Below are 57,671 nucleotides of genomic sequence, written 5' to 3' on the forward strand. Positions count from 1 at the left end.
AGGCGTGAACTGCTGGAGCTTGCCCGTAAGACCTCCCGTCGCGAACGCCGCTGCGAGGTCCCAGGCCTGCTTCACGGACGGGTTGGTCTTGTAGACGACCTTGCCGTCCTTGTCGTAGAAGCGGTTCTCGTTGCTGCCGGTTATCGCCGCCATCACGCCGGACGCGGAGTCCACGAACGCCGTGCCCTTGGGCGCCTTGGCCTTGAACTGCTTGCCCGCGTCCAGGTACTTGTTCCAGTCGCCGGCCCACAGTTTGCCGACCGCCTCACGGTCGGTGGGCAGCCCGGCCTTGGCGAAGAGGTCCTTGCGGTAGCAGATGCCCTGCGGTCCGATGTCGGTGCCCAGCGCGATCGTCCTGCCGTCCTTGGTGGTGGCCTGCGCCAGCTTCCACGGCAGGAACGCGTCCTTCTGGACCCCGTCCGCCTTGCCCAGGTCGACCAGCTTGCCGGCCTGAGTGGCGGTGATCTCGGCGATGTTGTTGACCTCGACGGCCTGGATGTCGGCGAGTCCGCTGCCGCTGCCCAGATGTGTCAGCAGCTGCGGGTAGTAGTTCTCGTTCCGCTCGATCGAGGTCTGCTTGACCACGATGTTCTTGTTGAGCTTCATGTACTCGTCGTAGAGGCCTGCCTCCTTGAGACCGAACGCGCCGAAGACCCCTACGGTGAGCGTGGTTGAGCCCTTGCCGCCCCCGCCGGCCTTCGACGCGCTGTCGGCAGGTTCGTCACTGTCCTTGGCACAGCCGGCCAGCAGACCGGCGCCGAGCGCGGCGACGACCGCGAGGATTACTGCCCTGCGCATTGCGTCCTCCTTGTGCCCTGACGTGCCGACCTCCCGGCCAACCGGCTTGCAGCGCCGTTACGTTGACGTTCTGCGGCTCGGGCGGGGAACGTGCGGGTTGTGTATGGGTCAGGTACGGTGGGAGCGCTCCCATATGTGATGTGTTGAAGGGTCGCGGCTCCCTGAGGGGGTGTCAAGGCACCCGACGCGTAATGTTCTCGGCCCGGGAAGCCCGGGAAGCCTGGGGAGGCGACATGGTGTCTCGGACCATCCGTACGCGGAACGGCGGGCGGCGTACGGGCAGGCCCACCCTCGAAGAGGTGGCTGCCCGCGCCGGAGTCGGCCGGGGCACGGTCTCCCGCGTGATCAACGGCTCGCCACGGGTCAGTGACCGCACCCGTGCCGCCGTCGAGGCGGCCGTCGCCGAACTCGGTTACGTACCCAATCGCGCCGCCCGCGCGCTCGCCGCCAACCGCACCGACGCGATCGCGCTCGTCGTCCCGGAGCCGGAGGACCGGTTCTTCGCCGAGCCGTACTTCTCCGACATGGTCCGTGGTGTCGGCGCGGCCCTCGCCGACACGGAGATGCAGCTGCTGCTCACACTGGCCGGCAGCGACCGCGAGCGCCGCCGGCTGGCCACATATCTGGCCGCGCACCGCGTGGACGGCGTCCTGCTGGTCTCGGTGCACGCCGACGATGCGATCCCCGACATGCTGGAGCAGCTCTCCATCCCGGCCGTCATCAGCGGCCGCAGGTCCGAGCGCGAGACGCTCGCCGCGGTCGACTCCGACAACTTCGAGGGCGCGCGCAGCGCGGTCGCCCACCTGCTGGCGCGCGGCCGCCGCACCATCGGGACGATCACCGGACGCCTCGACGTCTACGGCGCTCAGTGCCGTCTCGACGGCTACCGCGCAGCCCTGGAGGCGGCGGGCCAGGCCCCCGAGGCCCGGCTGACGGCACCCGCCGACTTCACCGAGGAGGGCGGCCGCCGCGCGATGCGGGAGCTCCTGGAGCGCTGCCCGCACGTGGACGCTGTCTTCGCGGCCTCGGACGTGATGGCGGCGGGCGCGCGCCATGTGCTGCGCGAGGCGGGCCGCCGGATACCGGACGATGTGGCGCTCGTCGGCTTCGACGACTCGGCGGTGGCCCGCCATATGGATCCGGCGCTCACCAGCGTGCGTCAGCCGATCGAGGAGATGGGCCGCACGATGGCCCGGGTGCTGCTCCAGGAGATAAAGAGCGGCTCGGCGGAGCGACCCCAAATCGTGCTCCCGACGGAGCTGGTCGTACGCGAGTCGTCATAGACCACGCGGCCGAAGATCACGCCCCGACGGAGATCACACGCGGAAAATGATCAAGGGCCCCGGTCCGAAGACCGGGGCCCTTGATCATTCAGGGTGAGTAACGGGACTCGAACCCGCGACATCCTGGACCACAACCAGGTGCTCTACCAGCTGAGCTATACCCACCACGACCGGTCCTTCTCCCGACCGGCCGAGAAAAAGTGTACAGGGTCGGGGAGGGTGCTCGCGCCCGGGTTGTTGCGGCCCTGACGCGGGACTCACGTCCGCGTCAGTCCCGCCTCACTCCACTGGCAGAACGTGCTTCGCCGCGATCGCCTTCGCGGTGTCCGAGTCGGGTCCGGGCTGCGGTACGAAGACCGCTTCACGGTAGTAGCGCAGCTCCGCGATGGATTCGCGGATGTCCGCCAGCGCCCGGTGGTTGCCGTTCTTCTCCGGACTGTTGAAGTACGCCCTCGGGAACCAGCGGCGAGCCAGTTCCTTGACCGAGGAGACATCGACAATCCGGTAGTGCAGGTAGTCCTCCAGCGTCGGCATGTCTCGCAGCAGGAAGCCGCGGTCGGTACCGACCGAGTTTCCGCACAGCGGGGCCTTGCCGGGCTCCTTGACGTGCTCGCGTACGTACGCCAGGACCTGCGCCTCGGCGTCCGCGAGCGTGGTACCGCCCGCGAGCTCCTCGAGGAGGCCCGAGGCGGTGTGCATCTGCCGCACCACCTCGGGCATCGTCTCCAGCGCAGCGTCCGGCGGGCGGATCACAATGTCCACCCCTTCACCGAGCACGTTCAGTTCCGAGTCGGTGACCAGTGCGGCCACCTCGATGAGTGCGTCTTCCGTCAACGAGAGCCCGGTCATCTCGCAGTCGATCCACACCATGCGATCGTTCATGCGTCCTACCTTATGGCGCACTCCGCTGGCCGGGCAGGCTCGGACGGCCGTGACCTGTCGCGTACGCCTCGGAACTGGTCTTGCTGAGCTCCGGCGGCGCGGCCGAGACGGCAGTAGGACCGGACGGTCCCGTCGCCGCGGCCGCACGTCTGGCCTGCGGTGAGGCCTGCGCCGGCAGGACCGGCTCCACCACCGGGGCCGGGGCGGACTCGCTCTGCGGACGGCGCACCCGGTAGGCAGCCCGGTACGCGGCCGGGGATGAGCCCAGCTGGCGCCGGAAATGGCCACGCAGGGCCACCGGGGAGCGGAAGCCGCAGCGGCCCGCGACTTCGTCGACCGAGTAGTCGGAGGTCTCGAGCAGCCGCTGGGCCTGCAGCACTCGCTGGGTGATCAGCCATTGCAGCGGCGCGCTGCCGGTGAGCGAGCGGAATCGCCGGTCGAACGTCCGTCGGCTCATGTACGCCCGCGCGGCCAGAGTCTCCACGTCGAACTGTTCATGGAGATGCTCCAGCGCCCACGAGACGACCTCAGCCAGCGGGTCCGACCCGATTTCCTCTGGTAAAGACCTGTCCAGATAGCGCTCCTGCCCGCCACTGCGCCGCGGCGGCACGACCAGCCTGCGGGCCAGTGCCCCGGCCGCCTCGGTGCCGTGATCCGTACGCACGATGTGCAGGCAGAGATCGATTCCGGCCGCCGTGCCCGCGGAGGTGAGCACATCGCCGTCGTCGACGAAGAGCTCGCGCGGATCCACATGGACGGACGGATACCGCTTGGCGAGTGTCGGCGCGTACATCCAGTGCGTGGTCGCCGGCCGGCCGTCGAGCAGACCGGCCGCGGCGAGTACGAACGCACCAGTGCACAGTCCGACGATTCTGGCTCCCTCCTCGTGCGCTCTGCGCAGGGCGTCGAGTGCCTCGACCGGTGGCGGTGACGTGATCGACCGCCAGGCCGGCACGACGACGGTGCCTGCTCTCCCTATCGCCTCCAGGCCGTACGGCGCGGTCAGTTCCAGCCCGCCGGTGGTCCGCAGCGGGCCCTCCTCGCCACCGCAGACAAGCAGCCGATAACGGGGAACTCCGGCGTCCTGACGGTCAATTCCGAACACCGAGAGTGGGATGGAACTTTCAAAAATGGGGCCGCCGCTGAACAGCAGCACTGCGACGACTTCCCGGCGCCGGCGCCCGGAGAGCTTACGTGCCACCTCCGGTGCGGCGGAGTCCTGACTCATGACGCTAAGCCCCCCTCGGTGTTCGCGTCTCCCCGTTCGTTTCGGGCCTCTCGCTCCTGCACGTTTCCCCTCGGTTTTGCACGAGTCCCCAGCCTTAGATACTCATGATCGAATCTACTGCGTCCCGTGGCGCCGCCGTGACAAGTTCGGCATGCCCCGCTATGTCGACTTGGCAACTTGGCGCGAAGCATTCGATCACGAAGCGTTCCACTCGTGGGCCGCGCAGGGAAGTGTGCATCGCATGCATGGCCCGTCCCCGTAGGGTGCGCGAGCCGCGAATGGTCCTTTCTTCCCTGGTGGCAAGGGGGTTGGCAGGCCATTTCGCCAAGAGGAGGCTACAGGCGCGAAGTTGGCTGAAAACATATGGGTCCGAGTGTGTGAACCCGTCAGTCTCCGGGCGTACTTCCCGACCCGTGCCGACGGCTCCGGGCCCCCGGGGCGGTCCTGGCGCGTCGCCGGCGGGCCGGTGCCGATTCGGCCGCGCGGGCGCGGGCCGCGCTGCGCTCGGACTGGCGCAGCAGTACCCGGCAGGCGGCGGTCACGGCGGCGAGGCCGAGGGCCGCGGCGGCTGCCCCGCCGACGGAGGTGCCGTACACGACCAGCACGACAGGGACCAGCAGACAGCTGAACGCCGCCCAGCGGACCACCTGGCTCGCCGACTCGCACGAGGACGACGAGGGGTGTGAGGAACGCGAAGTGTGCTCGGCCGGCGTGGCGGCCGCGTCCGGCGCCCGGCGCGGCGCCCGGCGCCGTCCGTGCTGACGGGTCGGGGAGGGTGCGGGGGCCGGGGCGGACGGTCGTGCGGGCACGGAAGCTCCCTGGAGGCGGCGGGGTGACCGAGGTGCCAACGAGGAGCGGAGCCTTCCGGTCACTGGGACCGACGTCCGTATGCACCTATGGACGCCGGTAGACGCCGGTGGACGCCTGCGGGCGCCGGTAGCGGGGTGTAGACGGCTGTATACACCAAGCGGCATTGCGCTCCGGGGCGGGCTCGGGCATGCTCCCTGGAACGCCGCGTATGGGCGGGCAGGCTCTGGGCAGGAGAGGAGTGTCGCCGTACCCTTGGGGGTATGGGGTTGGGAAGATGATTCCCGGACACAGCTCCGCCGCCATGCCAACCGACGCACCCTCCCTTGACGATCCCTCTCAAGAGGACCTTCTTCGCCGAGACATCGATGGCCGGTCACGAAATCCCCGAACCCGCGGACCGCAAGCAGGTAGCCGACCCCCTGTCGGACCTGCAAGCGGCAGAAGAGACATGTCATTCCTGCGATCCGGCCTTCCGGCACGGAGTCGTCGTCGGCTTCGACGGATCGACCTCCAGTGAGCGGGCGCTCGCGTACGCCATCGGAATGGCGAGACGGTCCGGCTCGGGGCTGATCATCGTGCATGTCGCCAATCGGCTGCCGACCACCGTCTGGGCGGGCTGTGAGCCCCCGGTCTTCGTGGACGTCCCCGATCACCGCACCGAGGTGCTCGGTCTTGAGCTGGCCTGCGCGGACTATCTCACCGAGGTGCCGTGGATCCTGGTCGAGCGCGGCGGCGACATCTGCCACGAGCTCGAAGAGGTCGGCAAGGAGTATTCGGCCGACGCGATCGTGGTCGGCTCCACGCACGGCATCGTCGGGCGCATCTTCGGTTCGGTGGCGGGACGGCTGGCGCGGCGCGCGCAGCGTCCGGTCATCGTGATCCCGTGATCCGCATCCCGTAACCGATATCCCGTAACCGATGTCCCGTAACCGGTGTTCCGGGATCCGTAGATCGACGTTGTCCCGCGTACGCCCGGTCGTGGCTGTCCCGTAGTCGCGGCTTCGGTGCAGGTGAGGCGGCGTCAAATCCCTCTGCGCGGACGGAAATCTACTGGTGCGTAGAGGTGGATTGTGCGCTTGTGAAGGGTACATAGCGGTCGCTGGGTAGCAGCACAACTGCACAGGACACGAAGGGAGCCCGCCGTGGACAACGACGTCTCTGCGGGAAGCGCTACTTCGACTCTCGGCCATCTCGCGCTCGGACTGACCCTGCTGGCATTCGGCGTCGGCCACACCGGTGTGATCGACAATGTCGCCGCGGCCGATGCTTCCTCACTCGCCACCTGGGTCGGCGGGGTCGCACTGTTCATAGTCGGCCTGCTCGAGTTCCGTGCGGGCAACGCCGGTACGGGCACGGCGTTCTCGGGCCTCGGCGCCTTCTGGTTCACCTGGGGCACCGGCGTCGGCACCGAGGTCTCCGCCGAGGCGGCAGGTCTCTTCCTGCTGCTGTGGGCGCTGCTCGCGCTGACCCTGACAGCCGCGTCCGCGGGGAGCGGAATGTTCGGACAGGGCGTGTACGGGCTGCTGTTCGTCTCGCTGCTGCTGCTCGGCATCGCCTCGTTCGCGGAGAACGACGGGCTGGCGAAGGCGGGCGGCTGGGTCGGCTCGGTCGCGGGTCTGGCGGCCTGGTACGGCGCGACGGCCGCACTCGCCAAGTGGCCCACGTTCTCGGGACGCGCTGCCGGCCGGGGAGTGACGGCCACCGGCTGAGGCAGCCACAAGCCGGTGCTCAAGGGCTGCACCGGCTTACGAAAAGGCGGTCCCCCCGCGCGTATCGGTGGCAACGCGCGGGGGGACCGCCTGTGTCCGGCTGCGTCCCGGGGGCCGTATCCCCGGGCGGACGGCTCTCCTACTCGACCGTGACGGACTTCGCCAGGTTGCGCGGCTTGTCGATGTCACGGCCCATGGCCAGCGCCGTGTGGTACGCGAACAGCTGGAGCGGGATGCCCATCAGGATCGGGTCCAGCTCGTGCTCGTTCTTCGGCACGACGATGGTGTGGTCGGCCTTCTCCTGCTCGCGGTGCGCGACGGCGAGGATCTTGCCGCTGCGGGCCTTGATCTCCTCCAGGGCCGCGCGGTTCTTCTCCAGCAGGTCGTCGTCCGGGACGATCGCGACCGTCGGCAGCGCCGGCTCGATCAGCGCCAGCGGACCGTGCTTGAGCTCCGAGGCCGGGTATGCCTCGGCGTGGATGTAGGAGATCTCCTTGAGCTTCAGGGAGGCCTCCAGCGCCACCGGGTAGCCGCGCACCCGGCCGATGAACATCATCGACTTGGCGCCCGCGTACTCCTCGGCCAGCTTCTTGATGTCTGCCTCGGACTCGAGGATCTCGCTGATCTGCTCGGGCAGCTTGCGCAGGCCCTCGATGATCCGCTTGCCGTCGGTCACGGAGAGGTCGCGGATGCGGCCGAGGTGCAGCGCCAGCAGCGCGAAGGCGACCACCGTGTTGGTGAAGCACTTGGTGGAGACGACGCAGACCTCGGGACCGGCGTGGACGTACACACCGCCGTCGGCCTCGCGGGCGATCGCCGAGCCGACGACATTCACCACGCCGAGGACGCGCGCGCCCTTGCGCTTGAGCTCCTGGACGGCGGCGAGCACGTCGTACGTCTCACCCGACTGGGAGACGGCGATGTACAGGGTGTCGGGGTCCACGACCGGGTTGCGGTAGCGGAACTCGGAGGCCGGCTCGGCGTCCGCGGGGATGCGGGCGAGGCCTTCGATCAGCCCGGCGCCGATCATGCCGGCGTGGTACGAGGTGCCGCAGCCGAGGATCTTGATCCGGCGCACGCCGCGCGCCTCACGCGCGTCCAGGTTCAGGCCGCCCAGGTGCACGGTGGAGAACCGGTCGTCGATGCGGCCGCGCAGCACGCGGTCCACGGCGTCGGCCTGCTCGGAGATCTCCTTGTGCATGTACGTGTCGTGGCCGCCCATGTCGTACGACTCGGCCTCCCACTCCACGGTGGTCGGCGTGGCCGTCGTACGCGAACCCTCGGTGGTGTACGTGCGGAAGTCGTCGGCCTTGAGGGTGGCCATCTCGCCGTCGTCGAGGGTGACGATCTGGCGGGTGTGGGCGACCAGCGCGGCAACGTCGGAGGCGACGAACATCTCCTTCTCGCCGATGCCGAGGACGACCGGGGAGCCGTTGCGGGCGACGACGATGCGGTCGTTGAAGTCGGCGTGCATCACGGCGACGCCGTAGGTGCCCTCGACCAGCTTCAGCGACTGGCGGACCTTCTCCTCCAGGGTCTCCGCCTGGGAGCGGGCGATGAGGTGGGTCAGCACCTCGGTGTCCGTCTCGGAGAGGAAGACGACGCCGTCGGCGACGAGCTTGGCGCGCAGCTCGGAGGCGTTGTCGATGATGCCGTTGTGGACGATCGCGACCTTGTTCTCGGGGTCGAGGTGGGGGTGGGCGTTCTCGTCGCTCGGGGCGCCGTGGGTGGCCCAGCGGGTGTGGGCGATGCCGGTGGTGCCGGCGAAGCGCTTGGGGACACGGGCCTCCAGGTCACGGACCCGGCCCTTGGCCTTGACCATCTTCAGCCCGGCGGTCTTGGGGCTGGTGATCACGATGCCCGCGGAGTCGTAACCCCGGTACTCCAGCCGCTGCAGGCCTTCCAGCAGCAGCGGTGCCACATCACGCTTGCCGATGTAACCGACAATTCCGCACATAAAGTCTTTCCCCTCCATGGGTCAGTGGTGTGCCCGGCCGACCGGTCAGCCGTAGACGATGCGGCGCAGCTGGCGGAGCGAGAGCTCCGGCGGCGCCACGGCGCGGTGCGGCAGTTCGGCCGCGATCCGCTCGAAGATCTCCGTGTTCGCCAGGCCACCGGACTGCAGCTCGCGGTGGCGGCGGCGGACGAATTCTTCGGTCTTCTCGTCGAAGTACGCCAGCACGTCGAGTACCACCCGGGCTGCCTCACCGCGCTGGAGCGCGGTGCTGCGCACCAGATGGTCGATGAGTTCGTCGTGTGACGATGGGCGGCGTTCGAGCACCCGTAGATATTGCTGGGTGACCTACGGTGTTTGCAAGAATCCTGCCCGATTCCGGGCAGATGTCACTTAGAGGCGCTTCAGAACGGCCTGTTTGGCGGTCGCGAACTCGTCGTCCGTCAGTATCCCGGCCTGATGCAGCTCGCCCAGTTCACGCAGACGGCGCAGCAGCGCGTCATGATCGTCGCCGGACGGCGTGGCGGCGGGTGCGGGTGCGGGTGCACCCGGCGCGAGCCGCGGGGGAGTGTCGACGGGCGCCGGGGCGTACGGATGCCGCATACGGGCCACCACGGCCGCCGCGACCAGCGCCATCAGCGCGTCCTTGCGGAAGCCCCACAGCTCCACGGCGTGCGGGTCGTACTTGGGCGGGGCCTTCGTCGGGGCCTTGGTCACGGCGAAGCGCAGATAGCCGTTCTCCAGGCCGACGGAGGGCAGCCACTCCACCGACTCCACATCCTCGAGCGCGAGCGTGCGCGGGCCGCCCGAGGACTTGGACTCCTCGGTCTTCCAGTTCCAATCCAGCCGGATCCGCTCCCCGTCGAAGGTGGCGGTGCCGTCGCCCGCGCCGACGGTGATCGGGAGAGCGGGCCCGGGCAGCAGATAGCCGGTGACAGGGCCGGTCTCCACCTGGTCGAGCAGCAGGGCGTTGCGCACCTCGTCGACGAAGTACTCGGCGACGCCGGTCCGGTCGTTCTCCACCGTCAGCCGGTAGGGGTCGGAGCCGTCCTCCAGCTTGCCGCCGGTGATCTGAAGGAGCGGGTCGGCGCCGTTGCGCAGCCGCAGCCGCAGCCGTCCCGACTTCTTGCCCGGCTCGAAGGAGATCCCGGCGAGCGCCGCCAGGGGTACGGCGACTTCACCGAGGGTCTTCCGCAGCAGGCTCACGCCTTTGTCGCTGCCGGGCACGATGCGCACCGTGTCCCCGTCGAAGGTCCACGTGCCGTCCTTCTGGATGATTTCCGCCATGCGGGGATTCTCGCACCGGCGTGGGCGTACGTGGGTTCGCCCAGGGCGAGTTGGCGAGGGCCCCGGCCCAGGTGATTCCTGCCGGGTCCGGGGGATGCGCAGTGTGGTCTACACCTTGACCGGAGTTGGGGCTCGCGGTACGCATGATGACTGCCGTTCGGTTGCTCAGCACCACAGTTGCGACGCCCGTCGAAGGGACCCAGCCTGTGAGACAGCCCAGAACGTTCCCCCGTCTGTTCGGTTCGCTGCTGCTCGTCGTGGCGGCAGGGATCTCCACCGTCGGGGCCGTGCCCGCGGGCGCGGAACCGGCTCCCGCCGTCCGCCCGCTCGGCCGGATCGTCCCCGCGCCCGCCTCCGTACAGCCGGGCGGAGCGCCGTACACCCTCACCCCGTGGACCCGTATCCGCGTCGACGACCACTCCCGCGAGGCACGGCAGATCGGCACGTACCTCGCCCGGATCCTGCGGCCTTCCACCGGCTACGCCCTGCCCGTCACCGACGACCACCTCCCCGGCGGCATCCGGTTGCGGTTGAGCCCCCGGGACCAGGGCCTGGGCGAGGAGGGCTACCGGCTGGAGTCCACGCGCGGCTCGCTCACCCTCACCGCCCACAAGCCCGCCGGGCTCTTCCACGCCGTCCAGACGCTGCGGCAGCTGCTGCCGGCCTCGGTGGAGAAGGACAGCAGACAGCAGGTGCCGTGGAAGGTCGCGGGCGGCACCATCACCGACACCCCGAGGTACGCCTACCGAGGCGCGATGCTCGATGTCTCACGGCACTTCTTCACCGTCGACCAGGTCAAGCGCTATATCGACCAGCTGGCGCTCTACAAGATCAACAAGCTGCATCTGCATCTCTCCGACGACCAGGGCTGGCGGATCGCCATCGACTCCTGGCCGCGTCTCGCCACATACGGCGGCTCCACCCAGGTCGGCGGCGGACGCGGCGGCCACTACACCAGGAAGGACTACCAGGAGATCCTCGGCCACGCCGCCTCGCGCTATCTGGAGGTCGTCCCCGAGATCGACATGCCGGGACACACCAACGCGGCGCTCGCCTCGTACGCCGAGCTGAACTGCTCCGGCATCGCGCCGCCCCTCTACACCGGCACCGACGTCGGCTTCAGCTCGCTGTGCGTGCCCAAGCCCGTGACGTACGACTTCGTGGACGACGTGGTACGTGAGCTGGCCGCGCTCACCCCCGGCAGATACCTCCACATCGGCGGCGACGAGGCCCACTCCACCAGCCACGCCGACTATGTGGCGTTCATGGACAAGGTGCAGCCGATCGTCGCCAAGTACGGGAAGACCGTGGTCGGCTGGCATCAGCTGACCGGTGCCACACCGGCGAAGGGAGCGCTCGCCCAGTACTGGGGCCTGGACGGCACGAGCGACGCCGAGAAGGCGCAGGTCGCGCGGGCGGCGCGGAACGGCACCGGGCTGATCCTGTCGCCCGCCGACCGGGTCTACCTCGATATGAAGTACAACAAGGACACGCCGCTCGGCCTGGACTGGGCCGGCTTTGTGGAGGTGCGGCGCTCCTACGACTGGGACCCGGCGACATATCTGCCGGGCGCGCCCGGATCCGCGGTCGCGGGTGTCGAGGCGCCGCTCTGGTCGGAGACGATCTCCACCAGCGACCACATCGAGTTCATGGCCTTCCCGAGGCTGCCGGGGGTTGCGGAGCTGGGGTGGTCGCCGGCGTCCACGCATGACTGGGAGGCGTACAAGGTGCGGTTGGCGGCGCAGGGGCCGAGGATGGCGGCGCTCGGGATCGACTTCTACCGCTCGCCACAGGTGCCCTGGCCTTCGGCCTGAGCCCGCCCCCGGGACTCCGCCCACCGGCCCTGCGCCTCAATCGCCGGCGGGGCTGGGTTTCGGGGGTTCGGCCCCTGGGCCCCGCGCCTCAATCGCCGGCGAGGCTCATGTGGGGGCTCCGCCCCAAGCCCCGCTCCTCAAACGCCGGAGGGGCTTGGATGTCGCCGACGGGGCTGGGATTTCAGCCCGTCCGGCGATTGAGGACACCCCCTGAAGGGCGTACGGGGTCCGGGGCGGAGCCCCCCGTGGCGGGCCGCACATCGGCACAGCGGGAAGGGGCAGGGGACAAGCTCACATCTCGGCGGTCTCGGCCTCCTCGCGGAGGCCGTCCTCGCTCACGCCGCGCTTCCAGTAGCCGACGAACGTGACGCGGCGGCGGTCGAGTTCACGGTCGCGCACGAGATGGCGGCGCAGCGCCTTCACGCTGCCCGACTCGCCCGCGATCCAGGCGTACGCCGCACCCTCGGGCAACTCGGCGGCGCCGACCGCCTCCAGGGCGGACGGCGCGCCCTCGTCCCGGACCAGCCAGGTGATCTGCGCGTCCGCGGCGGTCTTCAGCTCCTGGCGGTCATCGCTGTGCTGCACCTCGAGCCAGACCCGGGCCGTCAGGCCGGCCGGCAGCCACTCGAGGATCGCCGCGGCGGCCGGCAGGGCCGTCTCGTCGGCCCAGATCAGCACCCACTCGGTGTCCTCGGGCGGTCGGCAGCGTACGGCGGTGTTGTCGGCGACGGCCGGGCCGAGCACCATCACGCGGTGGCCGGGTGCGGCCCGGCCCGCCCAGCGGCAGGCCGGGCCGACGCCCGCCCCGTCAGCGGCCGACGTCGCGGCGTGGATCGCGAAGTCGATGTCCACCTCACCCGCCTCGCCCGGGAGTTGGCGCTGCTCCCGCACCGTGTACGAGCGCATCACGGCCCGTACGTCGTCGGGCAGCGCCCGCCAGGCGGCGAAGACGGCGCTGCTGTCACCGGCGTCCACGGGAACCACGGGCGCGTCCTGGCCCGGCTGCGGAAGGAAGAGCGAGAGGGACTGGTCGCGGCCTCCGGCGGCGAAGTCCTTGAGGTCCTCGCCGCCGAAAGTGACGCGGACCATGGACGGGCCGAGCCGCCGGGTCCGTATCACCTGCAGGTCGAAGAAGCGGAACGGGGCGGGCTCGGCCGTCGTCGTCATGGTCGGGCGACCTTCTTCGCGGTCTCGATGGCCTTGGCCAGGTCCTCGAGGATCGGCGCGCACTTGTCGTAGGAGTAGATGGGCTCGGTGACGCGCGGGAAGACCTGTTCGGCCTTGACCGCGGGCAGCTCGGCCCAGGTCGGCTTGGAGGTGAGTGCGGCGGGCTGCAGGACCGAGGAGCGGTTGTCCATGATGATGATGTCGGCGCCGTACTTACCGACGTTCTCCCAGCTGAGCTCCTCGAAGAAGCCCTGGGCGTTCGGCTTCGGCTCGACGAACTTCACGCCCAGCTCCTGGAAGTACAGGGTGTCGGCGGACATCTTCGGCACGGAGACGTAGAAGAGGTCCTGGCTGGCGGAGCCGATGAGCACCTTGATGTCCGGCTTGGCCTTGGCGGCCGCGCGCAGCCGGGCCGCGGCCTTCTCGAAGCGGGCCTTGGCGGCGGCGGCCTGCTTGCCCTTGACGTCACCGCCGAGGGACTCGGCGAGCTCGGCGTGGCGCTGCAGCGCCTTCTGCATCGTGGTTCCGGCTGCCCACAGCAGAACGCTGGGAGCCAGCTTCATGATCTTGTCCTTGGACTGCGGCGGGACGTACCACGGGTCGTCCTTGGCCCACATGTTGGTGATCAGCAGCTCGGGGCTCAGGGCCGCGTACTGCTCGATCTTGAACTCGCCGTAGACATTGCCGATGATCTCGACCTTGTTGATGTCGAGGTCGCCGGCCTGGACGTCGGGCTTGTCGTCCTTGCCCTTGGTCGGGCCGAAGACGCCCTTGACCTCGACGCCGTAGTCGTAGAGGGCCGCGGCGGTGCCGATGAACGCGACGATGTTCCTCGGGGTCGTCTTCAACTGGACGTTCGTGCCGCGGTCGTCCTTGAAGGACCAGGGGCCGGACTTCTCGGCGGCCTTGCCCGGGCCGCCCTTGTCGTCGCTCTTGCCGCAGGCGGCGAGCGCGATGCCGAGCCCGACGGCGCTGCCCGCGGCGAGCACGCCGCGACGGGTGAGACGGGAAGGACGGGCGTTGGGCATGATGATGTCCGTTTTCGTGCGTGCCGGTTCGGCCACTGGCAGTTCGAAAGGCAGGTTAGCCTAACCTTAGCTACTGTCCAGCGGGGGTCTGCCTGCGATGCGCACATCGAGGCCCGATGCGCAGACCGGACCCCGAGGGGCCTGCCCGCAGCAGGTCCGAAAGCGGCCCGAACGCGAACGGGGGGCGACCCTTTCCAGGCCGCCCCCCGTCCACGCGCGCGTCAGCCGGACAGGCCCAACTCCCGTGCGATCAGCATCCGCTGGACCTCGCTCGTGCCCTCGCCGATCTCCAGGATCTTGGAGTCCCGCCACATCCTGGCCACCGGGTACTCGTTCATGAAGCCGTAGCCGCCGTGGATCTGGGTGGCCTCGCGGGCGTTGTCGACGGCGACGGTCGACGAGTACAGCTTCGCCAGCGCCGCCTCCTTCTTGAACGGCTCACCCTGGACGAGACGCGAGGCCGCGTCCCGCCAGCCGACCCGGGCCATATGCGCCCGCATCTCCATGTCGGCGATCTTGAACTGGATCGCCTGGTTGGCGCCGATCGGCCGTCCGAAGGCGTGCCGCTCCTTGGCGTACTTCACGGACTCGTCCACACAGCCCTGCGCGAGCCCGGTCGCCAGCGCCGAGATGGCGATCCGGCCCTCGTCGAGGATCCGCAGGAACTGGGCGTATCCGCGGCCCTCCTCACCGAGCAGGTTGGCGAGCGGCACCCGGACGTCGTCGAAGGACAGTTCGCGGGTGTCCGAGGCGTTCCACCCGACCTTGGAGTAGGGCGCGGCGACGGTGAAGCCGGGAGTGCCGGACGGGACGATGATCGAGGAGATCAGCGGCTTGCCGTCGGGCGTGCGGCCGGTGACCGCCGTGACGGTCACCAGGCCCGTGATGTCCGTACCGGAGTTGGTGATGAAGCACTTGGAGCCGTTGATGACCCACTCGTCGCCGTCCCGGACGGCCGTCGTCCTTGTGCCACCCGCGTCCGAGCCGGCGCCGGGCTCGGTCAGCCCGAACGCGCCGAGCAGCTCGCCCGAGCAGAGCCGCGGCAGCCACTCCTGCTTCTGCTCCTCCGTGCCGAAGCGGTAGACCGGCATCGCGCCCAGCGAGACGCCCGCCTCGAGCGTGATCGCGACGGACGAGTCGACGCGCGCCAGCTCCTCGAGGGCGATGCCGAGGGCGAGATAGTCGCCGCCCATGCCGCCGTACTCCTCGGGGAAGGGCAGTCCGAACAGGCCCATCCGGCCCATCTCGCGGACGATCTCGTACGGGAACTCATGGCGCTCGTAGAAGTCGCCGATCTTCGGTGCGACGACGTCGTGCGCGAACGCCTCGACGGTGCGGCGCAGTTCCTCGTGTTCAGGGGTGAGGCGATGGTCGAGCGACATTGCTACGACTCCTTGTGGGAGAGGGCACGCACGGTGCGGGAGGGGCTTGGACGGCCCAGCTGTTCGGCCATCCACGCGCTGGTGGCGGTGAGCCGGCCGAGGTCGACCCCGGATTCGATGCCGAGGCCGTCGAGCATCCATACGAGGTCTTCGGTGGCGAGGTTTCCGGTCGCGCTCTTCGCGTACGGGCAGCCGCCGAGGCCGCCCGCGGAGGCGTCCACGGTGGTCACACCGTGCTGGAGCGCGGCGAAGGTGTTGGAGAGGGCCTGCCCGTAGGTGTCGTGGAAGTGCACGCCGATCGCCGAGGTGGGCACGCCCTCCTCGTTGAGCTCGGCGAGCAGGCTCTGCACATGGCCGGGCGTGGCCACGCCGATGGTGTCGCCGAGACTCAGTTCGTCGCAGCCGAGGTCCATCAGCTGCTTGGCGACCCGGACGACCTGGTGGACCGGGACCGGGCCCTCCCACGGGTCGCCGAAGCACATGGAGAGATAGCCGCGGACATGGATCTTGTCGGCGCGGGCCTTGGCGACGACCGGCTCGAACATCGCGAGCGACTCGCCGACGGTGCGGTTGAGATTGCGCTGCGCGAAGGTCTCGGTCGCCGATCCGAACACGGCGATCCGGCGCGCACCGAGGGCCGTTGCCCGCTCGAGCCCGCGCTCGTTCGGTACGAGGACGGGCAGCGCGACGCCCTCGATGTCCCCGAGCAGCGGGAACAACTGCTCGGCGTCGGCGAGTTGGGGCACCCACTTGGGGTGGACGAAGCTGGTCGCCTCGATCGTCGTCAGACCGGCGTCGGCGAGCCGGTGGATGAACTCGGCCTTGACCTCGGTCGGAACGACCGTTTTCTCGTTCTGCAGCCCGTCGCGGGCGCCGACCTCGTGGATACGGACGCGGGGCGGCAGATCCTGCACGGGAACGGCCATGGGCAGCCCGTCGGTCATGCTTCCTCCCTCGGGGTGACGACCGCCAGGATCTGGTCCATGGCGACGGTCGAGCCGGGTGTGACGTCCAGCTCGGTGACGGTGCCGGCGTGCGGGGCGGAGATGACGTGCTCCATCTTCATCGCCTCGACGACCAGCAGACTCTGGCCCGCGTCGACCTCGTCCCCGACGGCGACCTTCACCACGGTGACGGTGCCCGGCATCGGTGCGGCCAGGGTGTCGGCGCCGGCGTGCGCGGCGCCGCTCAGGGAGGCCTCGACCGGGTCGTGGTCCAGGACGTGCCAGCTGTCGCCGTCCCGGCCCAGCCAGGTCCCCTCCGGGGAGGGGGCGTGGGTGAAGGTGTGGGTGACGCCGTCGAGTTCGATCGTCACCCGGCCGGGCTCGAGCGCGACAAGGCGGATGCCGAACCCCCGGCCGGACAGCTCCGCACCGGCCGCCGCCGCGGCTTCGCCGAGCGCGATCTCCGTGGTTCCGGCCACCGTGCGCGTGCGCACATGCACCGGGTCGCGGCCCGGGATACGGAAGTCATGGACCGTCCAGGCGGGGGTGCCGCCCAGGCGCCAGGCGTCCGACACCGAGAAGGGGTCCACCCAGCCCGCACCCCGCCGCGGACTCAGCCCGGCCAGTCGTACCGCCGCGGCCGCCGCGTACACCTCGTCCCGCACACCTTCCGGGACCAGGTCGTCCGCCTCGCGCTCCACCAGGCCCGTGTCCAGGTCGCCGGAGACCACCGACTCGTGGGCCAGCAGACGGCGCAGGAAGCCCGCGTTCGTCGGGACGCCGAGGGTGACCGTGTCCGCGAGAGCCGCGCGCAGTCTGCGCAGGGCGGTCGGGCGGTCGGGGCCGTACGCGATGACCTTCGACAGCATCGGGTCGTACAGGCTGCCGACCTCCGTGCCCTCGGCCAGGCCCGAGTCGGTGCGCACCCCGTCGCCCTGCGGCTCGTGCAGCGCGAGGACCGTGCCGCCGGAGGGCAGGAAGCCGCGTGCGGGGTCCTCGGCACAGACACGGGCCTCGACCGCATGGCCCGTGAGGCTGATGTCCTCCTGCGTGAAGGGCAGTTGCTCGCCCGCCGCGACCCGCAGTTGCCACTCCACCAGGTCCAGGCCGGTGATGAGCTCCGTCACCGGGTGCTCGACCTGGAGGCGGGTGTTCATCTCCATGAAGTAGTACGCGGACGGGTCATGGCCAGGGACGATGAACTCCACCGTGCCCGCGCCCCGGTAGCCGCACGAGCGGGCCGCCTGGACCGCGGCCTCGCCCATCGCGGCGCGGGTCTTCTCGTCCAGCAGGACGCTCGGCGCCTCCTCGATGATCTTCTGGTGGCGGCGCTGCAACGAGCACTCGCGCTCGCCGAGGTGGACCACATGGCCGTGGCCGTCCGCCAGGACCTGGATCTCGATATGCCGGGGGCGGTCGATCCACCGCTCCACAAGGAGGGTGTCGTCGCCGAAGGAGGCACGGGCCTCACGGCGGGCCGCCGCGATCTCCTCGAGCAGCGCCGATTCCACCCGGGTGAGCCGCATGCCCTTGCCGCCGCCGCCCGCCGAGGGCTTCAGCAGCACCGGCATTCCGATCTCGCGGGCGGCAGCGGCCAGTTGATCGTCCGTCAGTCCCGAACCGGACGAGCCCGGCACCACCGGGACGCCCGCCGCCTGCACCGTCTCCTTGGCGCGGATCTTGTCGCCCATCAGCGAGATCGCCGAGGCGGGCGGGCCGATGAAAACCAGGCCGGCGTCGGCGCAGGCCTGCGCGAAGCCCGCGTTCTCGGCGAGGAAGCCGTAGCCCGGGTGGACCGCCTCGGCGCCGGTCCGGGCCGCGGCCTCCAGCAGGCGCTCCACACAGAGATAGCTCTCGGCCGCGGGCGCCGGGCCGATACGGACCGCCGTGTCCGCCTCCCGTACATGCCGTGCGTCCGCGTCCGCGTCGCTGAAGACGGCGACCGATCGGATGCCCATCGCGCGCAGGGTGCGGATGACCCGTACCGCGATCTCGCCTCGGTTGGCGACCAGGACAGTGCTGAACATGGAGGTCCTCACATCCGGAAGACGCCGAAGCCGGGCTCACCCAGCGGGGCGTTGGCACACGCGGTCAGGGCCAGACCCAGCACCTGCCGGGTCTCCAGCGGGTCGATCACGCCGTCGTCCCACAGCCGTGCCGTGGCGTAGTAGGCGTTGCCCTGCTGCTCGTACTGCGCGCGGATCGGCTCCTTGAAAGCCTCCTCCTCGGCGGCGGGCCACACCTCGCCCCGCCCTTCGAGCTGGTCGCGCTTGACCGTCGCCAGCACCGAAGCGGCCTGCTCGCCGCCCATCACCGAGATCTTGGCGTTCGGCCACATCCACAGAAAGCGCGGCGAATACGCCCGGCCGCACATCGAGTAGTTCCCCGCGCCGTACGAGCCGCCGACGACGACCGTCAGCTTCGGCACCCGGGTGCAGGCCACGGCCGTGACCATCTTGGCGCCGTGCTTGGCGATGCCGCCCGCCTCGTAGTCCCGGCCGACCATGAAGCCCGAGATGTTCTGCAGGAAGAGCAGCGGGATACCGCGCTGGTCGCACAGCTCGATGAAGTGCGCGCCCTTCTGGGCGGATTCGGAGAACAGGATGCCGTTGTTGGCGACGATGCCGACCGGATGGCCGTGGATCCGGGCGAAGCCGGTGATCAGCGTCGTGCCGAACTCCGACTTGAACTCCGCGAACCGGGAGCCGTCCACGATCCGGGCGATCACTTCGCGTGCGTCATAGGGGGTGCGGGAGTCGACCGGCACCGCGCCGTACAGCCCGGCGGGGTCCACCTTGGGCTCCTCTGCCGGCTCGACCGACCAGGGGAGCGGGCCGCGCTCGGGGAGCGTCGCCACGATGTTCCGTACGATCCGCAGCGCGTGCGCGTCGTCCTCCGCGAGATGGTCGGTGACGCCGGAGATCCGGGAGTGGACCTCGCCGCCGCCCAGCTCCTCCGCCGTGACCACCTCGCCGGTCGCGGCCTTCACCAGCGGCGGGCCGCCGAGGAAGATCGTGCCCTGGCCCCGCACGATGACCGCTTCGTCGCTCATCGCCGGGACGTACGCCCCGCCGGCCGTGCAGGAGCCGAGGACCGCCGCGATCTGCGGGATGCCGGCGCCGGACATCCGCGCCTGGTTGTAGAAGATCCGCCCGAAGTGCTCGCGGTCGGGGAAGACCTCGTCCTGCATGGGCAGGAAGGCGCCGCCCGAGTCCACCAGATACACACAGGGCAGACGGTTCTCCAGAGCCACTTCCTGGGCGCGGAGGTGCTTCTTCACCGTCATCGGGTAGTACGTGCCGCCCTTGACCGTGGCGTCATTGGCGACGACGACCACCTCGCGGCCACTGACCCGCCCGATCCCTGCGATCACGCCGGCGGCCGGGGCCTGGCCGTCGTACATCCCCTCCGCCGCGAGCGGGGCGAGCTCCAGGAAGGGCGAGCCCGGGTCGAGGAGGGTGTCCACGCGGTCGCGCGGCAGCAGCTTCCCGCGCGCCGCGTGCCGGGCGCGGGCCTTCTCGCCGCCGCCGAGGCGGGCCGCCGCCAGTCGGCCGCGCAGGCCGTCGGCGAGCTCCTGGTGCGCCGCCTCGTTGGCCTGCCAGGCCGCCGAGGCGGGATCTGCCGCGCTCGCCAGCACGGGTGCCTGCTGCATCGTCTTGAGCCCCCTTGCCCGTACGACTCCGTTGTCGCTTCCGTACGAGGATCAGTTAATGAGCGTTAACGCGTTTCCTCCAGGTTAACGAGCGCTAACAGGCTTGTCTAGAATCAATGCCATGACCACCAGGACGGATGCGCCGAAGCGCCGCGAGCAGATCCTCAAGGAGGCCGCCCGCCTCTTCGCCGAGCGCGGCTTCCACGGCGTCGGCGTCGACGAGATAGGGGCTGCTGTCGGCATCAGCGGACCCGGGCTGTACCGCCACTTCGCGGGCAAGGACGCCATGCTCGCCGAACTGCTGGTGGGCATCAGCGAACGGCTGCTGAGCGGCGGCCGGCTACGGGTGGAGGAGGCCGAGGCCGACCCCGAGGTGCTGCTCGCCTCCCTCATCGACGGGCACATCGACTTCGCTCTCGACGACCGACCGCTGATCACCCTTCACGACCGTGAGCTGGACCGGCTGCGCGACAGCGACCGCAAGCTGGTGCGGCAGCTGCAGCGGCAGTACGTCGAGTTGTGGGTCGCCGCGGTACGGGAACTGCATCCGGAAGTCCCCGAGGCGGAGGCGCGGGCGGCGGTCCACGCGGTGTTCGGCCTGCTCAACTCGACGCCGCACCTCGGCTCGTACGGCAGCGGTCTGCCCGGCCGGGCGGCGACGGAGACACTGCTGCGGCGCCTAGCGCACGGGGCGTTCGCGTCGCTGACGGGCTGAAGGCCCGCGCCGCGCGCGGCCGCCGCAGGTCATCGGCCGGGTGCGTCCAGCGTTCGGGACAGTGGGCACGGTCCGTGTGCCTGACGGCACAATGGGGCTCATGCCGATACCCAGCCGCGCCGCCCTTGTCGACCACCTCGTCCGCTCACGTATCGCCGGAGACGTCGCCACCCCCCGCGACAACAACCTCTCCCACTACCGCAAGCTCGCCAACGGCGACCGGCACTACTGGCTCGGCCTTGAGCTCGGCGACCGCTGGACCGACGAGCAGGACGTGCTGGCCGTGATGGCCGAGCGGTGCGGCGTCAGCGACGATCCCGGGCACCGGCAGGGCCAGGACACCATCGACCCGGAGCTCACCGTCGACGCCCTGGAGCGGATGGCGGCCCGGCTGCGCAAGGCCGTCGCCGGCCGGCAGCGGGTGCTCTTCGCGACCGGTCACCCGGGTGGGCTGCTGGATGTGCACCGACAGACCGCCGACGCCCTGCGGGCCGCCGGCTGCGAGATCGTACGGATTCCGGGCGGGCTGACGGCCGACGAGGGCATGGTCTTCCAGTTCGCGGACGTCGCGATGCTGGAGCGCGGCGCGACCCTGTGGCACACGCACTCACCTGCGCCCATGGCCGCGATCCTCGACGGGCTCGAGCGCGAGGGCCGCGAGCTGCCCGATCTGGTGGTGGCCGACCACGGCTGGGCCGGGTGCGCGGGGCAGCGCGGTCTCGACTCCGTCGGATACGCGGACAGCAACGACCCGGCGCTGTTCATCGGCGAGGCGGAAGGCACCCTCCAGGTGACCGTCCCGCTCGACGACCATGTCACCGATCCGCGCTTCTACGACCCGATGACCGCCTACCTGCTGGACGCGGCCGGCCTCTCCTGACCGAGGCCCGGTGTCGGATCCAGATACACGCGCCGGATCGCGGGGAAGCGCTCCCGCAGCTGCTCCTCCGCCTCCTCGCACGCCCACTCGACCTGCCGGGCGCTCGAGGCGTCCCGGAAGTCGACCTTCGCGGCGATCAGGATCTCGGCCGGGCCCTGGATGAGCGTGGTCAGCTCCAGCACGTCCACGATGTGCGGGACGGTGAGGATCTCCTCCCGTACGGCTTCGCGCATCGGCTCGGGGAGCGGGCGGCCGATCAGCAGCCGGGCGTTGCTGCGGCCCAGTACCCAGGCCACGTAGACCAGCAGCACGCCGATCAGGACCGACGCCACACCGTCCCAGACGCCGGAGCCCGTCAGCTGCCCGCCGAGCAGTCCGCCGGCCGCGAGCAGCAGACCGGCGAGCGCCGCGGTGTCCTCCAGGACGACCGCCTTGACCGCGGTGTCGGGGGTCAGCCGCAGATAGCGGCCGGCCGGCGCCCCCAGCCGGGCGGCCTCGGCGCGGACCTGCCGGACGCCCGTACGCAGCGAGTAGCCCTCCAGCAGGAAGGCGACGCCGAGCACGATGTACGAGACGAGCGGATCGCCCGGATCCTCGCCGTGGGTCAGGGTGTGGATGCCGTCGTAGACGGAGAAGACCGCGCCGCCGACGAACGTCGCGACGGCGGCGAGCAGCGCCCAGATGTAGCGCTCGGGGCCGTGGCCGAGCGGATGGTCCTCGTCGGCCGGCTTCGCACTCCGCTTGAGGGAGGTGAGCAGCAGCAGCTCGGTGACCGTGTCGGCCACCGAGTGCGCCGCCTCCGAGAGCATGGCGCTGGAGCCGCTGATCACGCCGGCGACGGCCTTCGCCACGGCGATGCCGAGATTTGCCATCGCCGCGACGATCACCGTGGAGGTGCTCTCACCTGAGCCCGCAGGCTCATCGCTCGCGCTCGCAGGCTGTTCGGCCGTGCTCGCAGGCTGTTCGCTCATGTACCGGACCGTATGTCCGATCAGTGGGGTACGCGAACGACGCCTTCCTGGATGACGGAGATGGCAAGCCGCCCGTCCTGGGTGTAGATCCGCGCCTGGCCGAGACCCCGGCCGCCGGACGCCGACGGTGACTCCTGGTCGTACAGCAGCCACTCGTCGGCCCTGAAGGGCCGGTGGAACCACATCGCGTGGTCGAGCGAGGCGCCGACCACGTCGCCGACCGCCCAGCCGCCGCGGCCGTGGGCCAGGAGCACCGAGTCCAGCAGCGTCATGTCGGAGACATAGGTGGCGAGGCAGACATGCAGCAGCGGGTCGTCCGCGAGCTTGCCGTTCGCCCGGAACCACACCTGCGAGCGCGGCTCGCGCGGTTCGCCCACGCTGCCGTACGGCGGAGCGTCGACATAGCGCAGATCGACCGCGGCCCGTGCCTCGAGCAGCCGCTCCACGGTGCCGGGGTCGACGAAGTCGCCTGCGTACCGCGGCAGGATCTCGGCCGCCGTCGGCAGGGTCTCCGGTTCGGGCGCGGACGGCATCGCCGCCTGGTGCTCGAGTCCCTCCTCGTACGTCTGGAAGGACGCGGAGAGGTGGAAGATCGGCTGCCCGTGCTGGACGGCGACGACCCGGCGCGTGGTGAAGGAGCGGCCGTCGCGGATGCGGTCGACCGTGTAGACGATCGGCGCGCCCGGGTCGCCCATGCGCAGGAAGTACGCGTGCAGGGAGTGGGCCGTGCGGTCCTCGGGGACGGTGCGGCCCGCGGCGACGAGCGCCTGGGCCGCGACCTGTCCGCCGAAGACGCGCGGTACGAGGGCGGAGCGGGACCGGCCCCGGAAGATGTCCTGCTCGATCTGCTCCAGGTCGAGCAGATCGAGCAGGTCGTCAAGTGCTGAGCTCATGGGAGGAAGGTAACTGTCCTTACAGGCCCATGGACTTGGCGATGATCGACTTCATGACCTCGCTGGTGCCGCCGTAGATGCGGTTGACGCGGTTGTCGGCGTAGAGACGAGCGATCGGGTACTCGTTCATGTAGCCGTAGCCGCCGTGCAGCTGCAGGCACTTGTCGATGACGCGGTGCGCGACCTCGGTGCAGAACAGCTTCGCGGACGCGGCTTCGGCGGGCGTGAGCTCGCCCGTGTCCAGAGCCTCCAGCGCGCGGTCGGCCACGGCCTCGGCGGCGTCCACCTCGGCCTGGCAGGCGGCCAGCTCGAACTTGGTGTTCTGGAAGTGCGCGACCGGCTTGCCGAAGACCGTCCGGTCCTGCACGTACTGCTGGGCGAACCGGACGGCGGCCTTGGCCTGCGCGTACGCGCCGAACGCGATGCCCCAGCGCTCGGAGGGAAGGTTCGCGCCGAGGTAGTAGAAGCCCTTGTTCTCCTCGCCGAGCAGGTCCTCGGCCGGGACCTTCACGTCGACGAAGGCAAGCTCGGCGGTGTCGGAGGTCTTCAGGCCGAGCTTGTCCAGCTTGCGGCCGACGGAGTAGCCCGCCGACTTGGTGTCCACCGCGAACAGGGAGATGCCGAAGCGGCGGTCGTCCTCGCGCGGGGCGGAGGTGCGGGCACACACGATCACGCGGTCGGCGTGCACACCACCGGTGATGAAGGTCTTGGCGCCGTTGAGGACGTAGTGCGTGCCGTCCTCCGAGAGCTTGGCGGTGGTCTTCATGCCCGCGACGTCGGAACCGGTGCCCGGCTCGGTCATCGCCAGCGCCCACATCTCCTCGCCGGTGACGAACTTCTCCAGGTAGCGCTTCTTCTGCTCGTCGGTGGCCAGCATCTGGATGTACGGCAAGGCGAGCAGCACATGTACGCCGGAGCCGCCGAAGTTGACGCCCGCGCGGGCCGTCTCCTCGTACATCACGGCCTCGTACTTGTGCGACTCGATGCCGGCGCCGCCGAACTCCTCGTCGACCCGGATGCCGAAGACGCCCAGCTCACCGAGCTTGTAGTAGAAGTCGCGGGGCGCCTGGCCGGCGGCGAACCACTCGTCGTAGACGGGCACGACCTCGGCCTCGATGAAGGCGCGGATGGTCTCGCGGAACGCCTCGTGGTCCTCGTTGAAAACGGTACGGCGCACGGGACGCCCCCTTCCCTTTGCGGCTGACCGCCGCCGCTCTCGCGGAGGTGGTTCACCGCCATCGTGATTGATCAAATGATGGACTAAGCGCTTGCTCAGACTGAAGTTACCGGTCGGTCACCGGGGCTGTCCAGGGTGGGGATCGGTCGTACGCGTCACAGTTCCGGCTCGTGTCGGCTCGGTGCCGGCTCACAGGGAGCGCAGGGCGAACCAGAGCTCCATCCGTACGTCGGCGTCGTCGAGATCCTCGTCCAGCAGCGTCGCGCAGCGGGCGATGCGCTGGCGGACGGTGTTGCGGTGGACCTCCAACGCCGCGGCCGTACGGTCCCAACTGCCGTGCAGGGAGAGCCAGCTGCGCAGGGTCTCGATCAGGGCGGGGGAGTCGACGAGCGGCGCGAGACGCATCCGGGCGTGGGCGGCCGCCTCGTCGGGCGAGAGCAGTGCGGCCAGGGAGGTGCCGCGGTGCCTGACCACGTCGGTGCGGGTGGCGGCGGCGCGGTGGACGGCCCTGGCCGCCTGGGTGTCGGCGGCGCCGAGCTCCTCGGGACGGACGGGGGCGCTCACGCCGAGGACCCAGCCGGGCTGCGGGGTCACCTCGCGGTCGGCCGGGAGCAGGATCCGTACGGTGCCGTCCTCGGCCGGGTCGACGAGCGCGCTGCCGAGCCCGGCGCCGAGCGCGGACGCGGCGAAGGGTGTGCCGCGCTCACCGCGCGCGTGCACGACGATCCACCGGTCGGCCCCCAGCAACGGCGCGGCCTCGGCGGGCCGCGCGCCGAGCAGCAGCCGTACGAGAGCGGCACTGCGCCCGGTGCTGTCGGCGCCCTGGTGGGGCGCGGTCAGCAGCGAGAGCAGCACGACGGCGACACCGGCGACGGTGTGGTCACCGGGTTCACGGTGGGGAGCGGCGAGGCCGAGGACGAGCCCTTGGCTGCCGCCGAGGGCGTAGGCGGCGAGATGGGTCCCGCCGACGGCGTCACTGGCGGACGCGGGCGCGGGCCGGCTGGTTTCCCCGCCGGGCGGCCCACCGTCCGCCGGGCTTCGCCGCGAAGCGGGCGCGGCGGGCGCGGTGAGCGCGGCGGGGTCGGGGGGCGCCCCCTCGGTTCGGGCAGGGGCGGGGTGGGGGACTTCCTCCGCGCCCGCCGACGACGGATACACCTGCGGGTTCACCCCCTGCGGGTTCACCACCTGCGCCAGCCGCTTCAGCGCCGCCCGCGCCTCCGGGCCCGGGGAGCCCCCCGCGGCCGACAGTTCCGTGCCCGAGGCGTCGAGCAGCACCGCCTGGCCGCCAAGGCGGGCCGCCAGCTGGTGGAGGACCGCCGGGACCGGGTCCGGGCGGGCCGCCGCCGTGGCGAGGCCCTGCTGGGCCTGGGTCACCCGGCGCAGCTCCCGGTGGCGGGCCTCGGCCATCAGCCGCCACACCGCGCGGGCCACCGCCGTGAACGGCGTCTTCGGTGGGACCTCCAGCAGCGGCAGTCCGTGCCGGTCGCACGCCTCGATCAGCGCGTCCGGCACCGTGTCGTACACCGGCGCGACGCCGAAGCCGAGTGCTGCCGCGCCCGCCTGCACAATGCGCGACACATATCTGTCGGGGTCCTTCAGCAGCACCCCGGCGCTCATCAGCAGCTCGCCGCCGAGCAGATACGGATAGGGATCCTCCATCTCCGAGGTGTGCACCCAGTGCAGCACCGTGCCCGCCTCCATCGGCCCGGCGATCTGGCGCAGGCCGAGATCCTCGCGGGCGAGCAGCGCGGCGAGCGGGATACCTGGGGTTGGTGGGGCTGCTGCAGATTCCGGCATGGACGGTCCATCCATCAGCGGTGTTGAGAATGGATAAAACGTACACTTCAGCGTTGCTTTCCAGCCACCTAGCGTCGTTTCGCACAAGACCTGAGGACCCCGGGGGACGAGACGGAAGGAAGCCGATGGCTGTCGACTACGCAGTAATCGTTGTCTATCTGGCCGGCATGCTCGGCATGGGCTGGTGGGGCATGCGCCGCGCCAAGTCCAAGAGCGAGTTCCTGGTCGCGGGCCGCCGGCTCGGCCCCTCGATGTACTCCGGCACCATGGCGGCCATCGTCCTCGGCGGCGCCTCCACCATCGGCGGCGTCGGCCTCGGCTACAAGTTCGGCCTCTCCGGCGCCTGGATGGTCTTCACCATCGGCCTCGGCCTCCTCGCCCTCTCGGTGTTCTTCTCCGCGCGCATCGCCCGGCTGAAGGTCTACACCGTCTCCGAGATGCTCGACCTGCGCTACGGCGGCAAGGCCGGCCTCATCTCCGGCATCGTGATGTGGGCGTACACGCTGATGCTCGCGGTCACCTCCACGATCGCGTACGCCACCATCTTCGACGTCCTCTTCGACCTCAACCGGACCGCCTCGATCATCCTCGGCGGCGCGATCGTCGTCGCGTACTCGACGCTCGGCGGCATGTGGTCGATCACCCTCACCGACATGGTGCAGTTCGTCGTGAAGACGGTCGGTGTGCTCCTGCTCCTGCTGCCCATCGCGGTCGTCAAGGCCGGCGGCTTCAGCGAGATGAAGGCGAAGCTCCCCACCGAGTACTTCGACCCGCTGGGCATCGGCGGCGAGACGATCTTCACCTACGTGCTGATCTACACCTTCGGCATGCTGATCGGCCAGGACATCTGGCAGCGGGTGTTCACGGCGCGCAGTGACAAGGTCGCGCGGTACGGCGGCACGGTCGCCGGTACGTACTGCCTCGTCTACGCCCTGGCCGGCGCCGTCATCGGCACCGCCGCCAAGGTCCTCTACCCGAAGCTGCCCAACGCCGACGACGCCTTCGCGACCATCGTCAAGGACGAACTGCCCATGGGCGTACGCGGACTGGTGCTGGCCGCGGCCCTCGCCGCCGTCATGTCGACGTCCTCCGGAGCGCTCATCGCCTGCGCCACCGTCGCCAACAACGACATCTGGTCGCGAGTGCGGGGCCTGACGTCCCGGAACGGCGACGACCACGACGAGGTGAAGGGCAACCGCGCCTTCATCCTGATCATGGGCATCGCGGTCATCTGTATCGCCATCGCGCTCAACAACGTCATCGAGGCGCTGACGGTCGCGTACAACCTGCTCGTCGGCGGTCTGCTCGTGCCGATCCTGGGCGGCCTGCTGTGGAAGCGCGGCACCGTGTACGGCGCGCTGGCCTCGGTCACCGTCGGCGGCCTCTCCGTCATCGGCCTGATGGCCACGTACGGAATCCTCGCCAACCAGCCCGTCTACTACGGCCTGCTGCTGTCGCTGGCGGCGTACGTGATCGTCTCCCTGGCGACCAGGCCGACGGACGCGGCCACCCTGGCGAACTGGCGCGAACGCCTGGCGGGCCGCGGCGCCGAGGAAGAGGCCCCGGCCGAGCCCGTGACCGTAGCCAGCTAGAGTCGTAAACCGCAACGAAGCGTAGGAAAGTAGGAAATTTCATGAGCAGCAACGAGCAGCCGCGCGGCCCGATCGACTCGTCCCGTATTCCGCGGTACGCCGGACCCGCGACGTTCGCCCGGCTGCCCCGGCTCGACGAGGTCGGCCGCGCCGATGTCGCCGTGGTCGGCGTTCCCTTCGACTCCGGGGTCTCCTACCGTCCCGGAGCACGCTTCGGCGGCAACGCCATCCGCGAGGCGTCGAGGCTTCTGCGCCCGTACAACCCGGCGCAGGACGCCTCGCCCTTCGCACTCGCGCAGGTCGCGGACGCGGGTGACATCGCCGCGAACCCGTTCAACATCAACGAGGCCGTCGAGACGATCGAGGCCGCGGCCGACGACCTGCTGGGCACCGGCGCGCGGATGATGACGCTCGGCGGCGACCACACCATCGCGCTGCCGCTGCTGCGCTCGGTGGCCAAGAAGCACGGCCCGGTCGCCCTGCTGCACTTCGACGCGCACCTGGACACCTGGGACACGTACTTCGGCGCCGAGTACACGCACGGCACGCCGTTCCGCCGGGCCGTCGAGGAGGGCATCCTCGACACCGAGGCGCTCTCGCACGTCGGCACGCGCGGTCCGCTGTACGGCAAGCAGGACCTGGACGACGACGCCAAGATGGGCTTCGGCATCGTGACGTCGGCCGATGTCTACCGGCGGGGCGCCGATGAGGTCGCCGACCAGCTGCGCCAGCGCATCGGCGACCGGCCGCTGTACATCTCCATCGACATCGACTGCCTCGACCCGGCGCACGCGCCCGGCACCGGCACGCCCGAGGCCGGCGGCATGACCTCCCGCGAACTGCTGGAGATCCTGCGCGGTCTGGCCTCCTGCAACCTTGTCTCGGCCGACGTCGTCGAGGTCGCGCCCGCGTATGATCACGCCGAGATCACCTCGGTCGCCGCGTCCCACACGGCGTACGAGCTGACCACGATCATGTCCCGCCAGATCGCCGAGGGGCGCGCCAAGTGACGCACGATCACGACCTGGTGCTGCGCCCCACCGAGGCTCAGACCGCGGCCGCGCTGAACCCGCCGCCCGGCCGCAACGGCGGCGACCTCGTGGTCGAATCCCTGCAGGGCCTGGGTGCGACCACGGTCTTCGGCCTCCCGGGCCAGCACGCGCTCGGCATGTTCGACGCGCTGCGCCGCTCGCAGCTGGAGTACGTCGGGCTGCGCGTCGAGAACAACGCGGGCTTCGCCGCCGACGCGTACGGCCGGGTCACCGGCGAGGTGGCCCCGCTGCTGCTCTCGACCGGCCCCGGCGCGCTGATGTCCCTGGCCGCGCTCCAGGAGGCGGCCGCGGCCTCGGCGCCGGTGCTCGCCATCGGCAGCCAGGTCCCGACGCCCGGTCTCGGCGGCGGCCGCCACGGCTATCTGCACGAACTGCGCGACCAGCAGGCGTCGTTCCGCGACATCGTGAAGTCCGTGCACACCGTCCGTACGGCCTCGCAGATACCGTCCGCGATCGCCGCTGCCTGGCAGTCGGCGCTAACGGCGCCGCACGGCCCGGTCTGGGTCGAAATCCCGCAGGACGTGCTGCTGGCCGAGACGACCCTGCCGGTCGTCACGGCCATGGACGCCACGCCGCAGGAGGTCGTGCCGCGCCCCGAACTGACGGCTGTGGCGGCGCACTTGCTGTCCACCGCATCCCGTCCGGCGATCATCGCGGGCGGCGGAGTCGTCCGCTCCGACGCGTGCGGCAAGCTGCTCGCCCTCGCGGAGAAGATCGACGCGCCGGTCGTCACCACCTTCGGCGGCAAGGGCGCCTTCCCCTGGGAGCACCCGCTCTCGCTCCAGTCCTGGCTGGAGGACCGCCACACCACGGACTTCCTCGAATCCGCGGACGTTCTGCTCGTGGTCGGCTCCGGCCTCGGTGAACTGTCCTCGAACTACCACACGTTCGCGCCGCGCGGCCGGGTCATCCAGATCGAGGCGGACGCCGGCAAGCTGGAGTCCAACCACGCGGGCCTCGGCATCCACGCGGACGCGCGCCTCGCGCTGTCGGCACTGCTGGAGACGGTGGAGGAGCGCGAGGATCCGGCCGCGGCCGAGTCCGTACGCACGGTCCTGACCCAGGTCCGGGCTCGCATAGCCGCCCAGGACCTGACCCTGGAACAGCAGGTGCTGGCTTCCGTCCGCGAGGCCCTGCCGGACACGTCCCCGAGCTTCTGGGACATGACGATCCTGGCCTACTGGGCCTGGTCGGCCTTCGACGCCCGCCACCCGAACACCATGCACTCGGCCCAGGGCGCGGGCGGCCTCGGCTACGGCTTCCCGGCGGCGCTGGGCGCGGCGGCGGCGGACCGTACTCGTCCGGTCCTCGCGGTCTCCGGCGACGGCGGCGCGATGTACTCGATCGCGGAGCTGGCGACGGCTCGCCAGTACGACCTCCCGGTCACCTGGCTGATCGTGGACGACGGCGGTTACGGCATCCTGCGCGAGTACATGGAGGACGCGTTCGGCGAGGCGACGGCGACGGAGCTGTCCCGCCCGGACTTCGTGGCACTGGCGGAGTCCTTCGGGGTCCCGGCGGTCCGTACGACTCCGGAGTCGCTGAGCGAGGACCTGGCCAAGTCCTTCGCGGAGCCCGGCCCTTCGGTGGTCGTACTCCCGGCGGTCCTCCGCATGTTCGCCCCGACGCACCTCTGAGCTCCCTGCCCGAACCCTCCTGACTCCTGCGCCCTGCTGCTTCTCCCCCCGTGGAGCGGCGGGGCGCAGGTCTGTCCGCACCGGTTACGGGCGGAGCTGAACGAGCAGGACGGATCGCCGTTGTTCTCGTCGTCCGCGTCGAAAGCCGGGATCAGCCGACGGCAGCCGGTTCCACGGGCTGTGAGCGGCTTACCTGACGCCGTTCGAAGGAGATCAGCTGTGCGACGACGCTCGCGTAGAACCGGTCCACAGACTCGTCGACACTGCGGATGAATCCGGATTCGGCGCTGCCACGAGTGGCACCCATGCCCTTGAACAACGACAGCCGGAAACCGGTCATCCCTGCGCCGTCCTTGGGCAGCATGTCGGCCGGCTCGGGCCGTAGCCGTTCCAGGGTGCCGCGTGGACCATTGCCGCCCTCGACAAGAGTCTCGACATGGAGGTCCGCAGGCGCCTCGGCCAGCAGCCGGATCAGACGCTTGGCCGAGGTGAGGGGGTAACTCCCGTCCGGGGCCTGGATTTCGATGGATGTGTGCGAAGTCTGGCGGTCCGCAGATCGGCCGTGATCCCGAGAACGCCTGGCGTACCGTCGATGCGCAGCTCAGCGGTCAGGCGGCCTTCGGCGCACAGCCGGTCGGCGAGTACGGCGCGCCGGGAGTGCGGATCGGTGCCGCGCTTGGCGCGCTGTACCGGCAATGCCTTCTGGCCGAGTTCGCCGCCGAGGCGTAGGCAGACCTGGCGGATGAGCCGTTCCCAGCTCTCGACGACCTCCACGGCGCGTTGGTCGCCCTGGCAGAGGGTCTCCGCATCGATGCCGTTTCGTACGGGCACCCAGGCTGGTCCCATGTTCTGGAAGCCGTGGCAGCCGGAATTCTCGTGCTGAAGGTAGTGCAGCAACTCCTGCAGGAGCCACGCATGGGCGGCATTGCCGACGCCCTCATGGCGGATCAGCATCTGTGCCTGGTGGGCCACTTCGGCCCAGGACAGATGCCAGAGGGCGACCTTGTGCTTGCGCCGCCCATCGGTTCTGACGTCCACCAGCGGACTGCCCTCCAGGGCCACGTCGTTGGAGAGCGTGATGACTGCCTCGTATCCGCGGCGGGCGGCAATGTCCATGTAGTTCTGGACCTGATCCGGTTTGAGCGGGTTCCCATTGGTCTTCGTCTCGACCAGGGCGGTCCACAACTTGCCCGCGCGCTCTACGCGGATCACACCGTCCGGGCGCTTGGGGCTATCTCCGTGCGGCAGTGTGACCTCCGTGAAGGTCTGCATACGGCCGGCCGGTGCGCCGAAAGCAGCGGTGAGCCGACGCCCCAACTCAGGAACTTCGGCCATCACTGACAGCAGAACGGAAGTGGCCCGCAGCTCACGCTCCTTGTCGCTTTTGAGCGACGGCGCGGGGAAGAGCCGGGCAGGCCTCCACGAGTCGTTCTCGGCGAGGGACTTCTTGGCCACCTTGGGCAGCGTGACCTTCTTCTTGGCGGTGCGAGGGCCGGGGACACGCTTTGGCGTCGGCTCAACTCCCAACGGCTGCACTCCACTTGCTGCCTCCGCGAGAAACACCGCCGGTGACTCGACGGACGGTGGCCGAGGCTCATCGGCCTTCGGTACCTGCTCCACCGCAGGTACCTCTACGGCGTCGCCCTCGCCCTCGGCATCGATATCGATGCCGAAGTCCGTTGCCAGACCGGCCAGACCGGTCTCGTAGCCCTGGCCGATTGCCCGGAACTTCCACTCCTCGCCCCGCCGGTACAGCTCACTGAAGATGAATGCACTCTCGACGCCGGCGTCGGTGATGGAGAATCCGAGCAGAGCCTCGCCACTACGATCGGCGAGCGTCACCCGAAGGTCGTCCAGTTCACCGAAGCAGGAACCGCCGTACCGACTGGCTGCCACAACGATGCGTTCAACATCCCGGGGAACTGCGGTCAGATCGAGGCTGATGCGGTCTTCGTTGCCACTGTCGGTCGGAGTCTTCCCCAACAACTGCACGCTGCCGTCGGCTGCGGCGGGGTTGTTGTAGAAGAAGAAATCGGCGTCGTTGCGCACCTTGCCGTTGCCGTCCAGCAGCAGCACGGACACATCCGCGTCGCCGTCCCCCGCCGCGCTGCTCCAGCGCAGACTCACGATCACCGAACCGGTGTCATCGCTCAGGGCTGCCAGGCCGACATTGGAACCCTTGGCCATTTCGCGCATGCCGTTCCCCCCAACGTGCAGCCGCGTCCGGGCAGGCCGCAGCAGCCGCACCATGTCGATCTGTGACGTATCTCGCACTCGGTGCTACGAAAAGAACCGTAGCGCTCGCAGCCGGCGCACGAGGAGATGATGTGAAGAATGGGGTGACCAAGGAACGGGGATCCGAGACTTCGGTCTTCCCGTCTGCTGCGATGCGTCGAGCCCTGGGCGCAACTCGGCCAGGATCATTCGAGCCTTGAACAGCCTCGATCAGTCTTCGAAGCCGTTCTCGCCCAGGATCTTGTTGATGCGGGCGCGATGCGCCTCCTCCCATGCGTCGAGGGATTCGTCGGCCTCCTTGGACAACTTCGTCCGAGCGTCGAGGAGCACCCGCTCCTGACGGGCGCTGGGAGTGACCACGATGCCCTCTTCGTCGGCCACCACGATGTCGCCGCCACTCACGTTCACGCCGCCACACCGCACCTGGCCATTGAGCGGCTCAACGGCTGCCTTGGTCCCCGGGATGGGGATGACTCCCCTGGCAAAGACGGGAAAGCCCATCTCGCGCACCTCGGCGAGGTCACGGATCGCCCCGTCGACCACGAACGCCGCGATCCCTCGACGCTGCCCGCCGCCCTCGCCGCACCCGCCTGCACCACCGCCACCGTCAGTGCGTGCCCGATCGAGTCGTGCAGCTCCCGGGCGATCCGGTTCCGCTCCAACAACTGCTCGGTGCGCTCCTCCAGGGCGGCGAGCCGCTCCGCAGCCGACGGGCCGAGCAGCCGTCGGACAATGGCCGTGATCAGCTCCCCGAGTCCCACAACGGCCGTCAGCAGAGCGACGATCGGCAGCGGCACGAGCAGCGCGTACCACCAGTGATGTCCCGGCACGTCGACCAGCTCGCCCTCGACCGTGCCGCCGCCGGCCGCGGACATGGCCAGATCCACCGACAGCCCGAGCAGGGTCGCGGTGAGGAATCCGGTGAGGAGGCCCAACGCCAGCCGGATCTCCATCCACAGAGCTGTGCGCCACCGGTCGGCCCAGGTGGCGGACGACTCGGCGGCGATGCCCGAAGCCGACTCCGCGTACCCGTGCGGGGAAAGCAGCAGCCGTGCCTGCAGCCCCTCGGCCAGCCGCACCGCCGGAATGAGCCCCAGCAGCCCCAACACGGGTCGCCGCGGCCCTGTGGGCCGGCCGGCAGTCGCTCCACCGCCGGGACGCCTGAAGGACATCGGCCCGCGGCATCGAGGCCCGCTGTGACCGAGCGCCTGGGAATGGGAACCGCCGCTCCCTGCTGGGTATCTTCACGGGCGTCGTCGGCCCGGCGTGCAGAGGTCTGGGGCCGGACCATCAGGGGGATGCGGAATGACTGCTTTGGGTGGAATGTTCGGGTTTGTATTCGGGGTGTTCGGGCTGCTGTTTGCGGCCTTCGGGATCGGGATGCTCATCTGGTTGGCACGGAGGGGCTCGGAGTACAAGCGGACTTTGCGGGAGGGGCTGGTCGCGGAGGCTCGCTGTCTGGAGACGTTCATGGTGCACCGTTCCTCGGACGGGCATGGGCACAGCGAGCGGCGCCAGATCCTCGGGTTCCGGACGTCCGACGGACGGGATGTGCGGGCCCAGGTCGCCTCGGAGCAGCTCTATGTGGTGGGGGACATCGTGCCCGTGCGGTATCTGCCGCAGCGCCCCGAGCGGGCGGTGCCGGCCGCTTCGCCGCCCGTGCTCGGGGCCATGTCGTATCTGACCGGCGGGGTGCTCGTGGTCTTCACATGTGTGGGGCTCTTCTTCGCCGCGATGGGCTTCGCTCTGGCCGTGTTCATCGACTCGTCGGCCGATGACGGCGGGATCAGCCCGGAGCAGAGCTGGACCGCCGAACCCTAGGTTCTGCCCCGCGGCCTGCCTGGGGCCAGGCCGCTCGCCGGCACCGAAGTGGCTGTGGCCGTGCTCAGCACGCGGGTGTGAGACGAAGCGATCACGGACGAGCGGCCGCAACCTGCCAGTTGGCGGGCACCGGGAGGGTCGCGCTGTCCGGGTGCCGAAGTTGCCGTCAGCCTCCTTTCACCGGTGAATCCCGCTCAGTCACACCCGCGACCGAGGGCCACGAAGCGGGGCGGGGTCCGGGACGCTCCGTGGGACGTACACTCCACCCATGGGTTGCACATATGCGGTGACGGAGGGCCTGCGACAGGCACCTCGCGCGCTGTGCACCACCGGCCCCGGGGCCCGCTGCCGCGCTTTGCACGGCCACGGCTGACCGGCTCGACGAACCCTCTCCCCCCTTCCGCCCTGCCCGTGGAGCTCTCTCCGCGCAGCCGGGGCCTCTTTCCGGTTTCCGGAACACCGCTCCACTGCTCTGTCTGCTGAGCGCCACCCCCTGTCTGCTGAGCACCACCCCCGCGACTCCTCGGCGTGCCGTCGGCATCGCCATCGGCGACGGCCGGACCACCGGCCCCGTCGCACCCTCGAGAGGACCCCTGTGAAGTTGAGCGAGTTGCTGGCCGGGCACGACCATGAGGTTCTCCTGGGCGATCCGGAGACGAGGATCACCGCGGGAACGTGCTTCGACGCCCACCGCGTCTCGCCGGGTTCGCTGTTCATCGCGGTGCCCGGTCACAGCGAGGGCGGCCCCGAGCTGGTCGGCCCCGCTCTGGCACGCGGCGCGGTCGCGGTGCTCGTCGACGACGCGGCGCCCGATCTGCCGGCGGCGGTGTGGGCGTCGGCCGCCGGAGTCTGTGTCGTACGGGTGCCGGACACGCGGAAGGCGGCTGCGGTGGTCACCTCCCGCTACTACGGCGAGCCGGGGCGGGAGATGGACATGGTGGCCGTCACCGGCACCAACGGGAAGACGTCGGTGTCGTACATGGTCGAGTCCGTGCTGCGGATCGCCGAGGGCGCACGGGTGGGGGTCATCGGGACGGCCGGCAGCCGGATCGGCGACGAGCTGATCCCGATGCCGAGATCGGTGCTGACCACACCGGAGTCGCCGGACTTCCAGTACCTGCTGGGGTGCATGCGCGACCGCGGGGTGGGCACGGTGGTCCTGGAGGCCACGTCGATGGGCCTGTTGACCCACCGGGTGGACCGCGCGTTCCTCGACGTGGGGATCTTCACCAACCTCACGCAGGACCACCTGGACGACCACGGCACCATGGAGAACTACCGGGACGCCAAACTCCGCCTGTTCCAGGGGCTGTGCCGGCGCGCGGTGGTCAACGCGGACGACCCCGTGGGAGACGGAATCCGGTCGATGATGCCCGGTGCGGTCACCACGTACGCCCTCGACGCCGAAGCCGACTACCGGGCGACCGACCTCAGCATGGACGCCCTCGGGACGCGCTTCACCTTGCACCACGACGGACGCAAGTACCCCGCGGCGATCCCCGTCCCCGGGCGGTTCTCGGTGGCCAACGCGCTGGCCGCCGTGGCGGCCTGCCATCTCCTGGGGCACGACCTGACAGGACTGGTCACCGCACTCGACCGGATGCCCCCGGTCCCGGGCCGGTTCGAACGCTTCGAGACTCCCCGCGGCACGTCCGTGATCGTGGACTACGCGCACTCTCCCGACTCCCTGGACAAGGTGCTCACCGCCATCCGGGACTTTGCCACCGGCCGGGTCATCACCGTCTTCGGCTGCGGCGGCGACCGGGACGACACCAAGCGCGCGCGGATGGGGGAGATCGCCGGGACCCTCTCCGACCTGTGCGTCCTCACCTCGGACAACCCGCGGAACGAGGACCCCGAGACGATCCTGGACCAGATCACGCCGGGTCTCACGGCGACCGGCACCCGGTTCGAGCGGGTCGCCGACCGCCGCCGGGCGATCGCCTTCGCGCTGTCCGCCGCGGAGCGGGACGACATTGTCCTGGTCGCGGGGAAGGGCAGCGAGCCGTACCAGATCGTCGGCGAACAGCTGCTCCCCTTCAGCGACATGGCGACGGTGCGCGAACTCGCCGCCGCGCAGGTGTAGTACGCGGCGCAACGCCGGTCACCGCGCCCGGTGGCTCGCTGCGCCTCCGGCCGGCCTGTGAGACGTACAACGTCGTACAACTTTTCAGACGCTCGTGAGTCATGTGTGGCGGGTGCGCCGGAGAGCGCGCGCCCCGCCACAGCACAAGGGGACGGGAAGCCTCCATGACTCACCACCGAATATCCCGCCGCGCGCGGGCCGCTGCGGCGGTCCTGGCCGCGGGAACGCTCGTGCCGCTGGCCGCGGCCACGACGCCCGCGGCCGCCGCCACGCCGACGGTCGCCTGTACCTCCAAGAAGGCCGGCCTCGCGGACAAGCTCAGCCAGGACATCACCGCGGCTCTCAAGGGCCGGAAGTCGACGACCGCCGTGCTCGTCAACGACCGGGTCAGCAAGACCAGCTGCGTACTGCGGCCGGACCAGAAGTTCGACTCGGCCAGTGTCGTGAAGGCGACCGTGCTCGCGGCACTGCTCCAGGACGTACAGATACAGAAGCGCGGATTCACCCAGCGCGAGTTCACGCTGGCCAACGACATGATCACCAAGTCGGACAACGCAGCCACCAGCGCCTTGTGGAAGCAGCTGGGCCTGACGAAGATCAAGAGGTTTCTCACGGCGGCCGGTATGACGCAGACCGTTCCCGGCGCCGACGGCTACTGGGGGCTCACCCAGATCACCGCCCGTGACGAGCAGAAGCTGCTGGCCACGCTGACCGTGCCGAACACCGTGCTCACCGACGCCTCGCGGTCGTACGAGCTCAAGCTGATGCGCAACGTGATCGCCTCGCAGCGCTGGGGCACGCCCGCCGGAGCCCCGTCCACGGTCACCGTCCAGCTCAAGAACGGCTGGCTGTCGCGGGCCACCCACGGCTGGCGCGTACACAGCATCGGCGCCTTCACCGGGAACGGCCACGACTACACGATCACCGTCCTGACGCAGGACAACGCGACCATGAACGACGGCGTGAACACCATCCAGGCCGTCGCCCGCGCGATCCACCTGGACCTCAACCCGACCGCGAACGCGCGCACGGCCGTCACGCCGCCCGCCGTCCCGCGCGAGGCGTTCCCGGCCGTGCCCGAGAGGGGCCCCGCGTCCTAGTGCCCGGCCGGAAACGGTCCACGATCTGCCCGGGACAGGCCCAGGACAGGCACAGGACAGGCCCAGGCAGGCTCGGGCAGGCCTGGACAGGACCTAGGCCAGACCTAGGCCAGACCTAGGCCAGGCCTGGGCCGAAAGACCGTACTTTGTTGCAGCGGGATGAAATCCGCTGCTCGCCGCGTTGGTGCCTTCCGGTAGACCAGAACTGGATCTCACGGGAGGCACCACGTGGCGGCGGAGCAGGGGTGGGCGCGGCGGCTGTCCGGTTACGCCTGGCGGTACCGGCGCAATGTGGTGCTCGCGCTCGGGTCCTCGCTGGCCGGTATGGCCGTCATGGCCCTCGTCCCGCTGATCACCAAGGTCGTCATCGACGATGTCATCGGCGACCGTTCGAAATCCATCGGCGTCTGGACCGGGCTGCTGATAGCCGCCGCGCTCGTCGTCTACGCCCTCACCTATGTACGTCGCTACTACGGCGGCCGCCTCGCCCTCGACGTCCAGCACGATCTGCGGACCGAGATGTACGGGACGATCACCCGCCTCGACGGCCGGCGCCAGGACGAACTGTCCACCGGACAGGTCGTCGGCCGTGCCACCAGCGACCTTCAGCTCATCCAGGGCCTGCTCTTCATGCTCCCGATGACCATCGGGAACATCCTGCTCTTCCTGATCTCGCTGGTGATCATGGCGTGGCTGTCGCTGCCGCTCACCCTGATCGCGATCGCCGTAGCCCCCGCCCTCTGGTTCATAGCCAAGCGCAGCCGCACCCGGCTGCACCCCGCCACCTGGTACGCGCAGAGCCAGGCGGCCGCCGTCGCGGGCGTCGTCGACGGCGCCGTCTCCGGCGTACGCGTGGTCAAGGGCTTCGGCCAGGAGGACCAGGAGACCGGCAAACTGCGCGAGGTCGGCCGCAAGCTCTTCGCGGGCCGGCTGCGCACCATCCGGCTGAACGCGAAGTACACCCCGGCTCTCCAGGCGGTCCCCGCGCTCGGTCAGGTCGCGATGCTGGCGCTCGGCGGCTGGCTGGCCACCCGTGGCCAGATCACCCTCGGTACCTTCGTCGCCTTCTCCGCCTATCTCGCACAGCTCGTCGGCCCGGTCCGGATGCTCGCCGTGGTGCTGACCGTCGGACAGCAGGCGCGGGCCGGTGTGGAGCGCGTACTCGAGCTGATCGACACCGAGCCGACGATGCAGGACGGCACGAAGGAGCTTCCGGCGGACGCGCCCGCGACCGTCGAGTTCGACGACGTCACCTTCGGCTACGACAAGGAGCGTCCGGTCCTCGACGGCTTCTCGCTGGAGATCCAGCCGGGCGAGACCGTCGCCGTCGTCGGCTCCTCCGGCAGCGGCAAGTCCACCGTCTCGCTGCTGCTGCCCCGCTTCTACGACGTGACGCACGGCGCGGTCCTCGTCGGTGGTCACGATGTGCGCGAACTGACCCTCGACTCGCTGCGGGCCGCCATCGGACTCGTACCGGAGGACAGCTTCCTCTTCTCCGAGACCGTGCGCACGAACATCGCGTACGGAAAGCCCGGCGCTACCGACGAGGAGATCGAGACCGCGGCGCGCGCCGCACAGGCCGACCGTTTCATCGCCGAGCTACCGGCCGGCTACGACACGAAGGTGGGCGAGCACGGGCTCACCCTCTCCGGTGGCCAGCGCCAGCGCATCGCGCTCGCCCGTGCGATCCTCACCGACCCGCGGCTGCTCCTCCTCGACGACGCCACCTCCGCCGTCGACGCCCGCGTCGAGCACGAGATCCACGAGGCGCTCAAGCAGGTCATGGCGGGCCGTACGACCTTGCTGATCGCCCACCGCCGCTCAACCCTCGGACTCGCGGACCGTATCGCCGTGCTGGACGGCGGCCGGCTCGCCGACATCGGCACGCACGAGGAGCTGACGCGGCGCTCGGCCCTGTACCGGCGGCTGCTGACCGACCCGGACGAGCTCGGCGGCGTATCGCCGGGACACCGGCCACTGCCGGCCGCGGAACCGGCGGAGGACCACACCGTACGGGACGAGCTCGACGCCGAGTTCGACGTCGAGCGCGGCCTCACACCCCGGCTCTGGGTACGGGAGGAGAACGCCGAGGAGTCCGCGGCCCCCGGCGCCACGCCCGAACTCCTCGCCCAGGTCGAGGCGCTGCCGCCGGCCACCGACACCCCCGACATCGACGAGGCACACGCCGTCCGCCCCGAGCAGGCCTACGGGCTGCGCAGGCTGCTGAGCGGCTTCGGCCTGCCGCTGCTGGTCAGCCTGGCGCTGGTCGCGGTCGACGCGGGCATGAGCCTGGCGCTTCCCGTACTGATCCGGCACGGCATCGACAAGGGTGTCGAGCAGACGGCGCTCGGTGCGGTGTGGGCGGCCTCCGCGCTCGCGCTGGTGACGGTCGTCGTGCAGTGGGCCGCGCAGATCGGCGAGACCCGGATGACGGGCCGCACCGGCGAGCGCGTCCTCTACTCCCTGCGCCTGAAGATCTTCGCGCAGCTCCAGCGGCTCGGACTCGACTACTACGAGCGCGAGTTGACCGGCCGGATCATGACCCGGATGACGACGGACGTGGACGCCCTGTCCACGTTTCTGCAGACCGGCCTGGTCACCGCGTTCGTCTCGGTCGTCACCTTCTTCGGCATCATGGCCGCGCTTCTCTTCATCGACCTGCAGCTGGCGCTGGTGGTCTTCGCGACCCTGCCGTTCCTGATCGTCGGCACGTTCTTCTTCCGCCGCAAGAGCGTGCAGGCGTACGAGCTGGCCCGCGAGCGCATCAGTGTCGTCAATGGCGATCTGCAGGAGTCCGTGTCCGGGCTGCGGATCGTCCAGGCGTTCCGGCGCGAGCGCGACGGCGGGGCCCGGTTCGCCGCCCGCAGCGACAGTTACCGCCAGGCCCGGGTGCGCGGCCAGTGGCTGATCTCCGTCTACTTCCCCTTTGTGCAGCTGCTGTCGTCGGTGGCCGTGGCCGCCGTGCTGATCGTGGGCGCGGGCCGGGTCGAGGCGGGCACCCTCACCACCGGCGCGCTGGTGGCGTACCTCCTCTACATCGATCTGTTCTTCGCGCCGGTGCAGCAGCTGTCCCAGGTCTTCGACGGCTACCAGCAGGCCACGGTCTCGCTCGGCCGCATCCAGGAACTGCTCCAGGAGCCGACCTCGACCGCTGCGGCGAAGGCCCCCGTCGAGGTGCGGTCGCTGCGCGGCGAGATCGCCTTCGAGAACGTCGACTTCGCATACGGGTCCGCCGACGAACCCGAAGCTGCCCTGAACTCCATCGACCTGCGTATCCCGGCCGGTCAGACCGTCGCGTTCGTCGGCGAGACCGGCGCGGGCAAGTCGACGCTGGTCAAGCTGGTCGCGCGGTTCTACGACCCGACGAGCGGCAAGGTCACGGCGGACGGCAGGGACCTGCGCGACCTGGACCTCACCGCGTACCGGCACCGGCTCGGCGTCGTCCCGCAGGAGGCATACCTCTTCGCGGGCACGGTCCGGGACGCCATCGCGTACGGCCGCCCCGGCGCGAGCGATGCCGAGGTGGAGGCCGCGGCCCGGGCCGTCGGCGCCCACGACATGATCGCCACCCTCGACGGCGGCTACCTGCACGAGGTCTCCGAGCGGGGCCGCAACCTCTCGGCGGGCCAGCGCCAGCTGATCGCCCTGGCCCGCGCCGAGCTCGTCGACCCGGACATCCTGCTGCTCGACGAGGCGACCGCGGCCCTGGATCTGGCCACCGAGGCCCAGGTCAACCAGGCCACGGACCGTCTCACCGGACGCCGCACCACCCTGGTCGTCGCCCACCGGCTGACCACCGCCGCCCGCGCGGACCGGGTGATAGTGATGGACGGCGGCCGGGCGGTCGAGGACGGCACCCATGACGAACTCCTGGCGCTGGGCGGCATCTACGCCACGCTGTGGCGGACCTTCATAGGGGAGGACGAGCCCGCGGCGGTGTAACGGACTCCCGGGTAACGGACTCCCGGGCGTCGCAACCATTCCGAGCCCATGTGCGTCGTACGCATGTACGGGACCGTGGCGAGGGAGAACAAAGTGGTGACTGGGGCGGGGAACAGTAGGCTCGGGCGGCTGCTCGCGCAGTGCCTCGCTGTGCTCATGACGGCTGCGGCTCTCACCCTGGCCGGCCCAGGCGCGCAGCGCGCCGACGCCGCAGTCTCCGCGTGTGCCGGACGGCCGCAGAAGACCGTCAAGTTCGCCACCGGCGAGCTGCGCATCTACAAGAACCGGCACTACGCCTGCGCCATCACCGTCAGCGCCAGGCCCGGCACGAGGCGGGCCATGTCGGTCTCCCTCCAGGCGCGCGGCGGCCGCGCCGCCGTGGACAAGGGCGTCTTCAAGCGCCAGGCGGGGCCCGTCACCGTCCACGCACTGAACCGCTGTGTACGGGCCACCGGCGCCGTCGCCGGCAGCTCCGGCTCGACCGGCTGGATCCTCTGCTGACGGCCCTCGCGCCCAGCGCCCAGGGTCTCCCGCGCCAAGGGCTGACGGACCCTCACATCAACCGCTGACCGACCGCGCACCCAACTGGGGCTGGCGGGCCGGGCATTGCCCCCGCTAGGTTCACCGCGACCACAGGTGAATCAAGGGGAGGGTGAATGCGCAAGGCGCTCAGATGGCTGCTGTCGCTCGTGGTGCTCATAGGCACCATGAGTGCGGCCGGTGCGACGGCCGGGGCGGCTACCGCCGCAGAGCCGGCGGCCGGCACGGACATCAAGGACCGGATCCTGGCGATACCGGGCATGAGTCTCATCGAGGAGAAGCCGTACCCGGGTTACCGGTACTTCGTCCTCAACTACACACAGCCGGTCGACCACCGGCACCCGGACAAGGGCACCTTCAAGCAGCGGCTCACCCTGCTGCACAAGGACACCAACCGTCCCACCGTCTTCTTCACCTCCGGCTACAACGTGAGCACCACGCCGCGCCGCAGTGAGCCGACGTCGATCATCGACGGCAACCAGGTCTCCCTGGAGTACCGGTTCTTCACGCCCTCCAGGCCCGACCCGGCCAACTGGTCCAAGCTGGACATCTGGCAGGCCGCCAGCGACCAGCACCGCGTCTTCAAGGCGCTGAAGAAGGTCTACGCCAAGAACTGGCTCACCACCGGCGGCTCCAAGGGCGGTATGACCGCCACCTACTTCGAGCGCTTCTACCCTGCCGACATGGACGGCGTCGTCGCCTATGTCGCGCCCAACGACGTGCGAAACAAGGAGGACTCGGCCTACGACCGGTTCTTCGAGCAGGTCGGCACCAAGGAGTGCCGCGACAAGCTGAACGCGGTGCAGCGCGAGGCGCTCGTGCGCCGTGCGCCGCTGGAGGCCAAGTACCAGCAGGCCGCGGCCACCGAGGGCTACACGTTCAAGACCATCGGCAGCCTCGACAGGGCGTACGAGGCCGTCGTCCTCGACTACGTCTGGGGCTTCTGGCAGTACAGCCTGCTCGCCGACTGCGAGTCGATCCCGGTCGCTGCCACCGCCACCGACCAGGAGATCTACGACTCCGTCGACGCGATCTCCGGCTTCTCCTTCTACACGGACCAGGGCCTGGAGACGTACACGCCGTACTACTACCAGGCAGGCACCGAGCTGGGCTCGCCCGACATCAAGCAGCCGCACCTCAAGGGGCTGAGCCGGTACGGGTACCAGCCCCCGCGGAACTTTGTGCCGCGTGACATCCCGATGCGCTTCAAGCCGTGGGTGATGAACGACGTCGACACATGGGTCCGGCACAACGCCCGCCACATGATGTTCATCTACGGCGAGAACGACCCGTGGGGCGGCGAGCGCTTCCGGCTCGGCAAGGGCGCCCGCGACAGCTATGTGTACACCGCGCCCGGCGCCAACCACGGCGCCAACGTCGCAGGCCTCGTGCCGGACCAGAAGGCGGCCGCCACCGCAGCGATCCTGAAGTGGGCGGGCGTCGCTCCGGCCGCGGTCCAGGAGGACGCGGCGAAGGCGAAGCCGCTGACGAAGTACGACGCGAAGCTCGACAAGCGGGACATCCAGCGGGAGCCGGCGCTGAGGCCGTAACCGCGTGTGCGACAGCGTGGGCTGTGCCCGCCGCGCGTGGATCCTCACACGCGGCGGGCGCAGCCCACCGGCTTTTCTCCGCCCAGCTGCACATAGAGCGCGGTGGACGGCGGGCACTGCGACCTGTCGGTCACCGCGGACGCCACCTTGAACTCCGGTGCCCGCGGGCCGGATCCGTCGCAGGCGGTCTCCTTCACCTGGCCCTTGCTCGCGTTGTGGACGCAGTCGCCGACGACGGTGTGCGGACCGCCGCCCTCGCCCGGGTCACCGGGATGCGGCGGCTCCAGATTGCGCATACAGGCGTAGCCCCGTCCCACCTCCCCATCGCCGTCCTCGTCGGTCGCCGGGCGGCTCTCGGAGATGTGCAGCACGAAGTCGGTGGCGGTCGGGCACGTCGGGCCGGCCGACGGCCTCCCGCCGTACCGGGCGATCACCCGGGCCACCGCCTTCTCGCTGGTGCACGGCACTTCACGGAAGTCGCGGCCGCGCGAGCCGCAGTCGCCGGGGCCCAGAAAGACCAGGCCGTATCCGTACGGTGTGGCGGTGAGGCTGCCGATACCGGTGCCGGCGACCGGACCCGTGCCTTCCGTCGCCTGCCGGCAGGCGGCCGTGAGCGCCACCGCCAGTACCAGTACCACTACCGGTGCCAGGGTGCTCACCGCCCCCGCGGACCGCCGCTTCATACGCATCTGTACCCCCACCCCCACCGGCCCTCCGTGCTCCGGGCCGGTCCCCGCCCAGCGTGACCCGCCGAGGCGGGCGCACGCCAGACGCACGGGGTGCTTCGGGACAATTGGGGGGAGCGCGAGGGTGGTGCGCGACCGGTCCGCGTACGTCAGCTGTACGCCGGCCGAATGTCAGTCGTACGACAGTCCGTGGCCGATGGGGTAGAGCACGCGGGACGGATCGTCCGCCCGCTGTACGGGTACGGGGAGCCGCCCCTCGGGATCGGCGCGGCCCGCGATCACCCGTGCCGCGGCCCGTACTTCGACATCGGTCCAGGAGTACGCGGCGAGCGCCGCCCGGGCGCTGTCGAGCTGGGCGATGTCGTACGGATTGCGGATGGCGAGGACGACGACCGGGACGCCGGTCGCGACGAGCCTGGACACCAGGGTGCGCTGGCTGCTGGTCGCCGAGACGTTGTACGTACCGACGATCACGGCGTCCTTGCCGCCGGCCGCCGCCACCGCCTCGTCGATCTTCGCGGTGGTCGGGGTGATACCGGTGGACAGTGCGGTGGCGGTGAAGCCCAGTTCGGTGAAGGCCGTCGCCAGGACGGTGGTCGGTGGTCCGGTCGTGCCGGTGGGCGAGGCGGGGTCGGCGCCGACGACCAGGAGATTGCCGTGCTCGCGCCGGCTCAGTGGCAGCAGCCGGTCCTCGTTGACGAGGAGCGTGGTCGTCCGCTCGGCGATCCGGTCGGCGGCGGCGAGGTGTGCGCGGGTGCCGACGGTGCGGTCCACGCCCCGGTGGGAGACGAACGGATGGCGGAACAGCCCCAGTCTCTCCTTGAGCAGGAGGATACGGAGGATGGACTCCTCGATGCGGGCCACGCTGATCTCGCCGCTCTTGACGGCGCTGAGGACACCGTTCCGGGCGACGGCCAGATCAGGCGGGTTGAGCAGCTGGTCCACGCCGGCCGCGAGCGCGAGCACCGGCACCCGGTGGTCGCCGTACTTGTCCCTTACGCCCTGCATATTGAGCGCGTCGGTGACGACCACGCCGTCGTAGCCGAGCTCTTCGCGCAGGATTCCGGTGAGGATGGGGCGGGAGAGCGTGGCCGGGTCGTTGCTCGGGTCCAGCGCCGGGAACTGGATGTGCGCCGTCATGATCGAGTCGATGCCGGCGGCGATCGCCGCCCGGAACGGCGGAGCGTCGGTCTCCTCCCACTGCGCGCGGGTGTGCGTGATGACAGGGATGCCCGTATGACTGTCGACGGTGGTGTCGCCGTGCCCCGGGAAGTGCTTGGAGGTCGCGCCGATGCCCGCGCTCTGGTAGCCGCGGACCTGGGCGGCGACCAGACCGGCGACGGCGCGGGGGTCGGCGCCGAAGGACCGTACGCCGATGACCGGATTGGCGGGGTTGATATTGACGTCGGCGACCGGAGCGTAGTTCTGGACGATGCCCACCGCGGCCAGCTCGGCCCCCGCGATCTGCGCGGCGGTACGGGCGCCGGACCGTGGTCCACCCGCGCCCAGCGCCATCGCACCCGGCGTCAGGGTGGCGGGCCTGCCGACACGGGCCACAATGCCGTGCTCCTGGTCGGTGGAGATCAGCAGCGGTACGGGCGTGGGCTGCGCGAGCCCGGCCCGCTGGATGCCGTTGGACAGGTCGGCGATCTGGTGCGGGTCGCGGGTGTTGTGTGCCCAGGCGAAGTAGATGATGCCGCCGACGTGGTACTTGGCGACCAGCTCGGCGGCGGTGCGGACGCCCATCTCCTTGATGTTCAGCTCGATGTCGGCCTGATCGGGGGCGGTGGCGGAGTGCCCGTACACCCGCATCACGAAGAGCTGGCCGACCTTCTCCTCGAGGCTCATCCGGGCGATGAGCCGCTTGAGGTGGTGGGAGGGACGGGCGACGGCGGGGGAGGCGGTGACGACGGCACCCGCCGCGAGGGCGGTCGTGGCGCTCGCGGCGGTCGCGGTGAGGAGGGTGCGTCTGGAGAGGCTCCGGTCGTGCATGGGTGCTCCTTCCGGCCTTGCTCGACAAGGGAGTTGAAGGAAACTTCCAAAGATTCACGGACAGCCGGAAAGTTACTGCCAGGTCAAGGGTGTGGCAACAGAAAGGACGCGCGGCGCGCGAAAGGTCACCGGGACGGGGGTCCGCCACCGGCGCTGTCGGAGGGGGGCGCACCGGTGGCGGTGTGCTGCCGGCCGCAGGCGGCTGGAGAGGGGTGGTCGGCGATCGCAGCCAGCAGCGAGGGCCGACACCGCTCTGCGGAGACTCACCAGCAGTACGGCCCGTTAGACGGAGGGGGGTGGGTGCGGGTTCCTGTAAATCGGCGATTCCGCGGAAATGGTGCGGGAGATACCAGGGGGGGCGTTTCGCGCGGTGCGCGGGGCGGTGGGGTGCGGTTCCCTGGCGGGGTGCGGGATGGGTTGCCCCGGGGTGCGGGTCCCTGGCGGGGTGCGGGTTGGGTTGCCCCGGGGTGCGGGTCCCTTGCGGGGTGCGGTCTCTGGGGGTGCGGGTCCCTGGCGGGGCGCGGGTTGGGTTGCCCCGGGGTGCGGATCCCTTGCGGGGTGCGGGTGTGGGTGCTTGGGCGTGCCCGGTCCTGCGCGGGTCCGGGCCCTTTGCCGGGTGCGGGCGTGGGTGCTCGGGGTGCCCGGTCCTGCGCGGTGGCCGTCTGGGGTCCGCTCCGGGGCTCGTATCCGGGACTGCTTTCCTCACCGCGCTTCGCGCGAGTTGCGACGCTTTACGTCCCGAACACGACCCCTGCGCGTCCCCCTGCCAGGGACGGGGGCGGGGCTCCGGGGCGCCCGTCGGCGGCACGAAGCCGGGGTCCGGGGGCGAGCACCCGGAGTCTGTGGTCTGCGGAGTGAGGCTGCCGCTCCGTGGGGGTGAGGGCGCTTGCCCCCCATGGTCCTCCCGCTCGGGTGGGACTGTTTGCCTGCGGTCACGTGAAGCTGTCGCTCCGGGGTCTGGGGCCTGCCCCAGTTTCGGGAAGGGGCGGGTAGGGGAACAGACAGGCCCCCCGTCACGCGCTCGCCCGCGCCGTGTCCGTCCAGTGGCGCTGGAGCGCCTCCACCGTCGCCGTGATCGCCGGGCGCCGCGCCGCGCCCGTGCGCCACAGGGCGTACAGGCGACGCATCGGCACCGGATCCAGGCTGACCGCCCGCACCCCCGCCGGCAGCGCTCCGCGGCCGAGGCGCGGGATCATCGCGATGCCCAGTCCCTCAGCGACCAGCGCGATCTGGGTGTGGTACTCCTCGGCCCGGTGGGCCAGATCCGGCTCGCAGCCCGCCGCCCGCAGCGTACGGACCAGCCAGTCGTGGCAGACCGTACCCGGCGGCTGGCAGATCCAGCGCTCGCCCGCCAGCTCCTCGCGGCGTACGGAAGCGCGCCCCGCCAGCGCATGCTCCCCCGGCACCAGCAGATCGCACAGGTCATCGCCGATCACCGCCTGCTCCACCCCTTCCGGTGCGGGCAGCGGCGCGATGTCCCAGTCGTGCGCGACAGCGACGTCGATCATGCCCCGGGCCACCAGATCGATGGACAGATGCGGGTCGACCTCGGTCATCCGGGCGTCGAGCCCGGGGTGCTCGCGGCCCAGCTCGGCGAGTACTCCCGGCAGCAGACCGCGCGCGGCGGAGGCGAAGGCGCCGATGGTGAGCCGCCCCGTCGGCCGCCCCCTGCGCTCCTCCAGCGTGGTCTCCGCGCGCTCGACGATCGCGAGCAACTCCTGTGCGGTGGCGGCCAGATGGCGCGCCTCGTCGGTGAGCACCACGCCTCGCCCCTGCCGTTCCAGCAGCGTCGTACGGGTCTCCCGCTCCAGCTTGGTGATCTGCTGCGACACGGCGGACGGGGTGTACCCGAGGGCGATCGCCGCGGCGGCTACGGAACCATGGACGGAGACGGCGTGCAACGCACGCAGTCGTCCCAGATCGAGCATGACCGCCCTCCCTTTCGCCAGAGCCTCAGCAGGCATTCGTAAGCAACGCTCAATTCCACCATGAAGAAACCCGCGCTGGTGCTACATGGTCGAGTCCGGTGATCCTCGATCCATGCGTCCCGTACATGTGGCACTCGCCGTCCTCGTCACCGCCGTCTGGGGAGTGAACTTCGTCGTCATCGAGCTCGGACTCGGCCACTTCCCGCCCCTGCTCTTCTCCGCCCTGCGCTTCCTGGTGGCCGCGCTGCCCGCCGTCTTCTTCGTGGGTCGCCCGAAGGTCGCCTGGAAATGGGTGATCGGCGTCGGACTGGCCCTGGGCGTCGCCAAGTTCGGGCTGCTCTTCATCGGAATGGACCGGGGTATGCCGGCCGGTCTGTCCTCGCTCGTCGTGCAGATCCAGGCCGTCTTCACGGCGGTCTTCGCCGCCGTCGTCCTCGGCGAACGCCCCGGCAGGGTCAGGGTGCTGGGCATGAGCGTCGCCCTGGCCGGTATCGCCGTCGCGGCCGTCGACGAAGGCGCCTCGGGCCCCGTCCTCGCCTTCCTGCTCGTCATCGCGGCCGCCGCCTGCTGGGGTGTGTCCAATGTGCTGACCCGCAAGGCGTCCCCGCCGGACGCGCTGAACTTCATGATCTGGGTGTCCACCGTGCCCGTGCTGCCGCTCCTCGCGCTCTCCCTGCTCTTCGAAGGCCCGGCGGCCGATCTGGACGCGCTGCGTTCGCTGGACTGGAGCGGGGCAGGGACCATCGTCTACGTCGCCTGGGGCGCCACGGTCTTCGGCTTCGGCGCCTGGGGCTTCCTGTTGCGCCGCTACCCCGCCTCGTCCGTCGCGCCCTTCTCGCTGCTGGTGCCGGTCTTCGGCATGTCCTCCGCGGCGCTGCTGCTGGACGAGTCGGTGAGCCCGCTGCGTTGGGGCGCGGCGGCCCTGCTGGTCGGCGGGGTGGCGCTCACCTCACTGTCGAGAGCAGGCGCTCCAGGTGCTCCCGTCCCGGCACCAGCAGCTGCGGCAGGTCAGCAGCCTCCGGATGCCAGCGCTTCTCGTACTCCCAGCACAGCCATGTCTCCTCGGTGAGCGTCGCCAGGCACTCGGCGAGCGGCAGTACGCCCGCTCCCAGCGGCAGGGGCGCGAGGTCGTCGGCCGATGCGACGTCCTTGACCTGGACATAGCCGAGGAAGGGAGCGAGCGCTGCATGCGCCGCCGCCGGGGTCTCGCCGTCGAGCCAGGGGTGCACCACGTCCCAGATCGCGCCCGCGCTCTTGTGGCCGACCGGGCCAAGGATGCGCGAAACATCGGCGCCGGTGCGGTGCGAGTCGTGGGTCTCCAGCAGGATCCGCACGCCGAGCCCGGCCGCGGTCTCGGCGGCGGCCCCGAGCCGGCGGGCCGCGGTGGCTTCGGCGACGGCCGGGTCCTGGTCGCCGCCGCCGGGAAAGACGCGTACATACGGCGCGCCCAAGTCGTGGGCCAGCCACATCAGTTCGTCGAGCTCCTCGTACACCGCAGCGTCGTCACCGGCGGCCGCGACGCCGGTGTATCCGCACACGGTGAGAATCTCCACGCCCGCGCGCTCGAACTCCGCCACCACGGAGGCCCGTTCCTGCGCGCCGATCCCCGGATGCACCGGCTCCTCGGGGTGGGCGCGCAGCTCGACCCCCTGGTAGCCGGCCTCCACAGCGAGCGCGACCACATCGGCGACCGGCATGCCCGGCACACCGAGGGTGGAGAAGGCGAACTTCACTTGACCGTTCCTTCCAGCAGGGGCAGCCGCCAGTCCTGGCCGACCAGATCGGCTCCGTACGAGCGGTGCGGCTTCTCGGCGACGAGGGTGAACCCGGCCCGCTGATAGATCCGGCGGGCCCCGGCCAGTACCTCATTGGTCCACAGCACCAGTTCTCGATACCCCACCTCGCGCGCGAAATCCACGACGGTGCGCACCAGCAGGTCGCCGAGCCCGTGCCCGCGCGCGTCCGGTTCGACGAGCAGCAGCCGCAGGCGTGCGGTCGCCGGGGCGTCGTCCCGTACGCACATGACCGAGCCCACCGGACGCCCGTCCAGCTCCGCGATCCACACCCGCTCCAGATGAGGGTCGTGGTCCTGCGCGAAGTCCGCGACGATCCGGGCGACGAGGCCCTCGAAGTCGGCGTTCCAGCCGTACTCGGCGGCGTACAGCGCACCGTGCCGCTGCACGATCCAGCCGAGGTCGCCGGGACCCGGATCGCGCAGCACCGGGCCCTCGCGGTGCGCGGGCCGGCCCCGGCCGAGGATCTCACGTACGGTCCGCATCGCCGTGGCCAGCCGCGGCCGCTCCTCCGACGGCACCTTGGCGAGCATCGCCCCCACGGCCTCCCGCGAGCGCTCGTCGAGGAGGGCCGCGGCCTCGCGCCCGCGGGCGGTGAGGGTTATCCGCTGCCGCCGCGGATCGAGATCGGAGGGCGCCCGCCCGACCAGCCCGTCCCGCTCGAACTTGGCGAGCAGCCTGCTCAAGTACCCGGCGTCGAGCGAGAGCTCGGAGCGCAGGTCGGCTGCGTCGGTACGGGGGCTGTGGGCGAGTTCGTACAGCACGCGCGATTCGGTCAGCGTGTACGGGGTGTAGAGGTGCTTGCTGTAGTCGAGCGCGCCGATGAGGTTGGTGTAGAAGCGGTTGAAGGCGCGGATTTCATGGATCGGCATGAGCTGCTCCGAGCTTGTCCCTTGACTGAGTCAACGGTATGGCGCAACCCGGGCACCGGCAAGCCCTGTGCCGGCGGGACGGTGCTCCCTGTCAGAGCCTGATACGAGCGGCGACGGGCAGGTGGTCGCTCGCGGTCGCGGGCAGCGACCAGACCTTGGTGACGGTCGCGGAGCGGGTCATGATCTGGTCGATCCGGGCGACGGGAAAGGCGGCAGGCAGCGCCAACAGGCTCACCTCTTCCCGGGAGGCGCCGTCGACGCCCGTGCCATCAGCTCCGCGCCGATCGTCGCGATGCCCCCCGGCGGCGGCGTCTCCTTGCCCATCGCCAGCCGGCCCGCCCGCGCCCCCGCCTCGTACAGCGGCAGTCGTACGGTCGTCAGCGCCGGCACCGCGTCCACCGAGAACGGGAGGTCGTCGAAGCCGGCCACCGAGATGTCCTCCGGGATGCGCAGGCCCTGGTCGCGCAGGGCCGCGCAGGCGCCCAGTGCGACCGTGTCGTTGGCGGCCACGATCGCCGTCAACTCCGGCTCGCGGCGCAGCAGTTCGAGCGTCGCGTCATAGCCGGAGCGGCGGGCGTACGGACCGTGCACGGTGAGCCGGTCCTGGTTCTCGTCGAGCCCCGCGGCGGCCAGTGCGGCCCGGTGGCCCTCCAGGCGGTCGCGTGTCGTGGTGCGCTCCGCGGGCCCCGCGACGTATCCGATCGTGCGGTGGCCGAGCGCGAGCAGATGCTCGGTGAGCCGCCGTCCGCCGCCCCGGTTGTCGAAGGCGAGGGCGGCGACGATGGCGTCGCTGCCCGGGAGCGGCGGCCGGCCGCAGAGCACCACACGGGTGCCGGCGTCCGCGAGCTTCGCCAGCTTCGAGGTCATCGCCGCGATGTGGTCCGGGTCCTCCAGTGCGCCGCCCGTCAGCACGACGGCCGCGGCCCGCTGCCGCTGGAGCAGGGTGAGATAGGTCAGCTCGCGCTCCGGTGAGCCCCCGGTGTTGCAGACGACGGCCAGCTTCTCGCCGCCCGCCCGTCCGGACCCCTCCTGCCCGCTGATCTCGGTCTGGGCGGCCCCGGCCATGATCCCGAAGAACGGGTCGGCGATGTCGTTGACGAGGATGCCGACCAGGTCGGAGGTGGCCGCGGCGAGCGAACTCGCCGGGCCGTTCAGTACGTAGTCGAGCTCGTCGACCGCGCGCAGCACCCGTTCCCGAGTCGACGCGGCGACCGGGTAGTTGCCGTTGAGCACACGGGAGACGGTGGCCGGGGACACCCGGGCGCGCGCCGCCACATCCGCCAGGGTGACTGTCATCGCTTTCCTCCGCGGGAGATGGAACCGAGCCCTTGTCCGGGCTGCTGTCGGCAGGCTAGCTTCATACCGTGTAGAAAGCGCTTGCTACGGTCATATCGAGGGAACTCGGAACCATCGAGGGGACATGGAGGCAACTTCGTGACACGCAGGACTGTGCGCATCGCCATGAACGGCGTCACGGGCCGGATGGGGTACCGCCAGCATCTGGTGCGCTCCCTCCTTGCGATCCGCGAACAGGGCGGCCTGGACCTCGGGGGCGGCGAGGTCCTCTGGCCCGAGCCGGTCCTCGTCGGCCGCCGCGAGCACGCGCTGCGCGAGATCGCCGAACGGCACGGCCTCACACACTGGTCGACCGACCTCGACGCCGTACTCGCCGACGACAGCGTCGACATCTACTTCGACGCGCAGGTCACCTCCGCCCGCGTCCCCGCGATCAAGCAGGCGATCGCGGCGGGCAAGCACATCTACACCGAGAAGCCGACCGCGACCGACCTGGTCGGCGCACTGGAGCTGGCGCGCCTGGCCGAGGCCGCCGGGATCAGGCACGGCGTCGTCCAGGACAAGATCTTCCTGCCGGGGCTGCTGAAGCTGAAGCGGCTCGTCGACGGCGGCTTCTTCGGCGACATCCTGTCCGTGCGAGGAGAGTTCGGCTACTGGGTCTTCGAGGGCGACTGGCAGGAGGCGCAGCGTCCGAGCTGGAACTACCGCGGTGAGGACGGCGGCGGCATCGTCGTCGACATGTTCCCGCACTGGGAGTACGTACTGCACGAGCTGTTCGGCCGGGTGACGAGTGTGACGGCGCAGGTCGCCACGCACGTTCCGCAGCGCTGGGACGAGCGCGGCAAGCCGTACGCGGCGACCGCGGACGACTCCGCGTACGGCATCTTCCAGCTGGAGGGCGGGGTCGTCGCCCAGATCAACTCCTCCTGGGCGGTGCGCGTGAACCGCGACGAACTGGTCGAGTTCCAGGTCGACGGCACCCACGGCTCGGCGGTCGCGGGCCTGCGCCGCTGCCGCGTCCAGCACCGCTCCGCCACCCCGAAGCCGGTATGGAACCCGGACCTGCCCGCGACGGAGTCCTTCCGTGACCAGTGGCAGGAGGTCCCGGACAACACGGAGTTCGAGAACGGCTTCAAGGCTCAGTGGGAACTGTTCCTGCGCCATGTCGCGCTCGGCGAGCCGTACCACTGGGACCTGCCGGCGGGCGCGCGCGGTGTGCAGCTCGCCGAGCTGGGCCTGAAGTCCTCCGCCGAGGGCCGCCGGTTCGACGTACCGGAGCTGTCGCTGTGACGATCCGGCTCCTGCACGGGGTGTACGAACCCCGCACCGAACCGGCCGTGTTCGCCGCGGGAGGTGCGCCGCTCACCTCCCGTACGGTCTTCTCGGCAGCGCATGTCGTCGCCGACCCGTACGCCGATACGTCGTGGGGCTCGCCCGCCGCCGTGGACTGGGACGCGACGCTCGCCTTCCGCCGCCATCTGTGGTCGCACGGGCTCGGCGTGGCGGAGGCGATGGACACGGCGCAGCGCGGGATGGGCCTGGACTGGGCGGGCGCGGCGGAGCTGATCCGGCGCTCGGCGGCGGAGGCGAAGGCGGTGGGGGGCCGGATCGCGTGCGGTGTCGGTACCGACCAACTCGCGGCGGGCGCCGGTTCGTTGGCATCGGGGGCTGGTTCGTCGGCGGGCGCCGGTCCGTCGGCGTCGGGCGCCGGGTCCTCGGCGGGCGCCGGTCCGTTGGCGTCGGGCGCCGGTTCGTCGGCGTCGGGTGGTGCCTCGTTGGCGGAGGTGCGCGACGCGTACGAGGAGCAGCTGGCGCTGGTGGAGGAGAGCGGGGCGCAGGCGATCGTGATGGCGTCGCGGGCGCTGGCGTCTGCGGCGCGGACGTCCGACGACTATCTGGCCGTCTACTCCCACCTGCTGCGGCAGGCTTCGGAACCGGTGATCCTGCATTGGCTGGGGCCGATGTTCGACCCGGCGCTGGAGGGTTACTGGGGCTCCGCCGACCTGGACGCGGCCACCTCGGTCCTCCTGGACGTCATCTCCGCCCACCCGGACAAGGTCGACGGCATCAAGATCTCGCTGCTGGACGCCCAGCGCGAGATCGACCTGCGCCGTCGCCTCCCGGAGGGCGTGCGGTGCTACACCGGCGACGACTTCAACTACCCCGAACTGATCGCGGGCGACGAGCACGGCTTCAGCCATGCGCTGCTCGGGATCTTCGACCCGCTGGGCCCGCCGGCGGCCGAGGCGGTACGGGTGCTGGACACGGGTGATGTCTCCGGGTTCCGTAAACGCCTCGATCCGACGGTCGCGTTGTCCCGCCATCTCTTCCAGCCGCCGACGCGCTTCTACAAGACGGGTGTGGTGCTGCTGGCGTGGCTGGCCGGACACCAGTCGCACTTCACGATGGTGGGCGGTCTGCAGTCGGCGCGCTCGCTGCCGTACTTCTGCCGGGCGTACGAACTGGCGGACGGGCTCGGCCTGTTCCCGGACCCGGTGCTGGCGGAGTCCCGTATGAAATCCCTGCTGAGCATGTACGGAGTCGCCCAGTGACCGGTCCGGATGCCGTCGACCTGACCCGCTTCAGCATCAACCAGATGACGGTGAAGCAGCTCAGCCTCCCCGAACTCGTCGATGCCTGTGCGGAGTTCGGTATTCCGGGGGTGGGGCTGTGGCGCGAACCGGTGCAGGCGTACGGGGTCGAGGCGGCGGCGAAGCTCGTACGGGACGCGGGGCTGGCGGTCACGAGTCTGTGCCGTGGCGGCTTCCTCACCGCGATCGAGGCGACTGAGCGGGCGCGTGCGCTGGAGGACAACCGCGCGGCGATCGACGAGGCGGCGATGCTCGGCACGGACACGCTGGTCCTGGTCGCGGGCGGACTTCCGCCGGGCAGCCGGGACTTGGTGGCGGCGCGGTCACGTATCGCGGACGCGCTCGCCGTGCTGGCTCCGTACGCGGGGGAGCGGGGCGTACGGCTGGCGATCGAGCCTTTGCACCCGATGTACGCGGCGGACCGGTGCGTGGTGTCCACGCTGACGCAGGCGCTGGACCTCGCGGAGCGTTTCCCGGCGTCGCAGGTGGGCGTGGTGGTGGACACGTACCACATCTGGTGGGACGACACGGCCCCGGCGGCGGTGGCGCGAGCGGGCTCGTCGGCCCGGATCCACGCACTCCAACTGGCGGACTGGACGACGCCGTTGCCGGCGGGGGTGCTGAACGGGCGGGGCCAGATCGGGGACGGGGCGATCGACATGCGGGAGTGGCGGGAACGGGTGGAGGGGGCGGGGTACAGGGGTGCGATCGAGGTGGAGCTGTTCAACGGGGGGCTGTGGTCGCGGGACGGGGTGGAGGTCCTGGGAGAAACGGTGCGCCGGTACGGGGAGCACGTGCTGTAGGGGCGCGGGTCCCCGGCGGGGGATCGGGTCCCTTGCGGGGTGCGGGTGTGGGTGCACCGCGGCGCGAAGCTGCCGCCCCGGGGGTGTGGGGGCGTCAGCCCCACGTACCCCTTCCCCGGGGGGCCTGGGGGCGCCGCCCCCAGTTTCGGGAAGGGGCGGGGTGGGGGAACTCCACGCCCCGCACCCCGTGCACCCGCACCCACGCCTGCCCCGAACATCCGACCGGCGGGCCGAGCCCCTCACAGTGGGCCAGAACGCCCATGACTAACCCACTTTGTCGGCATTCCGGGATTCCGGAAAAATAACTGCCCGAAGTCGTACAACCCTTTCCGCGTGACGCGGGTCTACCTGTCATCAAGGCTCCCGGGGAGGGATCTGGGGGGATCAGGGAGCTCTTGACGGAGGGGGAGTGCGAGGGGCCCGGTCGTCAGACCGGGCCCCCTTGACTGGCCGGACCGGCGACGGGCCCGAGTTGTCCACAGGCTCTCCGCATTGTCGGACCCCGGCGGTAGCGTCGGATCATGTCCAATGCAGCAGTGGTCGAAGGGGTCCTCGAGCGGATCACGTATGCCAACGAGGAGAACGGCTACACGGTCGCCCGGGTCGACACGGGACGCGGCAGTGATCTCCTCACGGTGGTCGGCTCGCTGCTCGGCGCGCAGCCGGGCGAGTCGTTGCGTATGGAGGGCCGTTGGGGCTCCCACCCCCAGTACGGCAAGCAGTTCACCGTGGACAACTACACGACCGTCCTGCCGGCCACGATCCAGGGCATACGCCGTTACCTCGGCTCGGGCCTGATCAAGGGAATCGGCCCCCGGATCGCCGAGCGCATCGTCGAGCACTTCGGCATCGACACGCTCGACATCATCGAGCAGCAGCCGAAGAAGCTCATCGAGGTCCCCGGACTCGGCCCGAAGCGGACGAAGTTGATCGGCGTCGCCTGGGAGGAGCAGAAGGCCATCAAGGAGGTCATGGTCTTCCTCCAAGGGGTCGGCGTCTCCACGTCCATCGCGGTGCGCATCTACAAGAAGTACGAGGACGCCTCGATCTCGGTCGTGAAGAACCAGCCGTACCGCCTCGCCGCCGACGTCTGGGGCATCGGTTTCCTCACCGCCGACAAGATCGCGCAGGCGGTCGGCATACCGCACGACAGCCCGGAGCGGGTCAAGGCGGGGCTGCAGTACGCCCTGTCGCAGTCCACCGACCAAGGGCACTGCTTCCTGCCCGAGGAGCAGTTGATCAGCGACGCGGTGAAACTGCTCCAGGTGGACACCGGCCTTGTCATCGAGTGCCTCGCCGAGCTCGCGGGCGAGGAGGAAGGGGTCGTACGGGAGAAGGTGCCGGCCCCGGACGGCGGCGAGCCGGTCACTGCGGTGTATCTGGTGCCCTTCCACCGGGCCGAGATCTCCCTCGCCGCCCAGTTGCGTCGGCTGCTGGGAGCCGCGGAGGACCGGATGCCGGGCTTCCAGGACGTCGTCTGGGACAAGGCGCTGGCCTGGCTCGCGGAGCGTACGGGCGCGGAGCTCGCGCCCGAGCAGGAGGCGGCGGTCAGGCTCGCGCTCACCAAGAAGGTCGCCGTTCTGACCGGCGGTCCCGGCTGCGGCAAGTCGTTCACGGTCCGGTCCATCGTGGAGCTGGCCCGCGCCAGGAAGGCGAAGGTGGTGCTGGCCGCGCCGACCGGGCGCGCGGCCAAACGGCTCGCCGAACTCACCGGCGCCGAGGCGTCCACCGTGCACCGGCTGCTCGAGCTTCGGCCCGGCGGCGACGCGGCGTACGACCGGGAT

43 protein-coding genes, 1 tRNA gene and 5 pseudogenes (2 of these 49 running past the window's edge) are annotated in these 57,671 nt (G+C 70.4%); 20 read left to right on the plus strand and 29 right to left on the minus strand.

Annotated features, from left to right (window positions below; all coding sequences use genetic code 11):
- A protein-coding gene (locus ACFWDI_RS23825) for an ABC transporter substrate-binding protein (RefSeq protein WP_385306641.1) crosses the window boundary here: on the minus strand, positions 1 to 798 show its 5' portion. 516 nt of this gene lie to the left of the window's left edge; 798 of the gene's 1,314 nt are visible here — the first part of the coding sequence; it begins with the start codon at positions 796 to 798; the stop codon falls past the left edge of the window.
- 233 nt (positions 799 to 1,031) lie between these two features.
- Here ACFWDI_RS23825 and ACFWDI_RS23830 point away from each other — a divergent pair, with 233 nt between their 5' ends.
- On the plus strand, positions 1,032 to 2,081 hold the full coding sequence (locus tag ACFWDI_RS23830; protein WP_385306643.1) for a LacI family DNA-binding transcriptional regulator: 1,050 nt from the start codon (positions 1,032 to 1,034) through the stop codon (positions 2,079 to 2,081).
- A 92-nt stretch (positions 2,082 to 2,173) separates the two neighbouring features.
- Here ACFWDI_RS23830 and ACFWDI_RS23835 read toward each other — a convergent pair.
- From ACFWDI_RS23835 to ACFWDI_RS23850, 4 genes are all read right to left on the minus strand, one after another.
- Positions 2,174 to 2,246 (minus strand) — tRNA-His (locus tag ACFWDI_RS23835).
- A gap of 114 nt (positions 2,247 to 2,360) precedes the next feature.
- Positions 2,361 to 2,963: an oligoribonuclease gene (gene orn, locus ACFWDI_RS23840; RefSeq protein WP_327323734.1), complete on the minus strand. Its 603-nt coding sequence runs from the start codon at positions 2,961 to 2,963 to the stop codon at positions 2,361 to 2,363.
- Between the two features lie 10 nt (positions 2,964 to 2,973).
- Positions 2,974 to 4,191, minus strand: coding sequence for a helix-turn-helix domain-containing protein (locus ACFWDI_RS23845; RefSeq protein ID WP_385306645.1), 1,218 nt, complete (start codon positions 4,189 to 4,191; stop codon positions 2,974 to 2,976).
- 386 nt (positions 4,192 to 4,577) lie between these two features.
- Positions 4,578 to 5,000, minus strand: a complete 423-nt coding sequence (locus ACFWDI_RS23850) for a hypothetical protein (RefSeq protein ID WP_385306646.1) — start codon at positions 4,998 to 5,000, stop codon at positions 4,578 to 4,580.
- A gap of 366 nt (positions 5,001 to 5,366) precedes the next feature.
- Between ACFWDI_RS23850 and ACFWDI_RS23855 the strand changes: the two genes are divergently transcribed.
- A complete protein-coding gene (locus tag ACFWDI_RS23855; protein ID WP_327328326.1) occupies positions 5,367 to 5,888 on the plus strand; it encodes a universal stress protein in 522 nt (173 codons plus the stop codon).
- Between the two features lie 255 nt (positions 5,889 to 6,143).
- Complete coding sequence (locus ACFWDI_RS23860) at positions 6,144 to 6,710, plus strand: acetate uptake transporter (protein ID WP_385306647.1); 567 nt, start codon at positions 6,144 to 6,146, stop codon at positions 6,708 to 6,710.
- Between the two features lie 139 nt (positions 6,711 to 6,849).
- Here the strand turns inward: ACFWDI_RS23860 and glmS are convergent, their stop codons facing one another.
- The 3 genes from glmS to ACFWDI_RS23875 all read right to left on the minus strand — a co-directional run bounded on the left by glmS (position 6,850) and on the right by ACFWDI_RS23875 (position 9,951).
- Complete coding sequence (gene glmS / locus ACFWDI_RS23865; protein WP_327328325.1) at positions 6,850 to 8,667, minus strand: glutamine--fructose-6-phosphate transaminase (isomerizing); 1,818 nt, start codon at positions 8,665 to 8,667, stop codon at positions 6,850 to 6,852.
- A gap of 45 nt (positions 8,668 to 8,712) precedes the next feature.
- A complete protein-coding gene (locus ACFWDI_RS23870) occupies positions 8,713 to 8,991 on the minus strand; it encodes a hypothetical protein (protein ID WP_327323730.1) in 279 nt (92 codons plus the stop codon).
- Between the two features lie 66 nt (positions 8,992 to 9,057).
- On the minus strand, positions 9,058 to 9,951 hold the full coding sequence (locus ACFWDI_RS23875; RefSeq protein ID WP_385306648.1) for a DUF4429 domain-containing protein: 894 nt from the start codon (positions 9,949 to 9,951) through the stop codon (positions 9,058 to 9,060).
- Positions 9,952 to 10,097: 146 nt separating this feature from the next.
- Here ACFWDI_RS23875 and ACFWDI_RS23880 point away from each other — a divergent pair, with 146 nt between their 5' ends.
- Complete coding sequence (locus ACFWDI_RS23880; protein ID WP_385306702.1) at positions 10,098 to 11,765, plus strand: beta-N-acetylhexosaminidase; 1,668 nt, start codon at positions 10,098 to 10,100, stop codon at positions 11,763 to 11,765.
- 291 nt (positions 11,766 to 12,056) lie between these two features.
- Here ACFWDI_RS23880 and ACFWDI_RS23885 read toward each other — a convergent pair whose 3' ends face one another.
- From ACFWDI_RS23885 to ACFWDI_RS23910, 6 genes are all read right to left on the minus strand, one after another.
- Entirely contained in the window at positions 12,057 to 12,932 is an 876-nt protein-coding gene (locus tag ACFWDI_RS23885) for a siderophore-interacting protein (RefSeq protein ID WP_385306650.1), read from the minus strand.
- The gene (locus tag ACFWDI_RS23890; RefSeq protein ID WP_385306651.1) at positions 12,929 to 13,960 is read right to left on the minus strand and encodes an ABC transporter substrate-binding protein; all 1,032 of its coding nucleotides are present in this window, start codon (positions 13,958 to 13,960) and stop codon (positions 12,929 to 12,931) included. The genes ACFWDI_RS23885 and ACFWDI_RS23890 overlap by 4 nt, the downstream gene beginning before the upstream one ends.
- A gap of 221 nt (positions 13,961 to 14,181) precedes the next feature.
- Positions 14,182 to 15,342 (minus strand): acyl-CoA dehydrogenase family protein, encoded by a 1,161-nt coding sequence (locus ACFWDI_RS23895; protein ID WP_327323726.1) that lies wholly within the window; start codon positions 15,340 to 15,342, stop codon positions 14,182 to 14,184.
- A 2-nt stretch (positions 15,343 to 15,344) separates the two neighbouring features.
- A complete protein-coding gene (locus tag ACFWDI_RS23900) occupies positions 15,345 to 16,286 on the minus strand; it encodes a hydroxymethylglutaryl-CoA lyase (protein WP_327323725.1) in 942 nt (313 codons plus the stop codon).
- Positions 16,283 to 18,313, minus strand: a complete 2,031-nt coding sequence (locus ACFWDI_RS23905) for an acetyl/propionyl/methylcrotonyl-CoA carboxylase subunit alpha (protein WP_385306653.1) — start codon at positions 18,311 to 18,313, stop codon at positions 16,283 to 16,285. The genes ACFWDI_RS23900 and ACFWDI_RS23905 overlap by 4 nt, the downstream gene beginning before the upstream one ends.
- 8 nt (positions 18,314 to 18,321) lie before the next feature.
- Positions 18,322 to 19,938, minus strand: a complete 1,617-nt coding sequence (locus ACFWDI_RS23910; RefSeq protein WP_385306655.1) for a carboxyl transferase domain-containing protein — start codon at positions 19,936 to 19,938, stop codon at positions 18,322 to 18,324.
- 121 nt (positions 19,939 to 20,059) lie between these two features.
- On the opposite strand from ACFWDI_RS23910, the gene ACFWDI_RS23915 reads away from it, so the two are divergent.
- Positions 20,060 to 20,653 (plus strand): TetR/AcrR family transcriptional regulator, encoded by a 594-nt coding sequence (locus ACFWDI_RS23915; protein ID WP_327323722.1) that lies wholly within the window; start codon positions 20,060 to 20,062, stop codon positions 20,651 to 20,653.
- Between the two features lie 100 nt (positions 20,654 to 20,753).
- The gene (locus ACFWDI_RS23920; RefSeq protein WP_326650035.1) at positions 20,754 to 21,533 is read left to right on the plus strand and encodes a phosphatase; all 780 of its coding nucleotides are present in this window, start codon (positions 20,754 to 20,756) and stop codon (positions 21,531 to 21,533) included.
- Here the strand turns inward: ACFWDI_RS23920 and ACFWDI_RS23925 are convergent.
- From ACFWDI_RS23925 to ACFWDI_RS23940, 4 genes are all read right to left on the minus strand, one after another.
- A complete protein-coding gene (locus ACFWDI_RS23925) occupies positions 21,503 to 22,504 on the minus strand; it encodes a cation diffusion facilitator family transporter (protein WP_385306657.1) in 1,002 nt (333 codons plus the stop codon). The genes ACFWDI_RS23920 and ACFWDI_RS23925 overlap by 31 nt on opposite strands.
- Positions 22,505 to 22,524: 20 nt before the next feature.
- Positions 22,525 to 23,397, minus strand: a complete 873-nt coding sequence (gene tesB, locus ACFWDI_RS23930; RefSeq protein ID WP_327323719.1) for an acyl-CoA thioesterase II — start codon at positions 23,395 to 23,397, stop codon at positions 22,525 to 22,527.
- A gap of 19 nt (positions 23,398 to 23,416) precedes the next feature.
- Positions 23,417 to 24,574, minus strand: coding sequence for an acyl-CoA dehydrogenase family protein (locus tag ACFWDI_RS23935; protein ID WP_327323718.1), 1,158 nt, complete (start codon positions 24,572 to 24,574; stop codon positions 23,417 to 23,419).
- Positions 24,575 to 24,763: 189 nt separating this feature from the next.
- Positions 24,764 to 26,371, minus strand: coding sequence for a PucR family transcriptional regulator ligand-binding domain-containing protein (locus ACFWDI_RS23940; protein WP_385306659.1), 1,608 nt, complete (start codon positions 26,369 to 26,371; stop codon positions 24,764 to 24,766).
- 125 nt (positions 26,372 to 26,496) lie between these two features.
- Here ACFWDI_RS23940 and ACFWDI_RS23945 point away from each other — a divergent pair, with 125 nt between their 5' ends.
- Genes ACFWDI_RS23945 through ACFWDI_RS23955 form a run of 3 tightly spaced genes read left to right on the plus strand, consistent with a single transcriptional unit; the run spans position 26,497 to position 30,652 of the window.
- Positions 26,497 to 27,963: a sodium:solute symporter gene (locus ACFWDI_RS23945; RefSeq protein ID WP_385306661.1), complete on the plus strand. Its 1,467-nt coding sequence runs from the start codon at positions 26,497 to 26,499 to the stop codon at positions 27,961 to 27,963.
- 41 nt (positions 27,964 to 28,004) lie between these two features.
- A complete protein-coding gene (speB, locus tag ACFWDI_RS23950; protein WP_362686893.1) occupies positions 28,005 to 28,973 on the plus strand; it encodes an agmatinase in 969 nt (322 codons plus the stop codon).
- Positions 28,970 to 30,652 carry a thiamine pyrophosphate-binding protein gene (locus ACFWDI_RS23955; RefSeq protein ID WP_385306662.1) on the plus strand — a complete coding sequence of 561 codons (1,683 nt, stop codon included), beginning with the start codon at positions 28,970 to 28,972 and terminating at the stop codon, positions 30,650 to 30,652. The genes speB and ACFWDI_RS23955 overlap by 4 nt, the downstream gene beginning before the upstream one ends.
- A 151-nt stretch (positions 30,653 to 30,803) precedes the next feature.
- Here ACFWDI_RS23955 and ACFWDI_RS23960 read toward each other — a convergent pair whose 3' ends face one another.
- The 4 genes and pseudogenes from ACFWDI_RS23960 to ACFWDI_RS23975 all read right to left on the minus strand — a co-directional run.
- Positions 30,804 to 31,016, minus strand: coding sequence for a hypothetical protein (locus ACFWDI_RS23960; protein ID WP_385306664.1), 213 nt, complete (start codon positions 31,014 to 31,016; stop codon positions 30,804 to 30,806).
- Between the two features lie 107 nt (positions 31,017 to 31,123).
- Positions 31,124 to 32,848 carry a TerD family protein gene (locus ACFWDI_RS23965; protein ID WP_385306665.1) on the minus strand — a complete coding sequence of 575 codons (1,725 nt, stop codon included), beginning with the start codon at positions 32,846 to 32,848 and terminating at the stop codon, positions 31,124 to 31,126.
- 249 nt (positions 32,849 to 33,097) lie between these two features.
- A pseudogene (locus tag ACFWDI_RS23970) lies at positions 33,098 to 33,481 on the minus strand (RraA family protein); the annotation flags it as partial.
- Positions 33,482 to 33,498: 17 nt separating this feature from the next.
- Positions 33,499 to 34,059 (minus strand): annotated as a pseudogene (locus ACFWDI_RS23975) (histidine kinase); the annotation flags it as partial.
- A gap of 133 nt (positions 34,060 to 34,192) precedes the next feature.
- Here ACFWDI_RS23975 and ACFWDI_RS23980 point away from each other — a divergent pair.
- From ACFWDI_RS23980 to ACFWDI_RS24005, 6 genes are all read left to right on the plus strand, one after another.
- Positions 34,193 to 34,708, plus strand: coding sequence for a DUF3592 domain-containing protein (locus ACFWDI_RS23980; RefSeq protein ID WP_385306666.1), 516 nt, complete (start codon positions 34,193 to 34,195; stop codon positions 34,706 to 34,708).
- Between the two features lie 595 nt (positions 34,709 to 35,303).
- On the plus strand, positions 35,304 to 36,794 hold the full coding sequence (locus ACFWDI_RS23985) for a UDP-N-acetylmuramoyl-L-alanyl-D-glutamate--2,6-diaminopimelate ligase (protein WP_385306667.1): 1,491 nt from the start codon (positions 35,304 to 35,306) through the stop codon (positions 36,792 to 36,794).
- Between the two features lie 164 nt (positions 36,795 to 36,958).
- Entirely contained in the window at positions 36,959 to 37,894 is a 936-nt protein-coding gene (locus ACFWDI_RS23990) for a serine hydrolase (protein ID WP_362686869.1), read from the plus strand.
- Positions 37,895 to 38,122: 228 nt separating this feature from the next.
- Positions 38,123 to 41,836, plus strand: coding sequence for an ABC transporter ATP-binding protein (locus tag ACFWDI_RS23995; RefSeq protein WP_385306669.1), 3,714 nt, complete (start codon positions 38,123 to 38,125; stop codon positions 41,834 to 41,836).
- 156 nt (positions 41,837 to 41,992) lie between these two features.
- The gene (locus tag ACFWDI_RS24000; protein ID WP_385306670.1) at positions 41,993 to 42,337 is read left to right on the plus strand and encodes a hypothetical protein; all 345 of its coding nucleotides are present in this window, start codon (positions 41,993 to 41,995) and stop codon (positions 42,335 to 42,337) included.
- A 155-nt stretch (positions 42,338 to 42,492) separates the two neighbouring features.
- A complete protein-coding gene (locus ACFWDI_RS24005; protein WP_385306672.1) occupies positions 42,493 to 43,926 on the plus strand; it encodes a S28 family serine protease in 1,434 nt (477 codons plus the stop codon).
- 44 nt (positions 43,927 to 43,970) lie between these two features.
- Here the strand turns inward: ACFWDI_RS24005 and ACFWDI_RS24010 are convergent, their stop codons facing one another.
- The 3 genes from ACFWDI_RS24010 to ACFWDI_RS24020 form a co-directional block, all read right to left on the minus strand.
- Positions 43,971 to 44,609 carry a hypothetical protein gene (locus ACFWDI_RS24010; protein ID WP_385306703.1) on the minus strand — a complete coding sequence of 213 codons (639 nt, stop codon included), beginning with the start codon at positions 44,607 to 44,609 and terminating at the stop codon, positions 43,971 to 43,973.
- Positions 44,610 to 44,783: 174 nt separating this feature from the next.
- The gene (locus ACFWDI_RS24015) at positions 44,784 to 46,604 is read right to left on the minus strand and encodes a glycoside hydrolase family 3 protein (RefSeq protein WP_385306674.1); all 1,821 of its coding nucleotides are present in this window, start codon (positions 46,602 to 46,604) and stop codon (positions 44,784 to 44,786) included.
- A 1,013-nt stretch (positions 46,605 to 47,617) separates the two neighbouring features.
- The gene (locus ACFWDI_RS24020; RefSeq protein ID WP_385306676.1) at positions 47,618 to 48,532 is read right to left on the minus strand and encodes a LysR family transcriptional regulator; all 915 of its coding nucleotides are present in this window, start codon (positions 48,530 to 48,532) and stop codon (positions 47,618 to 47,620) included.
- A gap of 112 nt (positions 48,533 to 48,644) precedes the next feature.
- On the opposite strand from ACFWDI_RS24020, the gene ACFWDI_RS24025 reads away from it, so the two are divergent.
- The gene (locus ACFWDI_RS24025) at positions 48,645 to 49,601 is read left to right on the plus strand and encodes an EamA family transporter (RefSeq protein WP_385306677.1); all 957 of its coding nucleotides are present in this window, start codon (positions 48,645 to 48,647) and stop codon (positions 49,599 to 49,601) included.
- Here ACFWDI_RS24025 and ACFWDI_RS24030 read toward each other — a convergent pair.
- The 4 genes and pseudogenes from ACFWDI_RS24030 to ACFWDI_RS24045 all read right to left on the minus strand — a co-directional run.
- Positions 49,495 to 50,265: pseudogene (locus ACFWDI_RS24030) on the minus strand (sugar phosphate isomerase/epimerase family protein); the annotation flags it as partial. The gene ACFWDI_RS24025 and the pseudogene ACFWDI_RS24030 sit on opposite strands and share 107 nt — an antisense overlap.
- Complete coding sequence (locus tag ACFWDI_RS24035; RefSeq protein ID WP_385306679.1) at positions 50,262 to 51,197, minus strand: GNAT family N-acetyltransferase; 936 nt, start codon at positions 51,195 to 51,197, stop codon at positions 50,262 to 50,264. The gene ACFWDI_RS24035 and the pseudogene ACFWDI_RS24030, both read right to left, overlap by 4 nt.
- Positions 51,198 to 51,288: 91 nt before the next feature.
- A pseudogene (locus ACFWDI_RS24040) lies at positions 51,289 to 51,414 on the minus strand (endonuclease/exonuclease/phosphatase family protein); the annotation flags it as partial.
- Positions 51,415 to 51,428: 14 nt separating this feature from the next.
- Positions 51,429 to 52,493, minus strand: a complete 1,065-nt coding sequence (locus tag ACFWDI_RS24045; RefSeq protein ID WP_385306680.1) for a LacI family DNA-binding transcriptional regulator — start codon at positions 52,491 to 52,493, stop codon at positions 51,429 to 51,431.
- A gap of 138 nt (positions 52,494 to 52,631) precedes the next feature.
- Here ACFWDI_RS24045 and ACFWDI_RS24050 point away from each other — a divergent pair, with 138 nt between their 5' ends.
- The 4 genes and pseudogenes from ACFWDI_RS24050 to ACFWDI_RS24065 all read left to right on the plus strand — a co-directional run.
- Positions 52,632 to 53,783: a Gfo/Idh/MocA family protein gene (locus tag ACFWDI_RS24050; RefSeq protein WP_385306682.1), complete on the plus strand. Its 1,152-nt coding sequence runs from the start codon at positions 52,632 to 52,634 to the stop codon at positions 53,781 to 53,783.
- Complete coding sequence (locus ACFWDI_RS24055; protein ID WP_385306684.1) at positions 53,780 to 55,045, plus strand: dihydrodipicolinate synthase family protein; 1,266 nt, start codon at positions 53,780 to 53,782, stop codon at positions 55,043 to 55,045. Before ACFWDI_RS24050 ends, ACFWDI_RS24055 begins: the two co-directional genes overlap by 4 nt.
- A gap of 44 nt (positions 55,046 to 55,089) precedes the next feature.
- Complete coding sequence (locus ACFWDI_RS24060; RefSeq protein ID WP_385306705.1) at positions 55,090 to 55,887, plus strand: sugar phosphate isomerase/epimerase family protein; 798 nt, start codon at positions 55,090 to 55,092, stop codon at positions 55,885 to 55,887.
- A gap of 521 nt (positions 55,888 to 56,408) precedes the next feature.
- A pseudogene (locus ACFWDI_RS24065) lies at positions 56,409 to 57,671 on the plus strand (ATP-dependent RecD-like DNA helicase); its annotated part runs 939 nt beyond the window's last position; the annotation flags it as partial.

Origin of the sequence: Streptomyces sp. NPDC060064 (genome assembly GCF_042736455.1) — a bacterium.
GTDB lineage: Bacteria > Actinomycetota > Actinomycetes > Streptomycetales > Streptomycetaceae > Streptomyces.

Coding starts and splice junctions, on each gene's coding strand:
- ACFWDI_RS23830 (WP_385306643.1), top strand. CDS start 1,032: ATGGTGTCTCGGACCATCCGTACGCGGAACGGCGGGCGGCGTACGGGC.
- orn (WP_327323734.1), bottom strand. CDS start 2,963: ATGAACGATCGCATGGTGTGGATCGACTGCGAGATGACCGGGCTCTCG.
- ACFWDI_RS23845 (WP_385306645.1), bottom strand. CDS start 4,191: ATGAGTCAGGACTCCGCCGCACCGGAGGTGGCACGTAAGCTCTCCGGG.
- ACFWDI_RS23855 (WP_327328326.1), top strand. CDS start 5,367: ATGGCCGGTCACGAAATCCCCGAACCCGCGGACCGCAAGCAGGTAGCC.
- glmS (WP_327328325.1), bottom strand. CDS start 8,667: ATGTGCGGAATTGTCGGTTACATCGGCAAGCGTGATGTGGCACCGCTG.
- ACFWDI_RS23875 (WP_385306648.1), bottom strand. CDS start 9,951: ATGGCGGAAATCATCCAGAAGGACGGCACGTGGACCTTCGACGGGGAC.
- ACFWDI_RS23880 (WP_385306702.1), top strand. CDS start 10,098: ATGACTGCCGTTCGGTTGCTCAGCACCACAGTTGCGACGCCCGTCGAA.
- ACFWDI_RS23885 (WP_385306650.1), bottom strand. CDS start 12,932: ATGACGACGACGGCCGAGCCCGCCCCGTTCCGCTTCTTCGACCTGCAG.
- ACFWDI_RS23890 (WP_385306651.1), bottom strand. CDS start 13,960: ATGCCCAACGCCCGTCCTTCCCGTCTCACCCGTCGCGGCGTGCTCGCC.
- ACFWDI_RS23895 (WP_327323726.1), bottom strand. CDS start 15,342: ATGTCGCTCGACCATCGCCTCACCCCTGAACACGAGGAACTGCGCCGC.
- ACFWDI_RS23900 (WP_327323725.1), bottom strand. CDS start 16,286: ATGACCGACGGGCTGCCCATGGCCGTTCCCGTGCAGGATCTGCCGCCC.
- ACFWDI_RS23905 (WP_385306653.1), bottom strand. CDS start 18,313: ATGTTCAGCACTGTCCTGGTCGCCAACCGAGGCGAGATCGCGGTACGG.
- ACFWDI_RS23910 (WP_385306655.1), bottom strand. CDS start 19,938: ATGCAGCAGGCACCCGTGCTGGCGAGCGCGGCAGATCCCGCCTCGGCG.
- ACFWDI_RS23915 (WP_327323722.1), top strand. CDS start 20,060: ATGACCACCAGGACGGATGCGCCGAAGCGCCGCGAGCAGATCCTCAAG.
- ACFWDI_RS23920 (WP_326650035.1), top strand. CDS start 20,754: ATGCCGATACCCAGCCGCGCCGCCCTTGTCGACCACCTCGTCCGCTCA.
- ACFWDI_RS23925 (WP_385306657.1), bottom strand. CDS start 22,504: ATGAGCGAACAGCCTGCGAGCACGGCCGAACAGCCTGCGAGCGCGAGC.
- tesB (WP_327323719.1), bottom strand. CDS start 23,397: ATGAGCTCAGCACTTGACGACCTGCTCGATCTGCTCGACCTGGAGCAG.
- ACFWDI_RS23940 (WP_385306659.1), bottom strand. CDS start 26,371: ATGCCGGAATCTGCAGCAGCCCCACCAACCCCAGGTATCCCGCTCGCC.
- ACFWDI_RS23945 (WP_385306661.1), top strand. CDS start 26,497: ATGGCTGTCGACTACGCAGTAATCGTTGTCTATCTGGCCGGCATGCTC.
- speB (WP_362686893.1), top strand. CDS start 28,005: ATGAGCAGCAACGAGCAGCCGCGCGGCCCGATCGACTCGTCCCGTATT.
- ACFWDI_RS23960 (WP_385306664.1), bottom strand. CDS start 31,016: ATGCTGCCCAAGGACGGCGCAGGGATGACCGGTTTCCGGCTGTCGTTG.
- ACFWDI_RS23965 (WP_385306665.1), bottom strand. CDS start 32,848: ATGCGCGAAATGGCCAAGGGTTCCAATGTCGGCCTGGCAGCCCTGAGC.
- ACFWDI_RS23980 (WP_385306666.1), top strand. CDS start 34,193: ATGACTGCTTTGGGTGGAATGTTCGGGTTTGTATTCGGGGTGTTCGGG.
- ACFWDI_RS23990 (WP_362686869.1), top strand. CDS start 36,959: ATGACTCACCACCGAATATCCCGCCGCGCGCGGGCCGCTGCGGCGGTC.
- ACFWDI_RS24000 (WP_385306670.1), top strand. CDS start 41,993: ATGACGGCTGCGGCTCTCACCCTGGCCGGCCCAGGCGCGCAGCGCGCC.
- ACFWDI_RS24005 (WP_385306672.1), top strand. CDS start 42,493: ATGCGCAAGGCGCTCAGATGGCTGCTGTCGCTCGTGGTGCTCATAGGC.
- ACFWDI_RS24010 (WP_385306703.1), bottom strand. CDS start 44,609: ATGAAGCGGCGGTCCGCGGGGGCGGTGAGCACCCTGGCACCGGTAGTG.
- ACFWDI_RS24015 (WP_385306674.1), bottom strand. CDS start 46,604: ATGCACGACCGGAGCCTCTCCAGACGCACCCTCCTCACCGCGACCGCC.
- ACFWDI_RS24020 (WP_385306676.1), bottom strand. CDS start 48,532: ATGCTCGATCTGGGACGACTGCGTGCGTTGCACGCCGTCTCCGTCCAT.
- ACFWDI_RS24025 (WP_385306677.1), top strand. CDS start 48,645: ATGCGTCCCGTACATGTGGCACTCGCCGTCCTCGTCACCGCCGTCTGG.
- ACFWDI_RS24035 (WP_385306679.1), bottom strand. CDS start 51,197: ATGCCGATCCATGAAATCCGCGCCTTCAACCGCTTCTACACCAACCTC.
- ACFWDI_RS24045 (WP_385306680.1), bottom strand. CDS start 52,493: ATGACAGTCACCCTGGCGGATGTGGCGGCGCGCGCCCGGGTGTCCCCG.
- ACFWDI_RS24060 (WP_385306705.1), top strand. CDS start 55,090: ATGACGGTGAAGCAGCTCAGCCTCCCCGAACTCGTCGATGCCTGTGCG.